Here is a 57,671-nt window from a genome sequence, read left to right as displayed (position 1 = left end):
CCATTAGAACATTCGTAGTCATCCACTCTCTTGCATGATGACTACCATTTAACATTATTTTTTTTTCACCATTACCTAATTTGACAGCATAAATATCTCGATTATTTACACTTTCACCAATTACTTTAGTACTTATAATTTTAGAATAGTTAGTCTCTAATTCATGAATATCTTTAACCATTTGTTCATATGAATAAATACTTTTCGGTTGAACAAGATCAACAGCTTTCATTATATTATATGTTATATCATTTTTAGATACATAACCATACCTACCTAGCGCGTTAACTTCCAACCAATTACCATAATCTTTCCTAACCTCTAAAGTAATCCCTTTTCTCGTATTAACCACCTTTTCTAAATAACCATTATTATTGTCGTATAATGGTATATTATCTTCTTTTATTGTTAATGTACCTATATTCAAATGATCATTAACAAAGGTTTCGTTATGTTTAAGAGCTGGAGATACATCAACCGATTTAATATATCCTTTTTTACCGCCTAGATTCACTTGAATAAATCCATTAAGCATCACTCGATCAATTTTATAAATCTTGCCTCTGGGAAGAGTGGCGATTACATTGGATGCATTTAACTCAGAATCAAACACTCTTGTATCTTCCTGAATAGTCGTAAAGTACTGATCAGATGATATAATTGGAACCATCACATCAGTTTTTGATACATAACCAACACGATTACTTATCACTACTTTCCACCAGTTAGTATAATCAGCCAATATAACAACTTTCGTATTATTGACTAAGGATGTAAACGGAATTAGTTTTCCAGATGTATTATCATAAACTTTTGTCTCTCTTTGAACGATTAATTCTCGACCGTTTTTTTCATAACTTTTATTTTCATTATTAAGTTGTCGATTATCTGCCAAAACAGTGCCCTGCTTAGGAACATACCCAGAGTAATTTCCAAATTGAATTTGATGCCAGTTAGTATGATCTTTTACTCTAGGATATACTTCACCCTTATTTAAAGTTGCAATCAATTCTAACTTGCCACTTCGATTATCATAAACTTCTAAGTTATCAACAATCGGCATAAAATACCGATCCCTTTTATTAAATGGTACATCAACATGTTCTTTACGAATATAACCAATTCGACTACCCACCACAACACGCCACCAGTTACTGTAATCTGAAATAATCGTTGCTTGCGCTCCCTTTTGAATAACCATATACGGTACTAATGAACCTGTGGTGTTATCATATATAACCGCATTTCTCTTAGCGGTAAAAACACGACCATTTATTGGATAATGATTATTTTCGTTCTTTAACTCTATACCTTCAGAAGGAATTGTACCAACCTTCGATACAAAACCGTGATAATTCCCAAATTGAATTTTATGCCAGTTAGTATAATCTTTTACTCTAGGATATACTTCACCCTTTTTAAGTACAGCTATACGTTTTAATTTTCCATCCCGATTATCGAACACTTCCAAATTATCTTCAACTACCTTAAAGTAACGATCTTTCACAGAAAAATTAGTATTCAATTCATCTTTTGATAAATATCCAATTCGATTACTAATTATCACCTTCCACATACTATCTTTTTCTCCAGCAATGTTGACCTTAACCCCTTCTTTTATATGCATAAATGGAATCAATTCTCCAGTAGAATTCTTATAAATTGAAATATCTTTCTTTGCAGAAAATGCTCTATTGCTATCCTGAGAAGCAAAAATTTCATTTTTTAAGCCATTTCCATCGGAAGGTCTGGTACCTTCTTTTGATACAAATCCATAATAATCTCCAAACTGTATCTGATGCCAATTGCTATAGTCATTTACTCTCGGGTAGATTTCACCTTTTTCTAAGGTTCCGATAACCTCTAATTTTCCACTACGATTATCATATATCTTTTGATTATCTTCAGTTACTTCAAAGTAAAGGTCATGACTATCAAATTCCACCATGACATTATTTTTTAACAGGTAACCAACTCGTCCACTTATGATAACACGCCACCATTTGCTATAATCAGAAACAATAGTTGTCTTAGTTCCTTTTTTTATTGTTGCAAAAGATACTAATTCCCCAGATGTATTATCATACACCTCAGTATCTACCAATGCTACCAATGTTCGACCAGTTGTTGGATAGCTTATATTTTCATTTTTAAGTATATTTCCATCAGACGGTTTTGTTTCTTCTTTAGACACAAATCCATAATAATCTCCAAACTGTATCTGATGCCAATTACTATAATCATTTACTCTCGGGTAAATTTCACCTTTTTTTAAGGTTCCGATAACTTGTAGCTTCCCACTTCGGTTATCATATATTTCTAGATCATTATCCGATGCTTCAAAATAACGGTCATCATCATCAAAAGTTGCTCCTTTAATCTCGATTTGATTCATAATTAGAATTAAAATAAAGAGAGTGAGAAGTATGAATAAATATGAGATCTTCTTAGTCAATATGTTTCCACCTTTCTATTGAATCGCAAACATAATTTCAGCTTCACAAGCAAGCTCACCGTTAACGGTTGCTTTTGCCTTTCCCTTACCAATGGGACCTTTAAGTCTTGTAATTTCTACTTCTAACATAAGGATATCACCCGGTACAACTTGACGTTTAAAACGACAAGAATCAATCCCTGCTAAAAAGCCAATCTTCCCTTTGTTCTCTTCTTTTTTAAGCATCGCAACTGCCCCAGCTTGCGCAAGTGCCTCAACGATTAGAACACCAGGCATGACTGGATAATCCGGAAAGTGACCTTGGAAGAATGGTTCATTTATTGTGACGTTTTTCTTTGCGACGACACGTTTTCCTTCTTCAATCTCAACCACTTGATCAATGAGTAAAAATGGGTAACGGTGAGGAATCACTTCTTTAATTTGATTAATATCTAACATTAGTACCAACTCCTTCAAAAAATTTAAAAAAGAAAGCAGAATCCTGCTTCCTTATTCAACACCTGTAATAATATCAATGATATGTTGCCAAAAATCAAAGGTCAACACTTCTAATGGCTCTTCTCCGCCACCTAACACCGTGTAACCGACTAATAGACCAATAATAAGTGCGATAAAAATCAATAAGAGAACAACTATAACTCTTAGCCAGATAGGAAACATACGATGTACCGCTCGTCGCTCTTTCCTTTCTATCTTTTGTTTTTTCCGCGCTTGTTTTCTCTCTTCACGTGTTTCTTTTTGATCATTTTCTTCTATCGTCTTTACTTCAGTTTTTTGAACCTGATCATTTGTTTGATTATCCATAATTAACTCCTTAGCGCATCTGATTAATTAATCCACGCATTTGATCATGCATTGAAATCGTACGGGCATTAAATTGATACGCCCGTTGCGTTTGAATTAATTCCGTCATTTGTGTTGATAACTCAACATTAGATCCTTCTAGCTACCGACAGCCACATTGACTTCTGCGACTTGTCCAATAATCTCATTTGCTTCAAAGCCTGTTTCCGTTACGTCTGGTAATCTAAAGAGGTTTTGACCTGTCTGTTCTAAGAACTGTGGACGAATCGCTTCAACAACAGAAAGAGCTGCTTCAGCATTGGTAACGCCCCCTCTTTCAACAACCACTTGTCCAGATGCATCAAGTGCGACATCATCAAACCCTTTGATAATGATAATCGCTTCACCAAATTGATCTAATACCGCATGACCATTACTGGTCACTAGTGCTGTGTCACCTGTTTCTGTTGGTTGTAAATAAAAAGAACCGTCACGCGTGAAACGCGTCTCTGTTTCACCATTTTCAGTCACAGCCACTTCAAAGAATTGTCTGTCTTCTGTCAGAGCTAAATCCAACGGACGCTCTGTCGTTATTAATGCTCCTTGAGTGAAGTTATTATTCGTATGACCGACTTTCGCGCCAGCACCTTGTCTAATACCAAGTGGGGTCACTCGTCCAACACTATTCGCCTCTTCATCACTAAAGTTATCAATATTTTGATAAAGGAGTGAACTAAAATTCGCCATTTGTGTTTTATAGCCCGTTGTGTTTGCATTTGCTACGTTATGACCGATAAGGTCGAGCTTTTGTTGCAACTCACGCATCGTTGTCGCGGCTTGGATACCCATTCGACTCATCTAATCCCCTCCTTTAGTTTAACCTGCCGATTTGATTAACGGCTATTTCCATACTTTTATCATACGCTTTAACCACTTGTTGATTTGATTCAAATAATCGGTACGCTTGCATCATATCAACCATCGTTTGACTTGTATCCACATTGGATGCTTCTAGGAATCCTTGACTAACAGAGAATGTCACGCCTAGAGCCCCTCTCGCATTTTCCATTGCACCAAGTACTTCACCGTCTTCGTCTGTGAGCGTAAAGAGATTCTCATCATCTTTAATTAAATCATAATGATTCGCTGTATAGTTTATTTGCAGAGGAATCTGTTCGGTATTTGTTGTTAGGACACCTTCCGGTGTCACGGTAAAGTTTTCTCCGTTTGTGAATACTGGATTTCCAGCATCATCTAACACATAATACCCTTGGTTCGTTGTCAAGTAGCCTTCCCCATCAACCGTAAAGTTACCGTTTCGCGTATAGCGCACATCACCTTCAGCATTTTGAACGGTGAAAAATAATGCGCCGTCTTGGTCAGGTATATTTCCGTTCACCAGAGCCATATCGGTTGTCATATTCGTTTCTTGTAGTGTTCCTTGAGTTTGGTCAGCTAACGTTTCATGCACATACACGCCCGTTGTCAGTGGACCGACTTGATTTGATAAGCTTAAATGTTTATTCGTTTGGGTCTTTATCTCTTCGCCACCCATCCGTTTAACGAGTAACTCTGGAAACGAACGTGTCATGGCTTGGTCTTGTTTAAAACCTGGGGTTTGAGCATTGGCGATATTATTAGATAATGTGTCTTGACGGCGTTGTTGCGTTATCATACCACTTGCAGCTGTATAGTATCCTCTTAGCACGTCACAGTCATCCTCTCTTTACTTCGTCTTTATGAATGGCGAGCAATTTTATCGATATTTTCAAGCATAATGCCCGTACCTTTGGCCACACAGCTCATTGGTTCTTCCGCAAGGAAGACAGGAACTTTTAACTCTTCTGCGAGCAATTGATCCATACCGTGAAGCAGTGCTCCACCACCGGTTAAAATCACCCCGCGGTCAATAATATCCGCAGAAAGTTCTGGTGGCGTTTTTTCTAATACATTCTTAGCCGCTTGAACAATGACATAAACAGATTCACGTAACGCTTTTTCAATTTCATCTGATTTAATTGTAATCGTACGTGGTAAACCACTCATCATGTCACGTCCACGGATGTCAATCGATTCAGCGCGGGCACCTGGAAATACGGTTGCGACTTGAATCTTAATATCTTCTGACGTACGTTCACCAATCAGTAATTTATATTCTTTTTTTACATAATTTAAGATTTCATTATCAAACTTATCACCAGCCATTTTAATCGACTGAGACGTTACGATGTCTCCCATCGATAAGACGGCGACATCCGTTGTTCCACCACCAATGTCAACGACCATGTTACCGCTCGGCTGGAAGATATCCATGCCAGCACCTATCGCTGCCACTTTTGGTTCTTCTTCTAAGTAGACTTTCTTACCACCTGACTTTTCAGCCGCTTCCTTGATCGCCTTTTGTTCAACTTTTGTAATGTTCGTTGGGCAACAAATCAGCATACGTGGTTTTGAAAACATCCCTTTAACATTAATTTTATTAATAAAGTGCTTCAGCATCGCTTCTGTCACATCAAAGTCGGCAATAACGCCATCTTTTAGTGGACGAATCGCTTCTATATTGCCTGGTGTACGCCCGACCATCTTCCAAGCGGCCTCACCAACTTCTAATACTTTACCTGTATTACGGTCCATCGCCACAACCGATGGCTCATCTAACACAATCCCTTTTCCTTTGACGTGAATAAGTACATTTGCCGTTCCTAAGTCAATACCAATATCTCTTGAAAACATGTATGTGATCCTCCTATATTTTGATCATTCTATTTATGATAAAATCTCACGTTATTTCGAGTTGTCTCTAATAATATATAATATCATAAATAGATGGCGATACCTACCGGAATTTGATAATTATCGTATCGTTTTGATGATTTTTTGTCCTTCTATCAAGACATCTTTCATTTACATGCTTGACAAGCATAGAACAGCCTTCTCACGGTTTGATGTGACAATTATTTTACACAGTAAAAAACCTTTATAAAGACCGCCTTAACTTAAGACGATCATTATAAAGGTTAGGTTACAACTTATCTTTCTTAATACCAGAAGGAAATAACCAGTTATTCTTTAACTGCGTGGCCATTCTTTTATTTATTCGTGAAATAGCCTAAATGTTTAACTCACAGTTAAATCAACATTACTCAACAGTACTTGTGTCGCTTTCCTCTGTGTCAGGCAAATGTTCAAATGATTCATCCGCTGTCACTTGTAGATCGCTAATGATTTTTACAATCGGTTGATCAAAATAAGTATTAGGATTAATCGCGACCTTATCTACTCTCAGTTCAAAATGGACGTGGTTACCTAGTGTTTTCCTGAAATCACTCGTACCAGTCTTACCAAGGACATCTCCTTGCGTGACACTATCTGTTTCTTTAACACTAATAGCCGTTAAACCTGCGTAATAAGATTTAATATTATTGTCATGCGTTAGTTCAACCACTCCACCGAGTAATGGATCATCCTTAACAGATGAGACTTCACCACTTAAGACGCTCACTACAGGAATCGACGTCTCATTTGTCGCTACAAGATCAATACCAGTTGATTGATAATACTGATCATTATATTCAATAAGCGCCGCAAGTTGTTCCTCTTCAGTTAACGTGTAGTCATAAAATTGCATGACTTGTTCTACTTCAAAGGCATCGCTGACTGGAAACCGTAAGGTTTCCACTTGAATCATGTCATCCTTACCAACGCTGACCGTATCTTGTTCCTCGTCATCTCCTGATTGATCTCCTGATAAATGATCTTTACCCGTCTGCCCATCTAGTGGATCCGTTAAAACGTCTGTCACCTCCGGTAGTGCATCTTCTAAGCTGTTCATATTATATTGCCAAATCACCCCTGTTACTAATGTCATCATCACAAATACGTATAACGCAGGGTAAAAGCCTTTTTTCCGTGTCAGTTGTTTTAAATAATCACGGAACGATTGTTTTTCTTTCATGTTCATCACCTCAGTAACTAGTGTGAACAGGATAGATTAATTTTATACCTTATGTTAGACGTATTAAAAAAGATTTTTAAATATATTGACGCTTAGTTAGTATGCTTTAAATCAGTCAATGTGGATAAGCTAACACCTTGATAATAATGCTTCAAGATATCCACATGTGTATAACCAGACTTGGCCATACCGTCTGCTCCGTATTGACTCATGCCAACACCGTGACCATAGCCCTCTGTTTTAAAGACTACTTGGTCTTCCTTCACTTCCACAGTAATATCACTCGAAGGAAGATTCAATGCCTCCCTTAATTCACGACCGGTAAAGATGGACTGGCCAAAGGCAATCCATTTTAATCTGCCACTATCATTGTAGACAGGCTTAATCATCAATAAACTATCATCGGTTAACTTTAGCTTTTCTAGTACCTCTTGTTTATTTAACGCTATATCTTCAGTGAATTTAGGCGAAGACTTATCCCATGGACTTTCAACGCTAATGAGGTAAGGTAGCGGATTACTCCAATAGTCTTCAGCATTTTCAGTATAGCCATTACTCGTCGAGAAGAAGGCGGGAAAGATGGGCTCTTCATCAAATACGAGAATTTGATCAGCGGTTGCGGATACCGCTTCCTTAATCTTAGCTTTATATGTCTCATAGTTATCTTCCCATAACTGTTTTAATTCTTCATCAGATTTATAGACTTGATCAAAGACGGTATCTGTCACATAACCTGTCGTTAGACTTGGATCCTCTTTAATTGAATGGTGAATAATATAGGTCCGGGCCGCAATAGCTTGGGCCTTTAATGCTTCTAGATGAAAGCTTGCGGGCATTTCACCGGCGACTACACCAAAGACATAAGATTCTAAATCCAGTTGATGTTCGGTATCCTCTCTCACAACCGTTACTGAGTAATCTGTTTGTTCTTCCATTGTTTGACTGACACTAGCAGCTTCTGGTGTCGTGATAAACAAGAGTAACAGAGCCGGAATCAAATAAATCGGTAGATACAATAACAGGATTGAGATGATTTTTGTGAGTGTGTTTGTTTGCCGTATCTTTGTGTAGGACATGGATTAATAGACTCCTTTTATCGAGATATTTTCTCTAGTCTATGCCATTTCCTCCTCCGATATAACAAAGAAGAACAACTAAAAGAAACCGGCAAATAAGAAGTACATATCTTATTGTGTCGGTTTTTAGGTTAAATACTATGAGCTTGTTGACCATTATTTTAAAGAAAGATCAGAACCGCAAGGCTTGCTAAACAAGTTAGTACCAACAACACATCAAACCAGCGTGACGTGTTGTAGCGTTTTATTGGTATTAAGTCTATTGATGGCTTGATTTGACTAGAAAGCATCACAATTAAGAAGAACCAGACAAAACCGAATGACAGATTAAAGTCCATCACACTATGAGACATGATTACCACAATCGGAATGAAGGTTAGATTGGTCTCTTCACCTTTATATGCTTGTCTCATGACTAGACCTACTAACAACATCATCACACTAAAGCCAATGACGCCTGTTTCTAGTAAAATATCTAAGTAGCCATTATGTACTTCTAGTGATTGATAGTCATAACTTCTTACTGTTTGATAGGTTAATGCCCAGGTGCGTGCGCCTTGCCCGATCAATGGTGCGTCTTTAAAAATCTTCAAACCATCAAATAAAAAGGCGAGCCGTTCTGTGAAAGTGCTTGTTTGCGTTAACTGACTCATGTCAAGTTCAAACCATTGGAGAAGGACACGATAAAGAATGCCTTTCTTTAGAATATTGATCAAGCTCACACTAATCAAGAGAACCATACCGAAAGGTATGATCCAGCGATTGAGTGATATGTTTTTAGGTAATCTCTCTAGCCAGTAGCGACTGATCCAACTAAATAATATACTGAAACAAAGGAAGAGAACCATCATCATAACGGCATTAATCTCTTCTATCGCCACATACAGTATTAAAGCCGAAGCAAGAGCTAGACTACTGACAAGTAAAAGCTTCAGTTGTTGTTTTGTTTTGAATAGACTCATCATAATGATAAAGACGACACTTGAAAATAACAGTACACCACGTGACTGTGATTTTAACACCATGAATAGATACATCGGTAGCACTGATAGATGCAGATACGTTAACCATTTATTTTGTGTTTGTTCTGACTGAATGAGACCATAAAAGAACAACGCAGCCAAAAGCACACCAAAGGTATTCGCATATTCAACTAAACCGGCATAGCGCCCCATCATGATGTAATGACCTTCGGTTAGTATCCCAAGGTCAAACAACAACATATGTAGACTTAATATAAGACCGTTACCATGCACGATAAACGGCACAAAACGATGGTAAGGTGAGTCTTTATGAAAGACATAGATCGCCATGATGAAGAAAGCGACCGTCGTACTTGCACGCAATACTCCTTGGATTGTTAAGTAAACAGATGCTGGACCAAAGAGAAGTGGCAGCGCGTAAACAATCGGTATCAGCATAAAGATGAGATAAGGCTTGAAAACATTTTCTTTATACAACCAGATCCGAACCAACAAAATGATAAATAATAAATGCATGATGATATGATACGGATAAAAAGCTTCATCAAAATATAAGCCTTGATGAACTAATCCACCAAATAACACAGCGGTTAACAATACAAAATAAATCCCTCGCATGAACTCACTCCCTTTAAACCTCTAACAATTGTCTATCTAGCTATAACGCGTCAATGACTGATCATTACCGCTCTATTATCTATCATTAACTATACCGAATTTTCCTTAGCTTTTAAATAGGTGGGCGGTCATTCAGTCTATTATTAATTATCCACACGAAAGAAGACGTTGTTGATGTAGTTATAATACCTACATCAACAACGTCTTTTAACATGACTTATTTTATAAAATCATACCTTTGATTAAAGACTCACTTCAACAGCTTGTACTTTTTCTTCTTTCACACGTTCAATGTTGGCACCAAGTCCTTGAAGTTTACCAACGAAGTCAACATAACCCCGATCAATATGATACAAGTTCGTCACGGTTGTCTGTCCTTCAGCGATAAGTCCAGCTAATACAAGTGCCGCACCTGCGCGTAAATCAGTCGCTTTTACTTCCGCCCCTTGCATATTTGTCTCGCCATCAATCACGACACTTCTACCTTCAATTTTCATCTTCGCGTTCATGCGGCGGAATTCATCGATGTGCATAAAGCGATTCTCAAAGACTGTTTCAGTTACCATACTAGTGCCTTTTGCTTTCAACATCAAAGCCATCATTTGTGACTGCATATCCGTTGGGAAGCCTGGGTGTGGTAATGTCTTAATATCGACTGCCACCAGTTCATCCGTCGGATGAACCTTCAATCCGCCTTCCACTTCTTCAACGACAACACCCATATCAGCTAATTTCAAAATAACCGCACGTAAATCTCGTGAACGTGCACCGAGTACCGTCACTTCTCCACCGGTTAAAGCGCCTGCAACCATAAAGGTCCCTGCTTCAATTCGGTCTGGGATTATCGTGTGATCCGTTCCTGTCAGTTCTTCTACACCTTCAATCGTAATCGTAGAAGTACCTGCACCAAAGACACGTCCACCCATGCCATTAATAAAATCAGCTAAGTCAACAATTTCAGGCTCTTTAGCCGCATTTTCAATAATAGTGGTTCCGTCTGCGAGACTCGCCGCCATCATAATATTTTCCGTTGCGCCAACACTAGCCATATCGAGATAAATATTCGCACCCTTCAAGCGTCCCGCACTTTGGACTTCCACAAAGCCATGACCGACTTCAACTGTCGCCCCCATCGCTTCAAAACCTTTCAAATGTAAATCAATCGGACGTGAACCAATCGCACAGCCACCCGGCATCGCCACATACGCATGGCCATAACGCGCAAGTAACGGACCTAACACTAAGACAGAGGCACGCATCTTAGTGACAAATTCAAACGGCGCTTCCGTTATTAAATCACCTGAGGCATCAATGACTAGCTCGTCATGTGTCATTTCCACTTCGGCACCAATGTTCGTTAGTACCTCATTCATTGTATATACATCAGCTAACGCAGGTACATTCGTTAAAACAGAAGCCTTTGTTTGACCTAAAATCGTTGCGGCAATAATCGGTAACACCGCATTTTTAGCTCCTTCTACACGTACCGTCCCCGATAGTGTTTCACCACCGTTAATCAATATTTTTTCCATAGTTATTCGCTCCATTCTATAGAAAACACTATATACTATTAGTATTCAATCGTTAGGATAGGTGTGCCAATTGAAACGTAGACAGACCCGTCACTCCTTACCCGACTGGCTAATTGAAGGTTTTTCTTCTTTGTGTTCTCTAGATAATATTGTGTCAGTTGTTTTGTATATCCGGTCATCATATGTAAATCTTGATCTGTTTGTTGATCCATTGTTTTTACATCTAATGTTTTAATAATTTTCGTTAAAAACTCATTGCTCTCTATCATATCATGAAAAATGACACTACCACAACTATAAATGTTTCTATCATCTGTGTAAATAGTCGCAATGAACGAATTGAGTCGTTTGTAATAGCTTACAATCTCTTTTTTCTCTAGGTCTTTTAGCGTGACGTGATATTGTAGCTTCAAACGAGTAGACTTATCTGTTCGTTTATTATTCAAATACAGTCGAAATGATTCCTCTCCAAGGTCACTTACTCTCGTTAACTCTTTTATTGATTGATGACTTTTAGAGTCGCTTGTTTCAGTAAATCCTAAGTTGATGAGTTGTTGATGCAGCGCTGTATACTTTTTATTTACTGACTCCACGACGATGGTTTCTACGTATTCTATCTGACTATTTTCGTCTAAATCACCAGATATGATTTCCAACGGATAATAATCACTTCCCACCACATCAACTTTTAAAACCAAAACATATAAGAAACACGTCAAAAGACATACGAATCGCACAAAAAACCACCGCCCTTTCTAGTTATTAGAGAGTATAACTAAAAGGCGGTGGTTTTAATCATTTGTTAGAATAAATAAAGTAGTTGTTGCGACCAATTGAGTAGGTCTAAAAAGAAATGACTGAGCACACCCGCAATCACAATCGTTAAGATCACCATAAATAATCGCGCTTCAAACACTTTATGCTTTTTAAACAGCACATCGAATCGAATCGATTGCAGGGCACGCCACGTAATAATAATAAAGACACTGTGCGAGATAATACTGATGGCCGCTTGTACACCTAAATCTACGAACATTCTTTCACCTTCTTTCGACAATTTCCCGGGAAATAGCTGATGTATTTCAATTGATTTTAATCTGCCTGTTGGACTTTTAATGAAACACTATACGTAAAAAGACTTTAACACAAGTCGGTGCTTGAGTTAAAGTCTTTTCATTGTTTGTTTACTTAACAAACTGATATAATAACTATTTTCTTATTACCTCTACTTTTTTGCTTATCACTCATCACGTTACTTTTGGTCTTCACCGACTAACTCTAACCGGTTAATCGCCCGCTTAAGCGCCAGTTCCGCACGTCTAAAGTCGACGTCATCGCGGCGTTGTTTAATCCGGCGTAATGCACGTTCTTTCGCTTTACGTGCACGTTCGACATCGATCTTCTTCGGTGTTTCGGCAGACTGGACGAGAATGGTGACATGATTATCATCGACTTCAATAAATCCACCACCGATTGCCACTTTCATCGATTCCCCGTCTTTCTTTAATCGGGCTGTGCTAATAACCACTGGGGAGATCATCGCTGTGTGATTCGGCAATATCCCAATCTCTCCTTGTTCTGCTTGGACGACGACCATATCAAATACATCATTGACGATTTGACCATCTGGTGTGACGACTTCTACTGTCAACTGTTTGTCCATAATAACGGCCTCCTACTCTGACAGACGCATAGCTTTTTCGACGGCTTCATCAATTGTCCCGACAAGACGGAACGCTTCTTCTGGTAAATCATCGTATTTACCTTCTAAAATTTCTTTAAAGCCACGAATCGTTTCACTGACAGGGACGTATGAACCGGCTTGTCCTGTGAACTGTTCAGCCACGTGGAAGTTTTGCGATAAGAAGAACTGTACTCGACGGGCACGTTGGACGATTTGTTTATCTTGATCACTTAATTCATCCATACCGAGAATCGCAATGATGTCTTGTAGTTCACGGTAACGTTGTAAGGTTTGTTGGACTTCACGTGCCGTGTCATAGTGTTCTTTACCAACCACTTCAACATCGAGTGCGCGTGAACTTGAACTTAATGGGTCTACCGCTGGGTAAATCCCTTGTTCTGACAGTTTACGATCTAAGCTTGTTGTCGCATCTAAGTGCGTAAACGTTGTTGCAGGTGCTGGATCAGTATAGTCATCGGCTGGTACATAAATCGCTTGGATTGATGTGACCGATCCTTGTGTTGTGGACGTAATCCGCTCTTGCAGGCGACCCATTTCCGTCGCAAGTGTTGGTTGGTAACCTACGGCTGATGGCATCCGACCTAAGAGCGCAGATACTTCAGACCCTGCTTGAGTAAAACGGAAGATGTTGTCAATAAATAACAACACGTCTTGGCGTTTGATGTCACGGAAATATTCCGCCATTGTCAAGCCCGTAAGGGCTACCCGCATTCGGGCACCTGGTGGTTCGTTCATTTGTCCGAACACCATTGCTGTTTTCGTAATAACGCCAGAATCTTTCATTTCAAAGTATAAGTCATTTCCTTCACGCGTTCGTTCACCGACACCGGCAAACACAGAAATACCGCCGTGCTCCTGAGCGATATTATGAATCAGTTCTTGGATGAGCACAGTTTTACCAACACCGGCACCACCGAAGAGACCAATCTTACCCCCTTTAATATAAGGGGCAAGTAAGTCAACGACTTTGATTCCTGTTTCTAATATTTCTGTTTCCGTTGATAGTTTTCTAAACTCAGGTGATGGACGGTGAATCGCATCGCGTTGCACTTCGTCACCAACAGCTTCACCGCCATCAATCGCTTCACCTAAGACATTAAAGATTCGGCCTAATGTCTCTTCCCCTACAGGAACAGAGATAGGTTTCCCCGTATTAATTACTTCATCACCACGACGAATACCTTCTGTGGCGTTCATGGCGATGGTCCGTACTTTATGGTCACCTAAGTGTAAGGCCACTTCTAATGTTACTTTTACGTCTTGGTCGTTCTGGTGCGCTGTAACGATTAACGCATCATTTGTTTTAGGTAATTCTCCGTCTTCGAATTTGACATCGATGACCGGTCCAATTACTTGTACGACTTGTCCATTATTCATCGATTATTTCCTCCCTAAACCGGCAAACAAGTTAGCCTTGTTGGGCATTTGCGCCACCTACAATTTCTGCTAATTCTTGCGTAATTTGCGCTTGACGAGCACGGTTGTACTGTAAGCGTAAATCTGAAATCATATTGTCGGCATTATCTGTCGCATTTCGCATCGCGTTCATTCGCGACGCATTTTCACTCGCTTTACTTTCAAGAAAGGCACCGTATATTAAACTTTCCGCATATTGCGGTAACAGTGTCTTTAAAATCTTCTCCTCATTCGGTTCGAATAAGAATGGACTGTGCATTTCATGACGTAGCTCATCTACTTCTGCTTCTGTAATCAGCGGTAAGATTTTCTTTACCACCACTTCTTGACTAATCGCTGAATAAAAATAATTATAGACGAGTTCTAATTGATCAAATTCACCGTCAATAAAAAACTGTACCGTATCATACGTTAAATCTTCTAAATCACTAAAGTAAGGATGATCGGGTAAGCCCGTCACTGAGCGCAGCACCGGCATATGACGATTTTTGAAATATTCTTTTCCAATTCGACCAATCGCAATAATCGTATACTCACTCTTATGACGGTGACGTTCATTAATCAAAGTCTCTAATTTTCTTAACACCTGTGAATTAAAAGGCCCTGCGAGACCTCTGTCTGAGGTCATCACTAAATAGGCAATTTTTTTCACTCGGCGAGGGATCAAAATCGGATGACTATGTTCCCCGTAACTTAAGACAATGTGTCTGACCATTTCTTCGATCTTTTCAGCATAAGGCACGAATGCACTATTCGAGGTCTCTGACTTACCTAATTTAGAGGCAGCCACCATATGCATCGCACTGGTGATTTGCTTCGTCTTTTGTGTTGATTCGATTTTCTTTTGAATGCCTCGTAATGACAAAGCCATATAGACGCCTCCTTAGTATGATCGACTAAATTGTTGTTGGAATGTCGTGATAGCTTCTTTCATATCTTCTTCCGCTGTAATTTCGCCTGATTCACGAATGTCGCGTAAGACTTGCGGATAAGCCGCGTCAAGATAATCGTAAAATTCTCCTTCATAACGGCGAATGTCTTCGATTGGTATCTCGTCGAGATACCCATGAATAAGCGCATAAATAATCATCACTTGTTTTTCCATTGTAATTGGCTTGTGTAAGCCTTGTTTTAATACTTCAATCGTGCGTTTACCACGGTTTAATTTTTGTAAGGTAGCTTTATCTAAGTCTGAACCAAACTGGGCAAAAGATTCTAGCTCACGGTAACTCGCGAGGTCTAGTCTCAGTGTCCCCGCTACTTTTTTCATCGCTTTCGTTTGGGCTGATCCACCAACACGTGATACAGATAAACCAGGATTAATCGCTGGTCTCACCCCACTAAAGAACAAATCAGATTGTAAGAAGATTTGTCCATCAGTAATAGAAATAACGTTGGTTGGGATATAAGCTGAAATATCACCTGCTTGTGTTTCAACAAACGGTAACGCCGTCATCGACCCGCCACCTAAATCATCATTTAACTTTGCGGCACGTTCAAGTAAACGTGAGTGTAAATAGAACACATCTCCTGGGAACGCTTCACGACCTGGTGGGCGTTTTAAAAGAAGCGACAGTTCTCGGTAAGCTGCTGCTTGTTTTGATAAGTCATCATAGACAACAAGCGCATGTTCGCCGTTATACATAAATTCCTCACCCATGGCAACACCCGCATAAGGTGCAAGGTATTGAAGTGGTGCAGGCGCACTGGCCCCAGCATTCACGACAATCGTATAATCGAGCGCTCCGTGACGACGGAACGTTTCAACTGTCGCACGAACGGTAGAATCTTTCTGTCCAATCGCTACATAAATACAATACATGTTTTGGTCTTTTTGATTGAGGATTGTATCAACTGCGACGGTTGTTTTACCAGTTTGACGGTCACCAATGATTAACTCACGTTGTCCTCGGCCAATTGGTACGAGCGCATCAATCGCTTTAAGTCCGGTTTGAAGAGGCTCGTGAATCGATTTACGTGCCATCACACCAGGTGCCTCGCGTTCAATTGGGCGTGTCTTTCTCGTTTTAATCTCACCCTTACCATCAATCGGTTGTCCTAGTGGATTCACCACGCGGCCAACAAGAGATTTACCTACAGGCACTTCCATGATCCGTCCTGTACGGGTCACTTCATCCCCTTCACGAATCGATAGATGCGACCCGAGAATAACAACACCAACACGGTCTTCTTCTAAACTCTGAACAAGCCCCATTGTGCCGTTTTCAAATTCAACGAGCTCTCCTGAGAGCACGTTATTTAGTCCGTAAATTTGTGCAATCCCGTCACCTGTTTCAATAACGGTCCCAATATCTTTAATCTCTGTGTCTTTTTGATAGTATTGGATTTGTTTCTTGATCAGGGCACTGATTTCTTCCGCTCTGATTTCCATCTCATGTCACCCCTATCATCGTTTGTACAACGGAACAAATTTCCGTTTGACTTCTTCTAATTTTGCTTTTAGCGACGCGTCATAGACACGGTTATTAATCACAACTTTAAATCCGCCAATGACACTTTCATCTATTTCATTTTGTAAGGCTAAACGGTTATAACCAAATTGTTTAGCAAAATGCGCTTCAATATCTTCTAATTGGTGTGGCGTTAAATGGGTGACTGAATAGACTTTTCCTACGCCTATCCCGCGTTTTTCATTAATCAAGTACGTATAATGATCAACCATACCCGGCACATCCTGTTCGGCATGGTCTTCGACCATGATGAGTATGAGTTTCACCAGTTCACTGGAGAAGGTCGTAAACGTTGACTTAATAATACGGGCCCGGTTCATCCATTGTTTCGGATCTTGCAGAAAATCGACTAATTCAGACGGGGCACTGAAGACTTGACGCACCGTGAGTAATTCACGTTCGATTTGTTCTTCATGCCCGTGTTCTTTTGCCACATCATATAATGCTTCAGCATAGCGTCTTGCATTACGTGAATTTTTCATAGAAGATCGTCTCCTAAAGTATCGAGACGTTCTTTAATTAAGCGTTTTTGATCTTCTTGACTCATTTCTTTTTGAATAATATCCATCGCAATTTGGAACGCAATTTCTGCGACCGTTTCTTGCATCTCTTGGAATGATTCGCGTTTTTCTTGTTCAATTTCGTCCTCTGCATCAATGCGCAATTGTTTGGCGCGATCTTTTGCCTCTTGAACAATCGACTCTTCAAGTTTCGTCGCGCGTTGCTTAGCGTTAACGACAATATGTTTAGCTTCTTGACGTGCATCAGTTAATTTCTCATCTGCTTCTTTAACCGCCATTTGCGCTTGACGATTTTTTTCTTGGGCTGTCTCAATTTCAGTCGCAACAAAGTTTTCTCGTTCTTCCATGACTTTAATCAGTGGTCCCCAAGCAAACTTCTTCAGTAGCACCATTAAAATAGCAAAACTGACTAAAACAACAATCGTATCTAACGGTTGAAACCCACCGACCGTTTGTGAACCGAGGGTTAACATATTCGTTGTAAGCATGCCTTATGCACTCCTCTCTTTCTCTACCTTTATTATTAGGTGTTCATCAATTAAAGAATCATAAAGGCGACAACGACAGCTAAAATAGGAATCGCCTCAACTAGTGCGATACCAATGAGCATGATTGTTTGTAGTGGCCCACGTAATTCTGGTTGACGAGAAATTCCTTCTAGTGTACTTTTTACGATAATACTGTTAGCGAAACTTGCGCCTAAAGCAGCAAGACCTACAGCGATTGCAGCAGCGATTGCGTTCATGTGTGTTTCCTCCTAGGATTTGTTTGAATTTTGTTTTTTACCTATTTATTATTTCATTATGTCTCTAACTTATGACAGTCACTTTTAAGTCTCTCACTATGTGTATCAATCACACGGTTCGCACGAACCGTAAGTAACGATCACAATCATTCTGTAAGATTAGTGATCATCGATCACTTTATGTGACATATATACCATCGATAATGTCGTAAAGATAAAGGCCTGAATGGCACCGACAAATAAACTAAAACCTTGCCACAGAATCATTGGTATAATCGCCCCAACAAGTGTCACGGACGCCATACTCGCAAGCAGTGATAGCAGCACTTCGCCCGCGAAAATATTCCCATACAAACGGAAACCGAGTGTCATCGTATTCGTGAACTCTTCGATAATTTTAAATGGCAACATAAATGATACAGGCTGATAAAGCCTTTCGCATACTTTTTCGTGCCACGCATTTTGATGCCGTAATAATTCGTTAAAATGATAATAAAAGCGCAAGTGTTAACGTCACGCCTGCATCAGCCGTTGGCGATTTCCACCACACATTACCATTAAATATCCCGGTCACAATAATCCCTAAAATGTTACTAATAAAGATAAATGTGATGAGCGTAAGCGCCAGTGGTAAAAACTTTTTACCTGTCCGCCAGTCCATAGAATCATTAATAATACCTTTAACGAAATCGACGATAAATTCGATGAAGTTTTGTTTTCCGGTTGGTTTCATCTTTAAATTGCGCGTTAAAAAGAACGCAACAAAAAAGGTGACGGTACAAGAAATCACCATCATTAAGACGGTTGATAAATTGACACTTAACCAAGGAATCCCGAAGATATTCTCGACAATAGGTGCACCATGATCCATCTGTTTATTCCCCCTTCTCTATAAATTTCTCAGCTTCTAAAAGCGACCAAAAGCCGGCAATAAGAACAACGACGTACTTAAACATTAAACCTATAATCACTGCAAGTATCGGAATGTGGGTGAAGTAGTTTTCAACTAAAGCAACGACAAGTAAAGCTGCGCCAATTCTTAAAATTGTCCCAGCCGTCGCAAAACGTTTGTCAGTTGTCACTACACGTACAAGACGTGTCACTTTCCATTGTAGTAAGCATAAGTTTACGTAACTTACTACTCCACCGAGTAGTAAACCAAATAAGATAGGGTGTCCTTGTGTTAACAGTGTCACCAACGAAATGGAGATAAGTATGACTAAAAAAATGTGATGATGTTTTTTGGTCATGTCATGATATGTCTCCACGCAGGTTCACCTTGCCTCTCATCTGATCGTTAAAAGCCAACTATTCACATTATAGCACCGATTTTAAAAAATGCATCCCTATTGCTCGAATTCTTTAGTATAAAAGCGTTTACATTCATTTTTTCTTAAGATAAAGCGTTTACTCACTTTAAAACACGTTAAACCTCAGTAATTACGTGGGTTTAATGTATATTAAAGTTTGTGAAAAATGCACGTTTGAAACTACAAGAATATTTTTACATTCACAAACTTAGTCGGCTGATTAACGAGTAGGATCCTTGTCAGTCTTTCCTTATTGTAACCTCTTTCATTCAGGGAACCAGTTAGGGGGTTTCGACTGAACTTAAAACAAGAAAAAACAGTCACACCCCTAACATTTCGTCGGGAAATGACTGTTTTATACTAATAAACTTTTTACCGTTACTTTACTTCAAACGAAGCTGGTTTTTGTTTACTTGGGTCAAAGTAAGACTGAATCGCCTCACAAATTCGAGCACTAGCAAAACCATCACCATATGGATTAGAGCTTTGGCCATCTTTTCATAAGCTTGGTTATCACTCAGTAACAGATGTGCTTCATTATAGATAGTGCCTTCATCCGTACCGGTCAATTTTAACGTCCCACTCTTCACACCTTCTGGACGTTCGGTTGTGTCTCGAAGTACAAGGACAGGTACACCGAGTGACGGGGCTTCTTCTTGTACCCCACCTGAATCCGTAAGGATTAAAGTTGCGCGTGCCGCAAAGTTATGAAAATCAACAACATCAAGTGGCTTGATTAAATCAATCCGGTCATGGTCACCTAGAATGTCATTGGCTTTTTCTTGTACCTTTGGATTTAAGTGAACCGGATAAACGACATGAATATCGTCATGCGTATCAGTTAAACGGCGAATGGCACGGAACATTTGTCCCATATTCTCGCCTAAATTCTCACGACGATGCGCCGTCATTAAGACAAGACGTTTATCCCCGATTTTCTCTAACATCGGATGTGTGTAATCAGCATTAACCGTTGTCTTTAACGCATCAATCGCGGTATTACCAGTCACATAGATATAATCGTCTTTCTTACTTTCTGTAAGTAAATTATCTCTTGACTGCGTTGTCGGTGCAAAGTGTAAATCTGCCATCACACCTGTTAGTTGACGATTCATCTCTTCTGGATACGGTGAATATTTATTCCATGTACGAAGACCGGCTTCAACGTGTCCAACCGCGACTTGGTTATAATAAGCCGCAAGTGATGCTGCAAAAGTTGTCGTTGTATCACCATGGGCTAAGACGATATCTGGCTTTGCTTCTTTAATGACTTCGTCAAGTCCCACAAGCGCGCGGGTTGTTACTTCTGCGAGCGTTTGGTTTTGCTTCATAATATTGAGATCATACGTTGGGGTAATACCAAAAATCTCTAACACTTGGTCTAGCATCTCACGGTGTTGCGCTGTCACAGTGATGATTGTATCAAATACATCAGATCGTTTTTGTAGTTCCAACACAAGTGGGGCCATTTTAATGGCTTCTGGTCGTGTACCGAACACCGGCATCACTTTAATTTTTTTACTCATAAGAACACACTCCATTTAATATTTTTATCAGTTATTTTGTAAACTCTCTCACTACTTTAACATATTTTGATGTCTTTTCCTATTTCAATTGTGATACATTTAGCTTTCTCATCGATACCTACAACACTTAATTTAATTGATATACAATCAGTAGTACATGTCTGAAAATACAAAAAAAGAATAACCCCTCTATAAAGATAGAAGCGTTATTCTTTCTAGTCATCATTGTCTTATTTTGTACCGTACAAACGGTCACCAGCATCACCAAGACCTGGGACGATGTAACCTTTTTCGTTTAGTTTTTCATCAAGTGCCGCAAGATAAATATCAATATCTGGGTGTAATTCTTTTACCGCTTCCACACCTTCAGGTGCTGCGATTAAACACATTAATTTAATGTTTTTTGCGCCGCGTTTTTTCAGTGAGCTAATCGCGTCATTCGCACTACCGCCTGTTGCTAACATCGGGTCAACAACAATCATTTCACGTTCATTAATATCATTTGGCATTTTAAAGTAGTATTCATGTGGTTTCAATGTTTCAGGGTCACGATACAATCCAACGTGGCCAACTTTTGCGGTTGGTACGTGACGAAGAACACCTTCTACCATCTAAGCCTGCGCGTAAGATAGGCACAATCCCGATCTTCTTACCAGCAATAACATATGACGTTGTCTTTGTGACAGGCGTGTCAATTTCTACCGGTTCTAGTGGTAAATCACGTGTGATCTCATACGCCATCAGTCCAGCAACTTCATCAACGAGTTCTCGAAACTCTTTTGTGCCTGTTTCTGTTTTTCTAATATACGTCAATTTGTGTTGAATTAGTGGATGATTTAATACATATACATTACCCATCTTATCCGCTCCCTTATTGTATTTTGTGCATAACTAATAAGAGTTTACATGTAACGACACGTGCTTTCAAGTAAAAAATGAAATTCCTTGGAATTTGTCAGGTAAGTTCATGTCACTTCACTGTATTCATTCCCATTTACTCAGTCTTTTATAAATATCTGAAGCTCTCTCGAATGCTCTGGTTCTAATTTAATTAACCGGTACCTTTCCGGTATAGTCGCTAATTTCAATATATTTTGCGTGATACGTTTATATTGTCCACTCACCAATTCTTTAGATAGTAGACTTTTGGCAATGTACAAATAGATCCTTTCTGAATCATTGATCGCTTCATTTGGCTAATTCCTTAAAGGCTTTCATATGCTTTGAGATTAAATTCTCAGCTACTTCGTTGATCTCTTGATCTCCAATTTTTTCATCTTCGTCTAATTGATTATATTCCATTAATATATAGCGAGGCTTATTGTTTTTAAGGATGATCGCTGTACCTTTTTCATCTACCATTCTTGCTACTTTCGAAAAATTTTGATTAGCTTCTGAAATAGAAACTAAATTCTCTACATTGATTCTCATAAAACTCACCCCTTTCTATTTCTATTATACCTATTAATTAGGATTAATTCAGCCTGAATTTTATAAGTGAACGTTGCATACCACCCTCTAACATAAAATCACCGATCGAATTAAAAGCATATCAAAAGGCACGTCCCATGTAGAGACGTGCCTTCTGAATTATTTATATAGTGGGAAACGATCAGTAAGAGCTTTCACACGTTTACGTGCTTCTGCTTTCACTGCTTCATTTTCAACATCTTTTAGTACAAGCGCAATGATTTGACCAACTTCTTTGAGTTCATCTTCTTTAAAGCCACGTGTCGTAACAGCGGCCGTTCCTACACGGACACCGCTTGTCACAAATGGTGACTCTGTATCAAATGGAATCGTATTTTTGTTGGTTGTAATACCAATATCATCTAAGGCTTCTTCTGCGACTTTACCGGTTAAGCCTAAGCTCTTCACATCAAGTAACAGTAAGTGATTATCTGTCCCACCTGAAACGAGACGGACACCTTCAGCTGTCAGTGAATCAGCGAAAGCTTTCGCGTTTGTTTTAATTTGTTTCGCATAGTCTTTAAATGATGGATCAAGGGCTTCTTTAAACGCGGCTGCTTTTGCGGCAATCACATGCATCAGTGGGCCACCTTGAATACCAGGAAAGACCGCTTTATCAATTTGTTTCGCATACTTTTCTTTTGTGAGAATCATCCCACCACGTGGACCACGCAATGTTTTATGTGTCGTTGTGGTGACAAAGTCACTGTAAGGTACAGGATCTGGATGTTCGCCTACTGCGACAAGACCCGCAATATGCGCCATATCAACCATTAAGTACGCCCCTACTTCATCAGCAATTTCACGGAACTTACTAAAGTCAATCTCACGTGGATACGCACTTGCACCAGCGACGATTAATTTCGGCTTGACCGCTAACGCTTTTTCACGCACAACCTCGTAATCAAGCGTCTCTTTTTCTTTATCTACCCCGTACTCTTCGAAGTTATAAAGCTTACCACTAAAGTTAACTGGGCTACCGTGTGTTAAGTGACCACCATGAGACAGATTCATGCCAAGGACCGTATCACCAGGTTCTAAGAACGCATGGTACACCGCCATATTCGCCTGTGCTCCTGAGTGTGGTTGGACATTCGCATGTTCTGCCCCAAAGATTGCTTTTGCCCGGTCACGTGCTAAGTTTTCAGCGATATCCACAAACTCACAACCACCGTAGTAGCGCTTCTCTGGATAACCTTCGGCATATTTATTTGTTAAGACAGACCCTTGTGCTTCCATCACTGTTTCAGTGACAAAGTTTTCTGAGGCAATCAACTCAATCTTATCATTTTGACGACCACGCTCTAATTCAATCGCTTCAAATAATTCTACATCATTCGCTTGTACATGTTTCATCCACATCGTTCCCCCTAAAGTATTGGTTATGTTTTTTATAAGAAAGACTAAGAAGTCGACTTATTCATACTTTGCTCGTACCCCGCCAATCAGTTTCGGACGGCTATAGGCACCAGCTAGACGTGCTTGACCTAAAAACTTTGTATTAAATCTAAGCGGTACCGCCACTGGTAAGAGATGCATCCCAATCATCGTCTCACCAATATCCATCCCTGCGTCCGCTTCAATTGTTTCAACAACGACCGCCTCACGTAAGTGATGATAGCTATATGTCGCCATCGATCCTCCCGCATGTTGATGTGGGACAACGGTTACTGGTCGCTTATTTAAAGTTACTTGTGTCTCTTTTTCAATAACTAAGGCGCGATTTAAATGTTCGCAACATTGAAAAGCAAGTCGGACACCTGTCGCGTCTTTTAGTCGCTGTAAAGCATTAAAAATCACTTCAGCCACATCCATACTACCAAGTGTGCCGATTTTTTCACCAAGCACTTCACTCGTTGATGTACCAACGACAAAGACATGTCCTTCTTTTAGCACACCTAACCGAATCCACTCATCAACAAACTGATCCATCATCGTCTTTAAGACCGCTTGATCAATCGCTTGTATCATTATTTCATCTCATAATCGCGCAGTTTATTGATGCGGCGCTCATGACGTCCACCTTCAAATTCTCCACCAATCCACGTTTTAACGATTTCTTTCGCCAAATCGACACCAATAACTCGTGCGCCCATGGCTAACACATTGGAATCGTTATGTTCACGCGTCACACGTGCAGTATACACATCATGTGTTAAGGCGCAACGAATGCCTTTTACTTTATTCGCCGCAATCGACATACCGATCCCAGTCCCGCAAATCACAATCCCGCGGTCATATTCTCCCGCAGCAACTTTCTCAGCCGCTGGAATACCGTAGTCCGAATAATCACATGACTCTTTTGAGTCACAACCGATATTATTCACTTCGATACCGAGTTCACCTAAATAGGTTTCAATCTCTTTCGCTAGTTCAGAACCACCGTGATCTGATGCTAAAACAACTTTCATTGATTACACACTCCCATCGATTATTGTCTTTCTAGTTTTTTGCTTACTTCATATTGTAACTCATTTTTATTAAATGTGAAGTATTACGGACGTTTTTTTAGAAAATTCTTTTTTCGTTCGGTTTACAAGTTAATTTTTTCTATAAACCGCTTGATTGCCGCTTCAATTTCATCAAAAGTTTCTAAGTACGTGTTCTCATCTTGCCCAAATGGATCACGAATATTCTTGTCATAGTCACTCAAGTCCTTATATACGTAATCCTTTAACGCGTAAACACGTTCACGCCTTTCTGGGTTTAATGAAATAAGTGCCCTTCGATGACTTTCTGTCATTGTTAAAATGATATCAGCCCAATCAATTAAACTCTCGGTCATTTGGGTGGATTCACCATCAAAATCAATCTGATGTGCCTCCAGTGCAAAACGTGTGCCTGCGGATGTTTTAATGCCATCCGTTGTATAAAGTCCAGCGGACTTTACTGAAACACGTTCAAGTTGATTTGATCGCTTTAGATGATCAAGTAAAATAGCTTCTGCCATCGGTGAACGACATGTATTTCCGGTACAAACAAATAAGACATTCACTGCTCTCTAGTCCTTTCTTTGAATAAAATTCTACCACCATTTTATCACACATATCCTTGTTCCCGCTAAGTATAAAGAGGTGAACAGATTAGAAGAAGAGGACTACCGTACCAAAGCCAATAAAAATCATGCCACGTAACACATGAAAAAACGGTCCCATGATTTTTTCGACTTGCTTTCCTATGTAAAAACCAATCATACAAAAGCCTAAACTCATCACACTAAACAATAAAGCAAGTCGCAAGGTCCGCTCATATACGACAAGCCCAATAAATAAACTATCAAGACTGACCATCAACGCTAACAGAATCACGGAGCGCGCCACAAAGGTTGGTTCCTCGTCACTAAAACCGTTAAACAGATTATATAAGCCGAGACTAAAAAAGATTGTCCCACTCATCACATCAATGAATTGAAAGAGTCTCTCAGGGTACATACCTATGACAAGTAACCCTACATAAGGAAATAGAAAATGACACCCGCTCACTAACAACATAAATAGCTGCTTTCGTTTCCTAGATAACGTTGATAACGTAAACGCAATGGTCAAACAGTCAACAGAGACCGCAATCGCTAACAATAAATCCAACAAAAAATGCATAGACAAAAACCACCCCTTGTATCTTGGATGGTTTAGTCTATGCTTGGCTCAATTATTAAACAACACTAAAAACAGATATTTGCCACAAGCTAGCTTATACGAAGCAAAAAAAGGCTTACCCTATTGTGAGGAGTTATCCCATTACCTGTCAGAGTAATATTGCTGATTTCTACTTGTCGGCTTATCAGGAAGCGTCATTTTAAGAAGTCCTCCTTTAATTAAAGGGTTAAGTATTTTCGTTCTAAAATAGCCTCTATTATTAAGACTCATAAACTGTTGCATTTCTCCCCTCGTTCTAGGGTCTTGCAGAATTCCAATAGTTTGTTAATTTCGTTATTATCTTGGTTGGTATCTTGGTTGGTTACTGGAAATGGATTTGAAAATTCTCTATGAATCAGTAAATTTGAAATTGCTACCCTAAAAATTTTATCCCTTAAACTCACACGTTGATCACCCTCAAAATAAAATTTGTCATTGAGGTGCTTCGCATTGACTCCATTATCTAATTCCCAGCATCTACTTTAGCTTGAGGGATGACTTAGGTGATAGCTTGAGGGCAGCTTGGTTAACATCATGGTTGGTGTCTTGATTGGTATATGCTCATCCTTTATATAGTTTTGTATTAACGTTTCTTAGAGGGCATTCTCAAAGAACAGAAAGAAAAAACACTTCTTAAAGGAACGGCATTTACCGCTTCCTATTAAGAAGTGTTTCTTTCACGCTAGTGATTACGAACGGTTTATATTCATTTTCTATTTCGACTTGTCTTCAATATCAATATACGTGGCTGCTTTTCTCATTCGATTCATCACCGCTTGACCGACGCCATCTTCATTAAATGTTTCCGCTAAGATGACATCAACATCAGTCTTTTTAAAAGAACGGAGCGCATGGTAGAGTTGATTGGCGACGGTCGCAATATCTTCTCTCGTACCGACCGTCATCACCGTATCGGCTTGAGATCGCCTTGCGAGTTCTTCACTGACTAATAAACCAACCTTTTTTCCTTCTGATTGATACTGGTTGATTTGCGTTCTAAAATAATCATCATCCCCGTCAATCAGAATCATCGGCACTTCTGGTTCATAGTGCGTATATTTCATCCCAGGTGACTTTGGCTTGTCTTTTGTTTCAAGTATGGTCGCATCTTCCACTGGTGCCTGTAGTACGTGTTCAATGTCTTGTTTCGTGATTCCACCGGGTCTAAGGATGACCGCATGATCACCGGTACAATCAACGACGGTTGATTCGACACCAACACCCGTTGGCCCACCGTCTAGAATGGCCATTATTTTGTCTTTTAGATCTTGATACACATGCACGGCACTCGTTGGTGATGGTTTACCTGAAAGGTTAGCACTTGGTGCGGCGATCGGTAAATCACACGCTTTAATAAGCTCACGCGCCGCTAAGTGATCCGGTATTCTTAAGCCCACCGTATCTAGACCAGCCGTGACATTTTTCGCGATTTTTCCATTGCTTTTTAAAATAACCGTGAGTGGTCCAGGCATAAACGCCTCAATTAATTGTTTCGCTATCGGCGTAATCTCCGTCACATAACGTGACATCTGTTCAACATCACTTAAATGGACAATCAACGGATTATCACTTGGTCGGCCTTTTGCCTTGAATATTTTTCCGATTGCCGCTTCATTGGTCGCATCAGCCCCTAGACCATAAACGGTTTCGGTTGGAAAAGCAACAACCTCTCCTTGCTTTAGCCACTCACTCGCTTTTTGTATATTCTCATCATTCCATAGTAAAAATGATGTTGTCATATTGACACCTCACTTTAAAAAATTCACAACTTCCCCACAGGTTATCCACAGAATGTGGACAACGGTTATATTTATGTTTCACAAGCTATTTGAAATCTTATCCACTTATCCACAAGTGGGTGTTTTCATTTCTTCTTTTGATTATACACAGACTTATCCACGAATTCTAGTGTGAATGTGGGTAAACTAGCCGGTTATCCACATCGTTATCCACCGAACGCGTGGATAAGCTTACTGATTTGTTCCACTAACCAAAACTTTGCTTCAGGCTTTGTTTCACTTTCATCTTCCTCAGATGAAGCTTCATTTATCTCGTCTTCTGTTTCTCTGTTGTCAGAAGATCTTTTTATTTGATCATCTTTAGGTTCGGTATGACTCTGTCTAGTGTCACATCGCCATTAAAATCCACAAAACAAAGAGAAGGGAATAAGACACACCACCAGTTTTTACCTTCACCGTCACCAATGGTCACGAGTACGGCTTCATATTCCCCTTGTGGATAAACACGGGTATCATACACCTTTGTTGGAAAAACAATGTTCTTCCCATAAGTCACCGTTGCCGCATGGGGATAATCCGCTTCATTTAAAGAGGCGCCAACGACTTGTTCAATCTCTGGTAAGGCTTTTGTGACGGCGTCTCTTGCTTCCTCAATTGACGTGATGTCTGTCATCATACCAGCGACGTAACGGGAGACGTCATCTCTCACTTGGCGCTTCATGTCTTGGTCGACAGCGTCATCACTATGGGCTAAAATTCTTAGCCGAATCGCTTCTTCTGGAATATCAACATCATAACCTAAGGCCTGTTGTTTTTCAGGCATCATCAGTTGTATGAGGATAAGCCCTAAAGCTACCGACATGAGAACAAGATCGACAACTCTTTTTCGTTTGAAGTAGCGACGATATTTGACATGACTGACGTGTTTTCGTTTCATCACAAATCGTTCCTTTCATACTGACGGACAGTTTCTATTAGTCGCAGTATGACCAAGGAAAGATGGATTTAAACATCTTGATACATAAAGACCATCCGGTCTCTACCAAACATATCTTGTTTTGTTTCCACTGTTGCGTCTGGAAAAGCACGCTTGATAAGCGCAGTGACCGCTTCTTTTTGATTGTGGCCAATCTCAAACGCCATCAGACCGTGAGGTCTTAATACGTGTGTGGCCCCGGCGATAATTGTGCGGTAACTGTATAACCCATCTTCTTCACTAAAAAGCGCCAAATGTGGATCAAAATTTTTCACCGTATCACTGAGTGAATCCAAATCACTGTAGGGAATATACGGGGGATTAGAGACAATCACATCGACATGTTGATCTGTTTCAATAAAGTGAGACAAAAAGTCACTGGACTGCATCGTCACTAGAGCGCCTATTGTGTTCGCATTATCTTTTGCGACACGAAGTGCTGCGTCAGATATATCCACTGCATACACGTTGAGGTGTGGTTGTTCTAACTTTAACGTAATCGCTAAGACACCCGTACCCGTCCCGACATCAACAACATCCGTTAAATGCGGGCGTTTATTTAAATCTTTTAGTAAATAATACATCAACTCTTCTGTCTCTTGACGCGGAATGAGCGTATCCTTTGTCACTTTAAATGTCCGGTCGTAAAACTGTTCTTCCCCAGTTAAATGTTGTAGGGGGATGCCTGTTGTTGCGTGACGCGTCACCATCTGTTTAAACGTGTCATACACATCCGGTCGTATCTGTTCTTGTAGCTGCATTAAAAAGTCTAATCGCGACAGTCCGAGCACATGAATCAGTAATAACTCCGCCACTTTTTCTTCTCGGTTATGCTGTTTCAAAAAAAGAGAAGCCCAGTTGAGGGCTTCTTGAATAGTCGGTCTCATCTTACTCACCTAGCTGGTCCATCTTACTTGTCTGTTCTTCCATAATGAGCGCATCCACAAACTCATCCAGCTTACCTTGAAGAATTTGATCAAGTTTTTGGATCGTCAGACCAATGCGGTGATCGGTCACACGGTTTTGTGGGAAGTTATACGTTCTAATCCGTTCGGAACGGTCCCCTGTTCCTACCGCTGATTTACGATTCGAGTCAAACTCCGCCTGTGCTTCTTGTTGGAACTTATCATACACACGGGCACGTAAAATCTTCATCGCTTTTTCTTTATTCTTAATTTGTGATTTTTCATCTTGCATCGACACAACAATCCCGGTTGGTTCGTGCGTTAAACGAACCGCTGACATCGTTGTATTAACACTTTGTCCCCCTGGTCCACTTGAGGTGAACGTGTCCACACGAATATCCTTATCGTGAATATCGACTTCGACTTCTTCTGCTTCTGGGAGTGCGACAACAGTGGCGGTTGACGTATGAATCCGGCCACCAGATTCGGTCTCAGGTACACGTTGTACCCGGTGAGCCCCGTTTTCAAACTTTAGTTTTGAATACGCCCCGCGACCGTTAATCATCATAATGACTTCTTTATAGCCACCGACACCAGTGACGCTACTTTCCATCACATCGACTTTCCAGCCTTGTGCTTCGGCAAAGCGGGTATACATTCTAAATAGGTCACCCGCAAATAAGGCCGCTTCATCACCACCCGCTGCCCCGCGGATTTCCATAATAACGTTTTTATCATCGTTCGGATCTTTTGGCAACATCAAAACTTTTAACTTTTCTTCATACTCAGGAATTTGTGGTGATAGTTCGTCAATTTCCATCTGCACCATCTCACGCATATCCGGGTCTTTTTCCCCGTCTAACATCTCTTTTGCACCCGCTAATTGTTCACTTACATCACGGTATTCACGGTAAGTGGCGACAATATCAGAAAGATCGGATTGTTCCTTTGAATACTCACGTAGTTTGTTTGTGTCTGAGATCACATCCGGATCACTTAATAATTCATTTAACTTTTCATAACGTGCTTCTAATGCTTGTAATTTATCTAACACGGTGATTCACCTCATTTATATTTATGTCCGTTATTTAGCCTACCCTTTATTATATAACAGGATCTCCTCTCAGTCAAAAGGTGTTGTGCTTTCGTTTCCGTCTGTTGAAGATATTGCATCACTTTTTTGAACACTCCTTTTTGTGATTGCCTCCGTCTATCCTTCACAAACAGAAAATGACTTTAAGTGACAATCAATCACTTAAAGCCATTTTAACTAGCCTCTTTTTATAAGAAGAAGAGCATGGATAGGATAAACATGAACACGACACCACTTAACATTGGCACAGCTGTTCTTTTAACAATCGCCAGTGGCGTGACTTTTAATGAGCCTGAAATAATCATAATAACCGCCGCAACAGGAGAAACCGCACGTAATAGGTTTCCGGCTAGTCCCATAGGAACAGTAATCGCAATCGGATTAATACCCGCCGCGTCAGCCAGTGGCACCATCAGTGGGACCATCGCATAAAACAGCGCCACACCACTGCCACTAATAATAACAATAAGGGCCGTTAAAGCGACAAGAATCAGTGGTAAGATAAAGCCTTGACTTGAGGCATCTGCACCAAGCATCGCCGTTTGTAGGGCATCAATCAGACCAATGGATTGTAACCCGCGAACAAAGACAGAAGCCGCGACAAGTAAAGCCACAATCGGCATCGCCCCGCCCATACCTTTAAAGAATGTTTCCGTACTGTCTAGGACGGGCTTCATTTTACGTACGCGTACCATTTCGCAAAGAATCGCCACAATTAATGACAGAATCGTCGCAATCTCAACACTCAGCGCGACTTGAATTCCCGCTAATACATCAAGCATAAAGACCGTGATTAGTAAAATAATCGGTAAGACTGGAAGCAAGCCGTAAACGGTTTTATACAGTTTGCCACCTTCAATCGCTTCAACTTCTTTAATCTCGACATCCTCTGTCTGGTTTAATTGACGACCGTCTTTCTTATCAGAATGTTTTTGCCAGAAGTAATGCACGACCGCAATCAGAATCAACGTTGGAATAGAGACAATCGCATGATATTTTAATACATATTCTGTAACTGTTAAGCCACTAAAGTTTGCGTACGTCGCGAGTTCATTCGCAACCGCCACATTATCGCCACCTAACGGTGTCGGAATAATGGTCGCCGCTGTCGCGATTAATGCCCCAATCGTTAAGACTGGCATTTTCGCTGCGCGTAAAATCGGGTACAATGTCGCAAGTAAAATAATGGCTAAGTTAGACGCACTCGGAATAACGAGTGATAATAAGTTACCAATCAGGAACACAATCGGGACTAAAATGTAAACGTTATTAATTTTCTTTAACGGCTTCGTTAGGACACTGACTGTCACGTCATTGGCTTTAATGTGTGACATGTAAGCCGCATAACCACCTAACATTAAAATAATAAAGCCTGCACGTGTAAGCGTTGATTTAAATGAATCAACGACAGCTAAAATGGGATCAATCCATTTAAAGCCTGTGCCTTCTTCAATACCTACAATATCGTTACCTAAAAGCATCGCAATCATCATCAGTAAAATCCCCATAAAGAACAAGGTAATCTTAATATCCATCTTCTTCGCTAGCATATAAATAACTAAAGCAACGGAAAGAATTGCCGAAAGGTACATAATGATATCTGTCATAATAAACACTCCATTCTATTTGTTAGATTATATACACGTTTTAATTGAATCAACAAACCATTGTCTAAAAGCTTCACCATCAATATCTGTACAAACAGTCGCATTCGGTTCTTTTCCGAGGTAACCTTTCAAATCAACGACCGTACATCCTTCAGTTAACGCGCCTTTTGTTTCCACATCTACAAAAGTATCGACGGTGGTAAATAACTCAGGCTTTAATAGGTAAGCAATCGCACAGCTATCGTACATTTTTAATCCCGTCTGCATACTCCCCCCGCGGTAATATTTAAACAGGTGATAAATCATTGTGCCGGTTTTATTTAAATCTTTAATCTTTTCACTATCTTCAGGTAAAACAAGCGCTTTCATTCCAACATCAGACCCGCCATGACAATCGGTAATCCACTCATAAAGACGATCTTCGCCGCATCTGGGTCGAAATAAATATTAAATTCTGCCATCACACCTTTGTTTCCTCGTGTGACTGACCCACCCATTAAGACGATGTCTTTAATATTCTGTTTGACTTCTGGATAGACTTTTAACAGTAAAGCAATATTTGTGAGTGGTCCAATTGGTACAAGAGTGACTGGTTCGTCGCTTGCGAGAATCACGCGTCTCATTGCGGTAATCGCATGCTCATCGAGTAAGGAACGTTTTGACGGGGGATCAAATTCAAATCCTTCCATACCGCTTAGTCCGTGGACCGAGCTTGCGTCACTCATTTCTTTTAATAACGGCTCCTCTGCTCCCATTGCGACAGGGATATCTTTCTCAACGTAATCAAGAATCTTTAATAAATTATCTGTCACATTATCTAATCCGACATTCCCAGCAACCGTTGTCAAAAGCTTCACATCTAATTTTTCACTAAATAAAGCAATCGCAAGGGCAACCGCATCATCAATCCCTGGGTCTGTGTCAATAATAATTGGTCGTTTTGTCATTATAATTCCTCCTAGTTTTTTTGTTATTTATGTTAAACACATCATTTGTGTAAAAACTTCACCATACCGGCACCTAAGCCGTCATTCGGTCTTTGGATAAAGCCTAAGTGTTCATAAAATCCCTCTGTACCTGGTGTCGCCATCAAGCGATATATGCCCCGTCACAACCGACCATGTCAATATAGCCGTCAATCTCGTTCATAATCATCTTACCGAGTGATTGACGTTGATAGTCTGGGTCGATCACGACATCTTTAATAAAGAAAACAATCCGGCCATCTCCTACGACGCGGCCAATCGCCACGGGCTTATCTCCATCAAAAATGACGATGGAAAATAACGTATGCCGCAAGGCTATGACCACATCTTCATAAGCATACGGCTTGAAAGCGACTTTATTTCTTAGCTCAATATATATGTCAGGTGTCAGTGTATGCGTTGTCACACGAAAGCAGTCAGTTAACATAGCTTTCGTCTACCATTGCTTGTAATTCTGTTAAATGAGGCATCGCGCTTTGAGCCCCTAACTTCGTTGTCGCCATACTAGCCGCATACACCGCCATTTTTAAGGCTTCTTTCAGTGGAACATCTTGAGCTAAGAAGTGTGCCAACGCACCATTGAACGTATCACCCGCACCGGTCGTATCAACGACGTGTATTTTTGGCGGCAAAATCGCGACTTCCTCACCTTCATCGTAAAAAGTAACCCCTTTATCACCACGGGTGGTAATAATTTTTTGGCGTTTCTCATCATCTAACGTTGTTTCTTTCAACATGAGTGCCAGTTCATGTTCATTTGGTGTGAAGTACGTCACCATCGGCCACCAATGATTCGGAATCGTTCGGTACGGTGCTGGATTTAAAATGACCGGAACACCTGCTTCATAGGCAATTTCGAGTGCCCGTTCGACTGTATCGTTTTTCACTTCTAACTGGATCAGTACGAGCGTACTCTGTTTAATAATGTCTTGGTGACGGTCAATATCAGCGGGTGTTAAACTATAGTTTGCCCCAGGTGTGACGATAATCGCATTATCCTCTTCTGCGATAGTGATTGAGGCGGTTCCTGTGTGATGTGTAACCCGTTCCACATTGTTCGTAGAGACGGCTTGTTTCTCTAAGTAAGCTAAGTACTCATCACCAAACGTATCTTGTCCTACCGCGCCAATCAAGTTGACTTTGCTGCTTAATTTAGCCGCTGCCACCGCTTGATTAGCACCTTTACCTCCATAGGCTTGACTAAAGCTTTCTCCAATAATCGTTTCGCCTAACTTAGGATAGCGATCCGCCATCGTAATAAAATCAATATTTAAACTTCCTACTACTGTAATCACGTGTAAATCCCTTCCCTTCACTTGGTTGATTGTCTATTTTTATATGTGGCTTGAAATTGATAGTGTTTTTGCTGTTCTTTTTTCTGAATCAAATCTAACACGAGTTGGGTTGCAGCTTGTGCGAGTGATTGAATCGGTTGAGCCATTGTCGACAGTTCCGGTGTAATCACTGTGCCCCAGTCAATACCATCAAACCCGATGACAGCGATATCATCTGGTACGCTTAGACCGAGTGACTGAATGACTTTAATCGCCCCAATCCCCATCACATCATTCCCCGCGAAAATGCCATCAATGTCTGGATACTTTTCTAATAAAAGTGCTGTTTGTTCCATCGCGGTTGTTAAATCATACTCCCCTTCAACAATACGAGGGGTTTTATTTTGTTCTTTCATCACATCAAGATAACCTCTTAATCGGTGCTTGGATGTATAACTGTCATGCGGACCAACGATATGGCCAATGGACTGACACCCTGAATCAATTAAATGCTGCACCGCTTCTTTGGCTCCTTGATAATTATTAACGGTCACCGATGGAATGTCTTCATCAAGAAATTGATCGAGTGCGACAATCGGAAGCGTTACTTTTTTTACGTCTTCTTTCGTTAAATGATTCGATACAAGCAATAAGCCATCAATGTACTTCGCTTCTAGCAAGTAAATTAATCGTAATTCTTTATCGACATCATTGTTGCTGTTAAATAGTAATAAATCATAACCCGCTTCTGTTAATTCTTTTTCAATCCATTTCACTAATTGCGGAAAGTATGGATTCGCAATGTCAGGTATAATGAGGGCGATCGTATTAGAAGCTTTTTTAAACAAGCTACGCGCTACCGCATTAGGTGTATAATTCAATTGCTTTATCGCCTTTTCAACTTTTTCACGTGTATCTAGATGGACATACCCTTGATTATTCAGTACACGAGAGACAGTGGCGACTGACACTCCTGCAAGTTTTGCGACTTCTTTGATTGTGGCCAAAAACAACATCTCCCTCATGTGTAATCGGTTACTCATTTAAGTTAAAAAATATGTAATCGGTTACAGGTACTATATTAAACGATGTGTTTTTGTTTGTCAACAACTTTTTCGTTTTTTACGCTCCTCGCCCTAAAAACAATTTAAATCTGTCGTAAAATGAGATGAATAATCCCATTAGATATTAAAACAGCCATGGAGATACGCTATATTTATGAGTGACTAAGTTAATAAGTTAGGAGCGCTCAGCATGACTCAACATCATTCTACCTCAATAAAACGCACATTTAAACACTTACCAGATATCGACCGTGGCAAACTTCAAGCCATGCATCGATCTGATCTATACACTCAAAAGGAAATGGCTGATATACTAGGAGTGAACTCGATGTTAGAAACATTGAGTTGCCTCGAAAAGCCAGTTTACGACCTCGGCTTAAACAGCCAACCAATGCACATAGAACGAAAAAACGTAAGCTCGGTCGCAGTATCGAATAACGCGATCCCGCTGTTTTAACGCGAGAAGAATTCGGACACTGGGTACTAGATTTGGTCATCTGTAAAAAGACCAAAGGCCAATCTGTTATTCTGACGTTACTTGAAAGACAAACACGGCACTATGTTACCAAGAAGCTGTGAAACAAATCATCAGTGTACATCCGGTAAGCCATACTTATGATTATCAAGGAACACGAGCCCCAAAATTTCAAAATGTTTACGACAGATGACGAATCTAAATTCGCAACACTAAGCAAATTAGAAGATACTTATAAGCATATTGGCGTGTTTTACGCACATGCTTACGCTTCTTGAAAAGAAGGCGTGAATGAGTGTCATAACGGCATGCATAGAGAGTTCATACCGAAAGGAATGTCGATCCAATATTTGATTTACAAACGATTAAAACAGTGCACATATGCTTTAAACAAAAAGCCAAGACATACGCTGGAGTATGCTTGTCCGGGAAAACTATATGAACAGAAGCGTCAAGAGCACGCCACAAGGCGGTGGTTAGTATGGCATGAAAATCAAGAATCCCTATCGATTAAAACACTATAAGTACAACTTTTTAAATATATTAGAATATCTTTTAAAAACAGTTTATGCATTTGACTTTACAATTCAGGACTTTAAAATAATATTCAAACAAACTTATGCGATAATTTTACTGTATTTAAACTTTACCAACGATATGATATCATAATAATGGAGTATAAAATGTCATATTAAATACAAATTCAAGTCGGTAATGACGCTATATAATTTATTAAATAAAAAGTTAAACATTTTAAACATTAAATTGCATAACTATTATATGTTTTAGAAAGGTGGTTCACTAGGGTAGTGTCAAGATTATAAAAGTAGAATATCATTTGATATTGTAAATCGATAAAAATAAACTAATAGAATCAAACGTGGAGGTTACTATGTTTAATGATTATCATAAAGTAAAAATAAACTATAATCAATTAGAAGATCTGATTTTACATGATTCACCATTTTTTTTATCAGTAGATGTTAACAAAATACCTTTTGAATTTTTGATTAATCCTAACCCTGTCAATAAAAGAGCTATTATTTTCGGCTCTGGTGCTTATAACCCCCAAAAATTAAGTCCTCCAATTTTCAATCGCTATAGTTGGAAAGATGAGTTCAATTGCACAACCATATATTATAATGATCCTACACTTTATCTAGAGAAAGTAAATTTAGGATGGGGATATGGAACCGAGAATCATCATTATCTCAAAACTATTTCCGAGATACTAAAAATATTATTAAATAAGTTAGAAATAACTCAATCTGAAACTCTATTTTACGGTAGTTCAGGAGGTGGATTTACAAGCATTGGACTTTCTACGATGATTAAAAAATCAAAAGCACTAGTCAATAATCCACAGATTTTCATAGACAATTATTATGAAACAATTAGAGGGAATTTAAAGGAAGCCGTTTATAAGTCCAGAAATGCTAAATTAGATCAACATAGATCCAATTTAATTTATCTATTTAAACTAGAGAACAATATTCCGGAAATTTTTTATGCACAAAACATTACATGCAATCACGATGTAAATAAACATCTATTACCTTTTATAAAAGAATTAACCCAAATAGATTCCACTCTTTTTAAACAAAAAATCAGAATTCACCTTTACTCGAATAAAGAAGAAGGACACACACCTATGAGTAAAGAGGAAACACTAAAGATCATTAACGAAATAATTTCATTACCTTCAAATCATTAAACGTATACTTATAGTATGATATTTATCTTCGCAAAATGTTCTAGGTACTTAACACATTAAACTTAAAGACTTATTGTAAAATTAGCTGTACAATCCAACGAGAAATAAAAAATCAATATGAATGAGCTATATATGATTCAATATCATTCTACCAAAGTAAAACGGCTCGCCTCCTTTTCGCGGTGATATAGCGATTGAAAAATCAACTATATTCCATTGCGATATGGAGGTTTTATTCATACTTCGCAGCAACTTTACTGAATCAGCAGTATAAGTAGGATGGTTCTTCAAGAATTCCAAAATATTAAACGATATCTTTTTATTTGCCAACAACTTTTTAAACCCTTTTTTCTTTTATGATCCTACTTTATGTCTTACCACTTCTGTCAATTGCCCTGTGCGTCTAAAATGTACTGAAAAACAAATACGTAGAGCCCCCCATTCTATCTACTAATGACATGGTTGTATAATATTTAGTGATGGTGGAGGGGTTTTTAGTAAAGCCAGTTGGTCACATTCTTATACGATGCTTGAATATAATTCTAAATGCTATAGCCAACGAGTTGTTCCAATAGGGAATCCAGCTAATTATGTTCCACTATTGCCTATGCAACAAAGACTTGAGCATCTCGCTTTGAGCGAATGGTCATCTCCGAGTGGCATATTTATCACAATTAAGATTTAAACGCACGTAATCTATTAAAGTCGAAGCGATAAGACTTCTAATCAAAGCGACTTCTGGGATAATCTGATAAAGCAACTTTCAGTTACACTGATTTTCTCAGGTATTAACCTCACTTCAAACAGATCACAGGGTCGTTAATTAAGTGGCGTTGAATTCATTTCACTTTTAATCCCCCATTTACTTGGGGAATTTAGTAATCTATGATTAGTTTGCGGATTATACCAATGGTGTGGACTATTTTTGTAGAAGACTATTTTGTTAAAAAAAAGAGAGGATGGGATGTTTGAAGCGAAAGTGGCTATTGTCGCTTTAATTATGGAATCATTTATAATTACGCCATTGAATCATTATTTAGCTTTTTAGATAGCGTCGTTTTCAAAAACATTCATGTCATTCATGATGATCATAAGGTTGATTACTTCTATTATTAGTTGGCAGAGTAAAAAGTTAGCCCCTCCCCTTAGACATGTGTCTGTCCCAAGAGATGGGCTACCCTTCTATTTACGGTCGTTTAACGACACATTCAATCTCAACATCGGCACCTAGTGGTAGTTCATACACCGCCACACACGTTCTTGCTGGAAAAGGTGTATGAAAGTACGTTTGATAAACGTTATTCATATCATTGAAGTGTGTCATCCCCGTTAGATAGACATTAACTTTAATGACATCATCAAAACTAACACCCGCTTCTTCCATAACGTCTTCTAAGTGCGCAAAACATCTCTTCGTTTGCGTGGTGATATCACATGTTTCCCCGTTATAATCTTTTGCATTGTAGGCTGTTTGACCAGAGAAAAACACGTAGTCCCCCGCATCCACTGCATGTGAATAAGTCCTGATGACGTGATTGTTTTTCCCGTATACGTTTTTCTTGTCACTGAAAACACCTCCTTAGATTTCATTATTAACCTTTTCAATTTAGCCTTTAGCTAAGCGACAGGCACTTATCCTCTTAATTCCTTATGGTAATCTCTCATAATATTATTCTTTTAGCATGGCTAGTAATTCTTGATAACCCAGTTCTTTCGCATAGTCCGCGGCTGTTTTACTTTCATGATCTCTTAACGTGCGATCGGCGTTATAGCTTAATAGTACTTTAACGATGTCCTGATACAGCTTAGAGCCGTCTCTTAAAGCGACCGCTTCAATTAGAGCCGTGTAACCGAAATTATTTTGATGATCAATATCAACTGCGCCATCCGCTAAGAGTAAACGCACGTTAGCTAAATGTCCTTTTTCAGCTGCTGGGATAAGCGTATTCCCACCATAGCGATTGTAAACGTGTTGATCAGGTTGGCTATTTTCGATGATGAATGCTAAAATCTCAGTCTTGCCTTGTGCTGCGGCGTATAAATAAGCACTGTCTTTGATGTGGTCTTGTTGATTAACATCGGCACCCGCTAAGATTAATTGTTTTGCGATGTCTATTTGGTTGTGATGTGTGGCAATCAGTAACGCGCTCTCTCCGCGCTCATTTTGTGCATGGATGTCATAGTCCTTACTTGCAAGTATCTCTTTCACCTTGTCTAAATCATTTTCTTGAACGGCTTGAATTAACTGTTGTGGTTGTTTGGTCATGTTATGTCGATGTCCTTTCTTCTTTAACATTTTTTCTATCACCGTCTGTACTGTCTACTGTCAGTGTCCTGTTTCAACCATACATGACGGGTGATTTTTTCATCCTCAGATTTTTTCATAAAGCCCTCAATGAAAAGCAAATGACCTTACGGTGTCATAAGACTGATGCCCAACTAGTCAGAACCAAACAAAAGATGGCACCCGCTTTTCATTCAGCTAACATCCTTTACTTATACTTTTTAAACGAGCCCATAAAAAATTCATTCATCTGATTATTCAAGTTTAAATTAAATTGATACTATTTGCTAGGTAAAAGCTTTAGCGGAAGAACGTCTTTTCCAATAATCATCATGGCGTTCATGGTTGTTAAAGTCATTATTTCAAACACAAAAACAGAATCATTTCGTCACTTTTAAATCACTTCTAAAAATCTTCAACGTCCACACATTATTTGTTCAGGTATATTGTCTGTTGAAGGTTTCAGATATTGGCGTCAGCACCTAATCATTAACGATATTTTATTAGATATATATATCGTTAATGTTTACTTTTTCTACATTTAGATTATAATATAAATATATTATAATCTAAATGAGGTGTTAAAATGAAAAAGCCATATGCGTTACCCCTTCTTCCCATCACATTTGACGCAGAATCTGAACTTAGTTTTTATAAGAAAGTCGTTGAAGCTTCATCAATGTTGGAAAAGCTAAAACAAAAAATGCGTTATTCATTAGTCAGTGAATCATTTCTGCAACTGATGACACTGCAGGAATCTGTTCAATCTACGAGAATCGAAGGAACACAAGTCACTTTTAGTGAGATGCTTGAAGATGAGATCGATCAAAAAGAAGATTGGGAAAAGATAGAAGTAAGAAATTATCAAAGAGCATTAACCATCGGAATAGAAACGATTCAGGCAGGCTACCCTTTATCAGAGCGTTTAATTCGTGATATGCATAACACCTTAATGAATGACGGTCGTGGTTCTACAAGTGCTAGAGGGGAATATCGGACGATCCAGAACTTTATCGGACCTACAAATGAAATAAAAGACGCCTCATACGTTCCGCCTGAACCACAATTAATGAGTGAATATATGGCCAATTTAGAACGATACATTAATGGTCATCCATACATGGATGAAGACAAAGACAATCTTCATCCTTTAATTAAAGCAGCTATCATTCATGCACAATTTGAATCTATTCATCTTTTAGACGGGAATGGTCGATTAGGTAGAATTCTCATCGTCCTTTATATGCTGCAATCAAACATCATCGATTCGCCATCTTTTTCCTAAGTGAAGCACTTGAAAAAGAAAAATTCAAATACTATAGTATGTTAAACGGGATTCGAGCGATAAATATACCTAAGCCGGATTGGCATAGTTGGATCACTTTTTTTCTTGATGCAACTATTCGAATGGCTAACCGACAAATTAATAAACTTGAACAAGCAGAACGATTATTTGAAGAAGGATTAAAAAAAATAAGACAACCCTCTACAGAAAAAGTCTGGGGTGCTCTATTTAAGTATCCGATCACAACAGTTCATCAAATAGAAAAGGAGACACAATTAGCACCAGTAACCATCCGAAAAAGTCTCAATCAACTCATTGAATTATCCTTCATTTATGGAGATGACAAAAAAAGAAATAGACGATTCTTTCATTATGACCTTATTCGCATTATCAACGACTAAAAAATACCACCATCACGTCACGATATAAAAAACACCGCTACATGAAGGGTTCGGTCTTCTTGATTTAGCGGTGTTTTTATGATGTTTTTTAAATGACTAAGTTTAGTTAGACAGCACGCGTTAGCAACACATATTACTTCGTTTTTGTTTCTTCCCGAATGATTTTATGTTCAACGGGTTTGTTTGGCACGACGTGACAATGGCGACACCGTGGTTCATATGATTCACTCGCACCGACTAAAATAATCGGGTCATCATATGACGCAGGCGCATCGTTAATTAGGCGTTGGGTTCGTGAGGCAGGTGACCCACACTGCGGACAGATCGCATTTAGTTTCGTGACCATTTCACTCATCGCCATGAGTTCTGGCATGACGCCAAACGGCTCGCCACGGAAATCCGTATCAAGACCTGCGACAATGACGCGGTGACCCAGATTGGCCAGTTGGTCGACAATCGATACAATCGCCTCATCAAAGAATTGAATTTCATCAATCCCAATCACATCAATATCATCCGTAATATGATCTAAAATATCGGTTGCTTTCTCAACAGGACGGGCAAGAATAGAGTTACCATTATGGGAAACGACAGACTCCTCATGGTATCGATTATCAATCGCGGGTTTAAACACACGCACCGTTAAATTACCATACGTTGCCCGTTTAATCCGGCGGATGAGTTCCTCTGATTTCCCTGAGAACATACTGCCACAAATAAGTTCTACCCAACCACTTTGTTTCATAATATACATACCGGTTGCCTCCTAAAGTCGTGTTGATTATCTTTGTATCTCTTGATCTTCATTAATTATGTTAGTTTTTATTATTGGTTGTATGATCTCATTCTAATGAAAATGAACGTTAACAACAAAATAAAAACAGGCAAAAGTGATCTGCCTGTTTATACGTTACCTTTAAGTTAAGAGAAGCCATCCAAAAAGGATGGCTCTTCTTTAGCGCACACGACGCTTGATTAGTTAAGGTTATATTTTTTCTTGAAGCGATCCACACGGCCACCAGCTTTGTCAGCTTTTTGCTTGCCTGTGTAGAATGGGTGAGAATCTGAACTAATCTCAACACGGATTAATGGGTAAGTGTTACCATCTTCCCACTCAATAGTCTCTTCTGAGTACTTTGTTGATCCTGTTAAGAACTTGTAGTCAGAGCTTGTATCAAGAAATACAACTTTACGGTATTCTGGGTGAATGCCTTTTCTCATGTCTCTTACACTCCTTCTGCCCTGAATCCTTAGAAACAGAGTTAAATTTTCGCTCGCTTACAACACCAACGTGCTCCAAACGGCATTTTTTCATACGTTAAGATTATAACAGCCTCATCGAGGCAATGCAATATAAACAACAAAAAAGTTTAGTTTTTGTTTTTACGTTTTAGTTCTTCAAAGATGCTTTGATACAGTTCTTCATTATTTTTCGTCTGTTTAAAGCGACGAATAAACCGTTCAACGAAATCAGGTGAATCTTGAATCGCTTTTCTGATCATCCACATCGCTTCTAACTGGTCTTCTTTCAGCAATAATTCTTCTTTACGTGTGCTTGAGCGCGCCAAGTCAATCGCAGGGAAAATTCGGCGCTGCGCAAGTTACGATCAAGATGAAGTTCCATATTGCCCGTTCCTTTAAATTCTTCATAGATCACATCATCCATACGTGAACCTGTCTCAACAAGCGCTGTCGCAAGAATCGTTAAGCTACCGCCGTCTTCAATATTTCGCGCCGCCCCAAAGAATCGCTTCGGACGGTGAAAAGCAGCTGGGTCAATCCCACCTGAGAGCGTTCGTCCACTAGGAGGAATCACTAAGTTATACGCCCGGGCAAGACGGGTAATACTATCCATTAAGATGACCACATCTTTTTTATGTTCCACGAGACGCATCGCACGTTCTAAGACAAGTTCTGATACTTTAATATGATTTTCTGGTACTTCATCAAACGTCGACGCCACAACATCCACACCAGGGGCAACGGAACGTTCAATATCTGTTACTTCTTCTGGGCGTTCATCAATCAGTAAGACGATCAGTTTCACGTCAGGGTGGTTTGACGAGATACTGTTGGCAATCTCTTTTAGCAAGACGGTTTTACCCGCTTTAGGCGGGGCCACGATGAGACCACGTTGGCCGAAACCAACCGGTGTCGCCACGTCCATAATTCGGGTAGATAATTGTTCCGGTTCAAGTTCTAAATGCATGAGGCGATCTGGATAGAGTGGCGTTAAAGCTGGGAAGTGTACCCGTTCTTTCGCCATCTCCGGGTCCTCACCGTTGACCGCATCGACATGAAGGAGACCATAGTATCGTTCATTTTCTTTAGGTGGACGGACTTTACCAGAGACTTTATCGCCATTACGTAAATCAAAGCGACGGATTTGGGAGGCGGAAATATAAATATCTTCTGCGCTTGGGGAATAGTTAATTGGACGTAAGAAGCCAAACCCTTCCGATGGAATAATTTCTAACACACCGTCCATAAATAAAAAGCCACTTTTTTCTGCTTGGGCTTTTAAAATCGCAAAGATTAATTCGCGTTTCGTTAATTTTGCATAGTAAGACACTTTAAACTCGCGCGCATGCGCATACAAATCTTTCAGTGTCATGGTTTCTAATGCTGAAATCGTTACTTCAGACACATTGATCATCACCTATTCTACTTATTTTTTTACATGTATGGAATCACACATGAACTTTGATTGGTCATCTTACCTCTCATATATGTTCATGATCGCTAACGTCACACTGACAAAACGTCCTAGTATGCCACTTCCGCTCAATAACAAGACTGTATGTATGCGTTATCTATTGATGACACAATATGGGATGTTCATTTTAACGACGGTTGAATGAATGTTAAAACTGGAAGAGTAATGATAAAAGAGGTTGTTTTTCAGTTGATACATAGCGAAGCTATCTCTTTTTGTTTATATTGTAGAGAATCATCAGACGTTTGTAAAGAGTCAATAAGTAAAACGCCCTAAAGACGGACGTCTTACTTATGAAACTTTTTATTAATTTTCTTGATAGGTATACATTTCTTCTTTAGACATTTTCTCGCGCCAGATTTTCGCCCCTAATGATTCGAGCTTTTCAATCAGGTTCTCATAGCCACGATCAATATGTTCTAAGCCAGTAATCTCTGTCACGCCATCCGCAATTAACCCAGCCACGACAAGCGCGGCACCTGCGCGTAAATCCGTCGCTCGTACTTTCGCACCTTGTAAGACAACAGGTCCTTGAACAATCGCTGACGCGCCTTCTACTTTGATTTTAGCATTCATTCGGCGCAATTCATCAATATGCTTAAATCGGGCAGAATAGATGGTATCCGTGACAATTGCCGTTCCTTCTGCTTTAGTGAGTAAGGCTGTAAAAGGTTGTTGCAAGTCTGTCGGGAAGCCTGGGTGAACGAGTGTTTTAATATCGACCGCCGACAGTTTTTGTTTCGGTCTGATAATAAGTGATTCTTCATCTTCGGTAATATCAATACCCATTTCACGTAATTTCGCAATAAGAGGCTCTAAGTGCTGTGGAATAACGTTATCGATATACACTTCTTCTCCTTGAGCAGCAGCCATAATCGTATACGTGCCTGCTTCAATGCGGTCCGGGATAATGGTATGGACACAACCAGAGAGTTGGTCAACACCTTCAATCCGAATCACATCGGTACCGGCCCCTTTAATTTTAGCCCCCATACTCGTTAATAATGTCGCAACATCAATAATTTCCGGTTCTTTTGCGGCATTTTCAATCACGGTTTTACCTTTTGCGCGCACAGCCGCAAGCATAATATTGATCGTTGCTCCTACACTAACAACGTCTAAATAAATTCGCGCACCTTTCAGCTCATCGGCACGTAAATAAATCGCTCCTTGTTCATTCGTCACTTCAGCACCAAGGGCTTCAAAGCCTTTAATATGTTGGTCAATCGGACGCGGACCTAAATGACAGCCACCAGGTAGACCAACAACGGCTTTTTTGAACCGACCGAGCATCGCACCCATAAAATAGTAAGACGCACGCAATGTTTTTACTTTTCCATTCGGTAACGGCATAGAAATCATGTTACTTGGATCAATCGTGACGGCATGGTCTTTCTTTGTTACCACACCGCCAATATCTTCAAGTAAGGCGCTTAATGTATCGACATCTGAAATATTCGGTAATCCTTCGATTGTGACTTCAGAATCCGCAAGAATCGTTGCTGGAAGGAGTGCAACTGCACTATTTTTTGCCCCACCGATATGCACGCGACCTTTTAGTTTCTTCCCACCTTCAACAAATAATTTTTCCATCTGTATATTCCCCTTTAAGTTCAATTATCTAGTTGTTTATTGTCTCATTATTTATTAGTTTTTACGGTTATGTTTTTTTCATACGACACAGAAAAATCCATGACATTTCCATTATACAAATAAACAGGGGAAGTTGCTAGTAAATATGGCTTTTCTCATGACTTTTTAATATTTTGTTTAAGCAAGGTACTTATTTTTTTTAAAAAAACTATGACTGATCTTCCTCATTGAACACTCTCTTAATCTAGCTACTTTTTGTCAAACCAATATAAACAGCACCCATTTAAAAAAGTGTGGGTGCTGTTTAGGCTGAATGAAAGGGTCATCAATCAGATTGTTCGCGCTTGTTCACATAGTGAATGTGTTGTTGCTGGATCAAGTCATAATGAATGAGCTGATCTTGGTCTAGGTCTTCTTGATCGAGGCTGACGGCCGAAATTTGGCTATTATTATACGTTTTGTAATAATACATGCCTGTATCAAGTGCCATAACGGTACTATATGTCGTTAAATCTAATCGGTCATTCGGAAGAATGACTGTCCCTTTGACCATTTTAATACGGTCTAACATATGAAACAGCTGGGTGACGGCTTTTGATTCCTCTTGTTCTTGTTTCGCATGCGCTTTTAAAAAAGCGGCTTGAACAAAACGCGAGGTCGGTGAGGAGTCACCAGGTAAGCCGATTGATCCCGCACCTTGACCAAACGGTGTAAGTGCGAGCGCATCATCAAAAGTGTTCACTGGTTGTTTTGGACTAAGATGGAGATAGTGGTTCAGGTTTGTCATATGAAAATCAAATGTCGGTTGATTCGTTAAGACACCTAAGGTGTCTTCATATATCTCTAACCCACGCGTGGTGGATTCAATCACCACAGATTCATGTTCATCACTTAAGATGAAATGCAACGGTTGAACAGGCAATCCTTCTTTAAAGGGCGTCGAAATGAACTGAATCGACTGAAGATAAGTCTTTGCTTCACGTACAGATGTTGATCTCCCTAAAATATACGGAATGATTTCATATGGTGTGATATTAATGTGATTGTCATCTACTTCGCCAAATACTTGCGACGGAAAGTTAAGTCCCGCCATCGCCAGACCATATTCATTCATCGCCTCACTAAACAGCGGCGTTCCATCGACAATACTCGCCATACCAATCAAAGCATGGTGTGTTGTTACACGTGGTTCATAATGAAAATCAAGTGGAAACTGTCTTGGTACAACGACAATGGTTTCCCCGAAATGATAATCCAAATCCATATTACGGCCAAAGTAGGTGCCGTGACTTTTCCATGTGATAACTGTACACATAAGCTCGCCTCATTTCTATTGATTAAGTATTGCATGCACACCTTAACGACTTAGAAGGCGTCGTAGAGTTTATCAAACAGACCTTTTAAAAAATCACCTAACTCATCATCATCTAAGACATGGGTCGTCTGATAAACACCCTCTGTGTTGACTTGGCAATGAATCGCATCGTCTTTGAATACGAGGAGATAATACTCCGTCATTGTGGCTGTTGGATCTTCCTCTATTGTTTCTTTAAAGATGTATCTTAATACAATCGATGACATCGCCATCTGTTTCGTCCGTTCTATGACGGCTTCTGTTAACTTTTGCGCATCGACCGGATCGTCTAAGCGCACGAGGATGTCCCGTTTGATTTGTTCGAAAAACGGTTGGTGTTGATTTATACCAGTGATTTCTACCTCAAAACAATCTAACATGTCCATGCTCCTCCCCTACCAATGACGTTTACTTCGGTAACCGTCTGGTCATTATTTAAGTTAAGTCTACTATATCATCAGCTTCATGACTAGCCAGACACTATGAGAGGTCTCTTTAATTTTTGATAACGATACGTGGGTGATGCTGACTCATTTTTAGATGCAAAAAAGCACTCACCCTAAAAGGATAAGTGCTTTTGATATACAAACTATTATGCTTTGTTTGAAGAACCGAATTCACGCATTTTACCAATAACAGTTTCTTTGATTGCATCGCGAGATGGTCCTAAGTATTTACGAGGGTCGATCATATCAGGGTTAGCCGCTAATACTTCACGTACCTTTTTCGTTTGTTGGATTTGGTTTTCAGTGTTGACGTTAATCTTAGAAGTTCCGTAAGAAATCGCTTTTTGGATATCTTTAGTTGGGATACCAGTACCACCATGAAGAACTAAAGGAACACCCGCAAGTGCGTTAATTTCTTCCATTTCTTTGAACCCTAAGTTAGGCTCACCTTTGTAAGGACCGTGTACTGAACCAAGTGCTGGAGCTAAAGTATCGATACCTGTACGCTCAACCATTTCTTTACACTCTTTAGGATCAGCATAGATGATATCACCTACAACGTCATCTTCTTGTCCACCAACAGTTCCAAGCTCAGCTTCAACTGATACGCCGTGGAAGTGTGCTAATTCAACAACTTTTGATGTTGTCGCGATGTTTTCATCAAATGGATCGTGAGAAGCATCAATCATAACTGATGTGAAACCAGCATGGATCGCTTTCGCACATTGTTCAAAGCTTGAACCGTGGTCTAAGTGAATCGCAACTGGTACTGTTGTACCTTGTGCTTCCATTACTGCTTTAACCATAGCGACTACGACACCGTAACCACCCATGTATTTCCCTGCGCCTTCAGATACACCTAAGATAACTGGAGATTTTTCATCTTCAGCTGCTTGAAGGATCGCTTGGATATACTCAAGATTGTTGATGTTGAATTGTCCTACTGCGTACCCGTCTCGGTTTGCGTCTTGCAACATTTTTGTCATTGATACTAATGGCATGAATTGTTCCTCCTTAAAATAGTTAAGAAATAAATGTAGTATAAAGCATATCTAACACAAATTAAACATGCTTGTATAGCCAGTCAATTACAACGTTTGATTGGTTACACTATAAGCATACCAATTTAAGCCCAAAGGTGCAAGACAAAGCTTGCCGTTGTAAGCGTTTACTCTTTAAAATTTCATCAAATTGACGATAAATTCATACCATTTCCCGAACATTTTTTTGTTTCTTACGTTATTTTATCCACTGAACACCACGTCGCCTGTGAGCGCTTCTTTAACGACCGCTTCCATGTCTTTAATACTAAACGGTTTTTCAATGAAATAAACCTGTTCACTCTCACTTAACTTACTTTTCACTTCATCAATCAACCCGCTCATCACGACAATCGGTCGTTGACTTTTTTCTCTTATCGCCTTAACAATATCCACACCTGTCATATCAGACAGTAAATAATCGGTAATGATGACATCCACCTCTTCATACACACAAAGCGCTTCCTTTCCCGTCTCTTTAAGGATGACGTCATACCCTAAATGTTGAAATAACATCTTCAACATCCCTCTAATTCCAGCCTGATCATCGACGACTAACAACCTCTTCATACATCATTCTCACCTTTCCGTTTAGCTAATTTTTAAACAAGCAAGTACTTTCTATACATGTATGTCTTCTCTTTCTTTAATATTCGTTTCCAATTTCAATTTCCCTGCTTATTTTCTCATTTTTTTCAAAAAACATTAAAATTATTCACATTTTCTCTCGGAAAATACAAAAAAGCTGATGATCGTCTGTATCATCAGCTTTTCGTGTCATGATTCACACTGTCACGTGTGAAGGTGTCTTACTCGTGTGTTTGTTTAAAACGAATCGCATGATCAATAAAACCTTTAAATAAGGGATGAGCATGCGTCGGCCGTGATTTAAATTCCGGATGAAACTGTGAGGCGACAAACCATGGATGATCTTTTAGTTCAATTGTTTCGACTAGACGTCCATCTGGACTTGTACCAGAAAAGATGAAGCCTGCGTTTTCCATCTCACTTCTATACGTATTATTGAACTCATAACGGTGACGGTGACGCTCATAAATTAAATCTTCCCCGTAAGCTTGTCTGACTTTTGTCGCTGACTGTAACTGACAAGGGTAAAGTCCTAACCTAAGTGTTCCACCGAGGTCTTCCACATCTTTTTGTTCTGGTAAAAGATCAATCATTGGATGGGTCGTTGTTGGGTTAATCTCTGCCGAGTGAGCATCTGAATAACCTAACACATGACGAGCATATTCAACCGTCGCCAGCTGCATGCCGAGACAAATCCCGAGAAACGGAATTTGTTGTTCACGGGCGTAACGAATGGCTTCAATTTTCCCTTCAATTCCCCGGTCACCAAAACCACCTGGGACAAGAATGCCATCCGCTGTTTTTAGCATCTGGGCGACCGTGTCTGTCGTGACCGTATCGGCATTAATCCAGTCAATCTCGATATCGACATCATTCGGATAACCGGCATGTTTTAATGCTTCCACAACCGATAAGTACGCATCTGGTAACTCTACATATTTACCGACTAAAGCAATACGTACCGTTCCGGTTAAATTAGCCACACGCTCCGCTAATTCAATCCATTCGGTCATATTCGGTTCTTCTGTCGATAGTTTAAAGTGCTCACACGTGATTTTATCTAATCCTTGGTCTTTTAACATGAGTGGGATATGGTACAACGTTTTAGCATCCCGTGACTCTATCACATTCTTGACGTTAATATCACAAAAGAGCGCAATTTTTTCTTTCATATCTTCGGTTACTTCTCGTTCTGAGCGAAGGACAATCACATCTGGTTGAATCCTAATGACCGCAGTTCTTTTACTGAGTGTTGTGTCGGCTTTGTTTTTAATTCCCCAGCTGCTTTAATATACGGTACAAGCGTCGTGTGAATATATAACACATCGTCTTTTCCGACATCCGACTTTATTTGACGAATCGCTTCTAGAAATGGCAGTGATTCAATATCACCGACAGTCCCGCCGATTTCCGTAATAACAATATCGGCCCCCGTTTGTTTACCTGTTCTAAATACTTGGTCTTTTATTTCATTCGTAATATGAGGGATGACTTGGACTGTCCCACCTAAATAATCACCCCGACGTTCTTTTCTAATCACACTAGAGTAAACCCTTCCGGTAGTAATATTCGATAGCTTAGATAAATTAATATCAATAAAACGTTCATAGTGACCTAAGTCTAAATCTGTTTCTGCCCCGTCATCAGTGACAAATACTTCACCGTGTTGATAAGGACTCATCGTACCCGGGTCAACGTTTATGTATGGATCAAACTTTTGAATCGTTACGCTAAGCCCCCGATTTTTAAGCAAGCGGCCAAGTGATGCTGCGACGATACCTTTCCCAATTGATGATACAACGCCACCTGTTACAAAAATATACTTTGTCATTGTTTTTCCCTCCATCTATTTACTATGTCTATTAAAAGAGGCAATGAAACAAAAAAATCGCCTCCCAAACAGCGGGAGACGAAAAAAATAGATCTTGATTGAGCCCAAGTAAAATTCTACGGTGAAACACGCATGAAATCAAGGTTTCTGTTATACTTATTTTGGCTTAAAACAATCGCAAAATGCGCTTAAGATATTTTTCTTCGAAATGAGCTTTAATTGAGCTATGAAATACACCTTCCTCATAAAATATTATTAATATTTATAAGAGCAATCAAAATAATGGTAACATTAAACATATAACGTATCCGTTGATTCGACACAAGAGGCGATAATTTCGCTCCTATCCAACCTCCTAAAATGCCACCAAAAACCATAATAATCAGAATGTCATACGTTTCAATAATAAATTGACCACTTGCAAGAAGAGAAATCACGGAAGCCATCTGTGCAAATAATATGATTAATACAGAGTGTGCACTCGCTTCCCTAGGAGACATAAAAAACAATAAATGAAGGATCACCACATTTAACGGTCCACCACCGATACCTAAAAAAGCAGACAATGCCCCTAGTAATAACCCTATTGTAAATATCAATAACTTGCTTATTGGCCCCTGTCTATTAATCGACGGCGAAAAATTATACATAAAGAAGATGATACCCATCACGACCACTAACATAAGTGATTGCATCTCTCCTAAATTCGGGAATAAATGTATCAGATACCTAAAAGATAATTGCCCCATCACACCCCCTATTATAGAACCTGAAGCAATCAATACTGTTAATTGACGATTAAACCTATAACCCGCTGTTTTTAAACTTAAACATAGAAACAACGGCCATTGATAAAACTGTGACCGATGATAAGATACTAATGGTTGCTAGATCAAAATCACCTAGTAAATCTAAAATAGGTTTTATAATCACCCCGCCACCAAGACCTGCAAGTGACCCTAGAAGTGTCGCGACTAATGCGACTAAAAAATATAAAACAGCCATAATAAACCCCTTAACTTTTTTCAAATGCTTGGTTGGTAATCCCCTTTACGTAACTGTTCTGCTAAAAATTCTAGTCTTTCATGACTATGTCGGAAAATTTGCTTATACCCTTCACAGAAATAATCTGTTGTTTGTAAATGTTGACTTCCTCTATTTCGAGGACAACCACCATGGCAGTATGTTAGAAAGTCGCAGCTCTGACACTGATCTGGTAAATTCTTTTTCATTGTCGAAAATTGTGCCCACGTCGGATGATTTATTATATCTTCTAAGCGATCTTCAGATATATGACCTAATTTATAATCCGGATGAATGTAAAAATCACATGGATACGCCTCGCCATTTTGCTCAAGTACTAGCATTTTAGGACAATGTTGATTCAGTTGACAAAACTCTTGCTTTTGATTCATATGGGCAGCAAGTGTATTTTCAAAAAAGCGAATCGAGACCTCAGGTTGACCAGCATTATACCATTCATCAAAGATATCACTCATAAACTTACCATACTCCATATCACTTATATGGTAGCGTGGTAAGTTATCAGGGTGTTGTGACATGAAGTCCATACAGGGAAGAAATTGAACATGCGTGAAATTTTGTTCCTTAATAAAGGCGTACATGTCCTTTGGTGAAGTGATATTCGTTTCATGTAAAACAGTTAAAATATTAAAAGGCACCTCACTTGCCTTTAATTCCTCAATACCACGCATGACGGCATCGAAACTACCTTGACCATTAGCAGTGACACGACGTTTATCATGCAAATGCTTAGGACCATCTAAACTTACTCCAACTAGAAAATTATGCTGTTTAAAAAACTCGGCCCACCGTTTCGTTATGAGTGTGCCATTTGTTTGAATCATATTTTGAACCACTTGACGTTCTCTTTTATATTTTTGTTGAAGTTCTACAACCGTCTCAAAAAAATCTAGTCCAGCTAATAGAGGTTCACCTCCTTGCCAGACAAATGGCGCGTACATTTGATTGACATCAAAATATTCTTGAATGAATCTTTCAAGCATGGTTAAATCAATCGTTTTTACTTTTCCTGGTTTCCCCTGACAGCGACTATAGTAACAATAATCACATGATAGATTACAAGCTTCTGATACTGTTTTTATCATCACCCCAGCCAGTTTATTCTTTAGTAGTGGCATAGGCTCCCCTCCTTCTATTTAGCTATCAACGCTCATTCGCTCATTTAATCAACACGCATAACGACTTCTAGTTGATATAATAGAAAAGCTTGTTTTTTCACTTCAATATGCTGTTTAATCCAAGAGGATATATCCTCTTTAGTTACTGGCTCATTCGCTTTTTGTGACAAGTCTTCTCTAAACTGTTCGCATATTTTTTGATTTTCTAGACTACGATAAACGGATAAATAAGCCTCTTTTAGTTGCTGGTTTAATAGTGTTATCCCATCTAATTCAATATGTTCAACCTTTATATTACGTTGTTGCTCTTGTCTAACATCCTCAACAGAATGAAGTTGATCTAACCCGTAGTAGCGATACAGTGATTCCGGTGCTTCATTGTCCATCATTAATTGCTTCATTTTTTGAATCATTGACCATTCTATCGTCGCATTTAAAATAGGGCGTTCTTGTTTAGGGTCGGATTGATAATGAAATAGTTTATGACCAAAACGCTGAAACTCTTTTCCAATAGGTGATTTCATCGGTACTTTTAACACATGGATGCCTTTTGTAAATGTAAAGGCATCTGTTAGACTCATGTCATCTAATTCACTAGCCATAAAGCGCCGGTTAATTCGCGTTGGCATAAGCGTATATTCATTTAGTTGATGCTCTTGACCTGGTACAGGTGCCCGCATATAGACGTATTCAGCATCCGTTATATTCAATATGCCACCAAAGACACCAAATAGACCCGCCTCATGAATGTCTTCACCATCTTCTATTATTTTTCTTAAAGGTTTTCCTTTCATATTTTCTGGTAGCTCGATGTCAAAGAAATCAAGAATGGTAGCCGGAATATCAATCGTTTGAGCAAGCTGATTAACTTCTTCACCACTTTTTTCTAACTGCGGGTACCAAATAAAGAATGGCAGATGCGCCACTTCATTATAAATCGGCATAATATTTTTTCCCCACCACTCATGTTCACCTAACAAAAGACCATGATCGGTATTCACAATTAACATAGTGTCTTCCCACATATGATGTTCATCCATAAAGTCAATAACTTTACCGAGATACGCATCACACATTGTCATCAGTGCTTGATAAAACTTCTTAACAAGCGCACTTTTTTCGGCTGAAAAATCATCATGACTATAAATGAGCCAACCATCAAAATCGTCTTGGGTTAAGCCGTACATGTTCAAGTATTTTTCCGGTACAAAAAAAGGTTCATGTGGATCAAATGATTCAATTTGAAGAAACCATTGATCTTCTGTCACATTGTTTTCTAAAAAATCAAAGCCAGCTTCAAATGTTCTCGCCATCGTATGCTCTTTTTCAGTTGGCATATAAGATCGATTAACAAAGTCTTGGTTGACGCTTGTGACTTTGCGTTGTTTTCCCTCCTCATCCATCTTATGATAGGCATCGATATGATAATTTTTTGTTACTCTTGCTTTCCAACTATCGCCTTCTTGTCCTCTAATCAATTCATACGTTGAATATCTTGGGTGATATGTTGCCCCTCCATCACGCCAATAATGCTTATGATCCGTAACTAGGTGTGTATAAATACCATTTTGACGCAGAATCTCCGGAGTAGAATCATCAAAGGGTTCAATAGGGCCCCATCCTCTGTGCAGGAAATTATATCGCCCTGTATGAAGATCTCGGCGCGCCGGCATGCAAGGCAAACTTCCCGCGAAAAAGTTATTAAATTGAACGGTCTTTTCTGCTAGTCGATCAAAGTTCGGTGTGTGAACGTCACTTTTTTCATAAGCATTTAAATAATTTCGCTTCAAAGTATCAAACATTATATTTATTACGCGCATATTCATTATCCTTTCTTAAATTAATAAAGCCTCTTGTCTCACTTTTTTTATAGATAAAGTGTGTCTTTGATATGAACCGATCAAGTCGTTCCTATAACATGGTCAACAACCCCTGTCGGTAAGGCATATGACCATATTGTCCAAAAGAAGATCACTTTTTGCAGTCATCTTCTTTTGGTTATATCAAGTCCTTATAAACCATTTATCTTGTGTGATCAAACAAGAATAATCACCTTCCAAATCCATCCGTTTTAGTTATTACTCTTTAATCCGCCGGTTTAAAAGATTTCTTTACATTAATGTATCTTCTTTCCTCTGCATCAATACTTCTACAAACGCATACTTGGTTATCTGGCCATTCTAGCCGTTTAATTAACGATAACTATGTCCAAATCCTTATCTATCTTAAGGAAAAATCAAATGATTTTTTATTGTATCCTAGTGATATTTTTTTGCTTTACCTACACCATAAGTTAAAATAAACGCGGCGATTAAACCGACGGCATAGCTTAACAAATAATTTATATAAGCGCCATTAGCAATTAACGGTAAAGCTGACATACCCGCAGCACCAATGGCTGATGCTTGAACATCAAGTAAACGAATCATCATACCACCAAAACCAGCACCAATAGATGCCGTAATAAATCCAAAGCCAGAGGGGATAACAACACCATACATCGTCGGCTCACCAACAGCTAAGAAGGTTGTTGGTATCGCACCTTTTGCAATCTCTTTAACCTTAGGATCTTTTGATAAGAGTAAAATAGCTAACCCCGCACCAACTAATCCAGCATTACTCATTACTTGAACTGTGAATATTGGTGTTGTCCCTGTTGTGTTAAGTAATTCCATATGAATCGGCGCTAATCCATGGTGAAGACCTGTAGCGATTAAACTTGGAAATACAGCGGATAAGACAAAGCCACCTAAAATACCACTAACGTCTAAGATCCACATAATTCCATCAATTAACAAATCGGATAGAAAACCTGCTATAGGCATAATCGCTATTAAATAAAGGCCACCTGTAATTAAAATAGTAAATGTCGGGGTGAGTACCACATCTAAAATATCAGGAATAAATTTTCTTAGAAGCTTTTGAATTTTTGCTAATAAAAAGACACCGAATATAACACCAAATAGACCGCCCTGTCCACTTTGAAGGCCTAAAACACTTAATTCTCCCGCAATCGTAATCGCACCAAGAATTCCACCTAGAATCATATCCGTTTTAAATACTCTTGCTGCCGTAATACCAATATAAATAGCTAAGAATGCAAATGTAGCGTTTCCTACAATACTTAAAAACGTACTAAATTCTAGAATTTTCCATCCATCAAGTGCCACTTGCTGTGCCGATAACACTTCTGTTGCTTGAATACCATCATTGATAACTTTCGCATCGGCCATTCCTTTAATAATGTTATTCACACCCATTGATACACCTGAAGCAATAATGGCAGGTAAGGCTGGTACGAAAATATTAGACAGCGTTTTCAAAAAACCTTGTTTTTCGGTTGGACTATCTGTATCCACACTAATATTTAATATATTTTCAAGTTCTGCCCGAATCTTTTCACTTTTACCTGGTCCAACAATAATCTGTGTCGATTCAGCTTGGTTGATTCCTTGAACGCCTGTCAAATTCTTGATTTCTTCTAAATTGACTTTAGATAAATCTTTATAATTAATCCGAACACGCGTCATACAATTAGTGACATGATTAAAGTTATCTGATCCACCCGAAAGGTTTATGATCTCTTTTGCAATTAATTTATAATCCATCTTTCTTTCTCCTTTTAAAATCGATTAAGTCGCGCAACTTATTCTGAGTATATATTGAATAGCGGACATTTCCTAGCTCATACTTCAGTTTCGGGAAGCGGTTTCATCCGTTGGGAACAATCTATATAAATGCAATGAATGCAAAAAAAAGCCAATCTTCGTTCTATACTTTAACTTTAAAGCGAAGATGGTTATTATTACTGCGAAACTAATCGTGATCCTATTTTATCGTTTAAGAGCGAGAAGACACCTTCCTAAGTGCGTTAGAACTAGGTGAGTGATGAATCGCTTCTTTTTGAATATTTTTGAAGTGACAAACACGCATTCTA

General features: G+C 39.3%; 54 protein-coding genes and 6 pseudogenes (1 of these 60 running past the window's edge). 4 read left to right on the top strand and 56 right to left on the bottom strand.

Annotated features, from left to right (window positions below; all coding sequences use genetic code 11):
• From JCM19043_RS04595 to JCM19043_RS04410, 40 genes and pseudogenes are all read right to left on the bottom strand, one after another.
• Positions 1–2,395: the 5' portion of a M14 family zinc carboxypeptidase gene (locus JCM19043_RS04595; RefSeq protein WP_197274738.1), read on the bottom strand. Its footprint begins 677 nt before the window's first position; 2,395 of the gene's 3,072 nt are visible here — the first part of the coding sequence; its start codon is at positions 2,393–2,395; its stop codon lies beyond the left edge, outside the window.
• Positions 2,396–2,470: 75 nt separating this feature from the next.
• Complete coding sequence (gene fabZ, locus JCM19043_RS04590) at positions 2,471–2,893, bottom strand: 3-hydroxyacyl-ACP dehydratase FabZ (RefSeq protein WP_062320395.1); 423 nt, start codon at positions 2,891–2,893, stop codon at positions 2,471–2,473.
• A gap of 51 nt (positions 2,894–2,944) precedes the next feature.
• Positions 2,945–3,259: a DNA-directed RNA polymerase subunit beta gene (locus tag JCM19043_RS04585; protein WP_082394415.1), complete on the bottom strand. Its 315-nt coding sequence runs from the start codon at positions 3,257–3,259 to the stop codon at positions 2,945–2,947.
• Positions 3,260–3,269: 10 nt separating this feature from the next.
• Complete coding sequence (locus tag JCM19043_RS18635; RefSeq protein WP_369813757.1) at positions 3,270–3,368, bottom strand: flagellar basal body rod C-terminal domain-containing protein; 99 nt, start codon at positions 3,366–3,368, stop codon at positions 3,270–3,272.
• Between the two features lie 29 nt (positions 3,369–3,397).
• The gene (locus JCM19043_RS04580) at positions 3,398–4,096 is read right to left on the bottom strand and encodes a flagellar hook-basal body protein (protein ID WP_369813756.1); all 699 of its coding nucleotides are present in this window, start codon (positions 4,094–4,096) and stop codon (positions 3,398–3,400) included.
• Positions 4,097–4,109: 13 nt separating this feature from the next.
• Positions 4,110–4,946, bottom strand: a complete 837-nt coding sequence (locus tag JCM19043_RS04575; protein ID WP_062320393.1) for a flagellar hook-basal body protein — start codon at positions 4,944–4,946, stop codon at positions 4,110–4,112.
• A 29-nt stretch (positions 4,947–4,975) separates the two neighbouring features.
• Positions 4,976–5,971, bottom strand: coding sequence for a rod shape-determining protein (locus JCM19043_RS04570; protein ID WP_062320392.1), 996 nt, complete (start codon positions 5,969–5,971; stop codon positions 4,976–4,978).
• Between the two features lie 406 nt (positions 5,972–6,377).
• The gene (locus JCM19043_RS04565; RefSeq protein ID WP_062320389.1) at positions 6,378–7,193 is read right to left on the bottom strand and encodes a M23 family metallopeptidase; all 816 of its coding nucleotides are present in this window, start codon (positions 7,191–7,193) and stop codon (positions 6,378–6,380) included.
• A gap of 92 nt (positions 7,194–7,285) precedes the next feature.
• Positions 7,286–8,269 carry a stage II sporulation protein D gene (gene spoIID, locus JCM19043_RS04560; protein WP_082394413.1) on the bottom strand — a complete coding sequence of 328 codons (984 nt, stop codon included), beginning with the start codon at positions 8,267–8,269 and terminating at the stop codon, positions 7,286–7,288.
• A gap of 161 nt (positions 8,270–8,430) precedes the next feature.
• Positions 8,431–9,870 carry an O-antigen ligase gene (locus tag JCM19043_RS04555; protein ID WP_062320387.1) on the bottom strand — a complete coding sequence of 480 codons (1,440 nt, stop codon included), beginning with the start codon at positions 9,868–9,870 and terminating at the stop codon, positions 8,431–8,433.
• A gap of 242 nt (positions 9,871–10,112) precedes the next feature.
• Positions 10,113–11,402, bottom strand: a complete 1,290-nt coding sequence (gene murA / locus JCM19043_RS04550; protein WP_062320384.1) for a UDP-N-acetylglucosamine 1-carboxyvinyltransferase — start codon at positions 11,400–11,402, stop codon at positions 10,113–10,115.
• Positions 11,403–11,440: 38 nt separating this feature from the next.
• Entirely contained in the window at positions 11,441–12,100 is a 660-nt protein-coding gene (locus JCM19043_RS04545) for a YwmB family TATA-box binding protein (RefSeq protein WP_197274737.1), read from the bottom strand.
• 104 nt (positions 12,101–12,204) lie between these two features.
• Positions 12,205–12,438, bottom strand: coding sequence for a DUF1146 family protein (locus JCM19043_RS04540; protein ID WP_062320380.1), 234 nt, complete (start codon positions 12,436–12,438; stop codon positions 12,205–12,207).
• Positions 12,439–12,654: 216 nt separating this feature from the next.
• Positions 12,655–13,065 carry a F0F1 ATP synthase subunit epsilon gene (locus JCM19043_RS04535; RefSeq protein WP_062320378.1) on the bottom strand — a complete coding sequence of 137 codons (411 nt, stop codon included), beginning with the start codon at positions 13,063–13,065 and terminating at the stop codon, positions 12,655–12,657.
• A 12-nt stretch (positions 13,066–13,077) separates the two neighbouring features.
• A complete protein-coding gene (atpD, locus tag JCM19043_RS04530) occupies positions 13,078–14,484 on the bottom strand; it encodes a F0F1 ATP synthase subunit beta (RefSeq protein WP_062320376.1) in 1,407 nt (468 codons plus the stop codon).
• 31 nt (positions 14,485–14,515) lie between these two features.
• On the bottom strand, positions 14,516–15,394 hold the full coding sequence (gene atpG / locus JCM19043_RS04525; RefSeq protein ID WP_062320373.1) for an ATP synthase F1 subunit gamma: 879 nt from the start codon (positions 15,392–15,394) through the stop codon (positions 14,516–14,518).
• A 12-nt stretch (positions 15,395–15,406) separates the two neighbouring features.
• Positions 15,407–16,915 carry a F0F1 ATP synthase subunit alpha gene (gene atpA / locus JCM19043_RS04520; RefSeq protein ID WP_062320371.1) on the bottom strand — a complete coding sequence of 503 codons (1,509 nt, stop codon included), beginning with the start codon at positions 16,913–16,915 and terminating at the stop codon, positions 15,407–15,409.
• Between the two features lie 15 nt (positions 16,916–16,930).
• A complete protein-coding gene (locus JCM19043_RS04515) occupies positions 16,931–17,476 on the bottom strand; it encodes a F0F1 ATP synthase subunit delta (protein ID WP_062320368.1) in 546 nt (181 codons plus the stop codon).
• Positions 17,473–18,003, bottom strand: coding sequence for a F0F1 ATP synthase subunit B (atpF, locus tag JCM19043_RS04510; RefSeq protein WP_062320366.1), 531 nt, complete (start codon positions 18,001–18,003; stop codon positions 17,473–17,475). Before atpF ends, JCM19043_RS04515 begins: the two co-directional genes overlap by 4 nt.
• Before the next feature lie 50 nt (positions 18,004–18,053).
• Entirely contained in the window at positions 18,054–18,260 is a 207-nt protein-coding gene (gene atpE / locus JCM19043_RS04505) for a F0F1 ATP synthase subunit C (protein ID WP_062320364.1), read from the bottom strand.
• Between the two features lie 159 nt (positions 18,261–18,419).
• A pseudogene (atpB, locus tag JCM19043_RS04500) lies at positions 18,420–19,131 on the bottom strand (F0F1 ATP synthase subunit A).
• A gap of 4 nt (positions 19,132–19,135) precedes the next feature.
• On the bottom strand, positions 19,136–19,528 hold the full coding sequence (locus tag JCM19043_RS04495; RefSeq protein WP_062320362.1) for an ATP synthase subunit I: 393 nt from the start codon (positions 19,526–19,528) through the stop codon (positions 19,136–19,138).
• A 420-nt stretch (positions 19,529–19,948) separates the two neighbouring features.
• Positions 19,949–21,096, bottom strand: a pseudogene (gene wecB, locus JCM19043_RS04490) (non-hydrolyzing UDP-N-acetylglucosamine 2-epimerase).
• A gap of 230 nt (positions 21,097–21,326) precedes the next feature.
• Positions 21,327–21,954: pseudogene (gene upp, locus JCM19043_RS04485) on the bottom strand (uracil phosphoribosyltransferase).
• Between the two features lie 330 nt (positions 21,955–22,284).
• Positions 22,285–22,527: a type II toxin-antitoxin system Phd/YefM family antitoxin gene (locus JCM19043_RS04480; RefSeq protein WP_062320360.1), complete on the bottom strand. Its 243-nt coding sequence runs from the start codon at positions 22,525–22,527 to the stop codon at positions 22,285–22,287.
• A 159-nt stretch (positions 22,528–22,686) separates the two neighbouring features.
• Positions 22,687–23,922, bottom strand: a complete 1,236-nt coding sequence (gene glyA, locus JCM19043_RS04475; RefSeq protein WP_062320358.1) for a serine hydroxymethyltransferase — start codon at positions 23,920–23,922, stop codon at positions 22,687–22,689.
• Positions 23,923–23,982: 60 nt separating this feature from the next.
• A complete protein-coding gene (locus JCM19043_RS04470; protein WP_082394412.1) occupies positions 23,983–24,537 on the bottom strand; it encodes a TIGR01440 family protein in 555 nt (184 codons plus the stop codon).
• Positions 24,537–24,977 (bottom strand): ribose 5-phosphate isomerase B, encoded by a 441-nt coding sequence (gene rpiB, locus JCM19043_RS04465; RefSeq protein ID WP_062320356.1) that lies wholly within the window; start codon positions 24,975–24,977, stop codon positions 24,537–24,539. The genes JCM19043_RS04470 and rpiB overlap by 1 nt, the downstream gene beginning before the upstream one ends.
• 122 nt (positions 24,978–25,099) lie before the next feature.
• Complete coding sequence (locus JCM19043_RS04460) at positions 25,100–25,561, bottom strand: low molecular weight protein arginine phosphatase (protein ID WP_062320354.1); 462 nt, start codon at positions 25,559–25,561, stop codon at positions 25,100–25,102.
• Between the two features lie 88 nt (positions 25,562–25,649).
• Positions 25,650–26,162 (bottom strand): manganese efflux pump, encoded by a 513-nt coding sequence (locus JCM19043_RS04455; protein ID WP_062320352.1) that lies wholly within the window; start codon positions 26,160–26,162, stop codon positions 25,650–25,652.
• Positions 26,163–26,303: 141 nt separating this feature from the next.
• Positions 26,304–26,432 (bottom strand): Fic family protein, encoded by a 129-nt coding sequence (locus tag JCM19043_RS18630; RefSeq protein WP_369813762.1) that lies wholly within the window; start codon positions 26,430–26,432, stop codon positions 26,304–26,306.
• A gap of 482 nt (positions 26,433–26,914) precedes the next feature.
• The gene (locus JCM19043_RS04450) at positions 26,915–27,940 is read right to left on the bottom strand and encodes an L-threonylcarbamoyladenylate synthase (RefSeq protein WP_062320350.1); all 1,026 of its coding nucleotides are present in this window, start codon (positions 27,938–27,940) and stop codon (positions 26,915–26,917) included.
• A 346-nt stretch (positions 27,941–28,286) separates the two neighbouring features.
• Positions 28,287–28,877, bottom strand: coding sequence for a stage II sporulation protein R (spoIIR, locus tag JCM19043_RS04445; protein WP_082394411.1), 591 nt, complete (start codon positions 28,875–28,877; stop codon positions 28,287–28,289).
• 68 nt (positions 28,878–28,945) lie between these two features.
• Entirely contained in the window at positions 28,946–29,803 is an 858-nt protein-coding gene (gene prmC, locus JCM19043_RS04440) for a peptide chain release factor N(5)-glutamine methyltransferase (RefSeq protein ID WP_062320348.1), read from the bottom strand.
• Position 29,804: 1 nt separating this feature from the next.
• Positions 29,805–30,875 carry a peptide chain release factor 1 gene (gene prfA, locus JCM19043_RS04435; RefSeq protein ID WP_062320345.1) on the bottom strand — a complete coding sequence of 357 codons (1,071 nt, stop codon included), beginning with the start codon at positions 30,873–30,875 and terminating at the stop codon, positions 29,805–29,807.
• Between the two features lie 227 nt (positions 30,876–31,102).
• Positions 31,103–32,521: a C4-dicarboxylate transporter DcuC gene (gene dcuC / locus JCM19043_RS04430; RefSeq protein ID WP_062320343.1), complete on the bottom strand. Its 1,419-nt coding sequence runs from the start codon at positions 32,519–32,521 to the stop codon at positions 31,103–31,105.
• 27 nt (positions 32,522–32,548) lie between these two features.
• A pseudogene (gene rihC / locus JCM19043_RS04425) lies at positions 32,549–33,468 on the bottom strand (ribonucleoside hydrolase RihC).
• A gap of 142 nt (positions 33,469–33,610) precedes the next feature.
• Positions 33,611–33,913, bottom strand: coding sequence for a GNAT family N-acetyltransferase (locus JCM19043_RS04420; RefSeq protein WP_231631395.1), 303 nt, complete (start codon positions 33,911–33,913; stop codon positions 33,611–33,613).
• Between the two features lie 10 nt (positions 33,914–33,923).
• On the bottom strand, positions 33,924–34,802 hold the full coding sequence (rbsK, locus tag JCM19043_RS04415; protein WP_082394410.1) for a ribokinase: 879 nt from the start codon (positions 34,800–34,802) through the stop codon (positions 33,924–33,926).
• Between the two features lie 17 nt (positions 34,803–34,819).
• Positions 34,820–35,788: a LacI family DNA-binding transcriptional regulator gene (locus JCM19043_RS04410; protein WP_062320341.1), complete on the bottom strand. Its 969-nt coding sequence runs from the start codon at positions 35,786–35,788 to the stop codon at positions 34,820–34,822.
• Positions 35,789–36,035: 247 nt separating this feature from the next.
• On the opposite strand from JCM19043_RS04410, the gene JCM19043_RS04405 reads away from it, so the two are divergent.
• Positions 36,036–36,302, top strand: a complete 267-nt coding sequence (locus JCM19043_RS04405; protein WP_062320339.1) for a hypothetical protein — start codon at positions 36,036–36,038, stop codon at positions 36,300–36,302.
• Positions 36,303–37,212: 910 nt separating this feature from the next.
• Positions 37,213–38,034 carry a hypothetical protein gene (locus JCM19043_RS04400; protein WP_062320337.1) on the top strand — a complete coding sequence of 274 codons (822 nt, stop codon included), beginning with the start codon at positions 37,213–37,215 and terminating at the stop codon, positions 38,032–38,034.
• A 1,186-nt stretch (positions 38,035–39,220) separates the two neighbouring features.
• On the opposite strand, the gene JCM19043_RS04395 is transcribed toward JCM19043_RS04400, so the two are convergent.
• Together JCM19043_RS04395 and JCM19043_RS04390 are read right to left on the bottom strand one after the other, a co-directional pair.
• On the bottom strand, positions 39,221–39,541 hold the full coding sequence (locus JCM19043_RS04395) for a RidA family protein (RefSeq protein ID WP_197274736.1): 321 nt from the start codon (positions 39,539–39,541) through the stop codon (positions 39,221–39,223).
• Between the two features lie 162 nt (positions 39,542–39,703).
• Positions 39,704–40,300, bottom strand: a complete 597-nt coding sequence (locus JCM19043_RS04390) for an ankyrin repeat domain-containing protein (RefSeq protein WP_062320516.1) — start codon at positions 40,298–40,300, stop codon at positions 39,704–39,706.
• Positions 40,301–40,904: 604 nt separating this feature from the next.
• Here JCM19043_RS04390 and JCM19043_RS04385 point away from each other — a divergent pair.
• Both JCM19043_RS04385 and JCM19043_RS04380 read left to right on the top strand, forming a co-directional pair.
• A complete protein-coding gene (locus JCM19043_RS04385) occupies positions 40,905–41,603 on the top strand; it encodes a Fic family protein (protein WP_062320332.1) in 699 nt (232 codons plus the stop codon).
• A 38-nt stretch (positions 41,604–41,641) separates the two neighbouring features.
• Complete coding sequence (locus JCM19043_RS04380) at positions 41,642–42,004, top strand: hypothetical protein (protein WP_062320330.1); 363 nt, start codon at positions 41,642–41,644, stop codon at positions 42,002–42,004.
• A 133-nt stretch (positions 42,005–42,137) separates the two neighbouring features.
• On the opposite strand, the gene JCM19043_RS04375 is transcribed toward JCM19043_RS04380, so the two are convergent.
• The 14 genes and pseudogenes from JCM19043_RS04375 to JCM19043_RS04310 form a co-directional block, all read right to left on the bottom strand.
• Complete coding sequence (locus JCM19043_RS04375; protein ID WP_062320328.1) at positions 42,138–42,758, bottom strand: thymidine kinase; 621 nt, start codon at positions 42,756–42,758, stop codon at positions 42,138–42,140.
• Positions 42,759–42,979: 221 nt separating this feature from the next.
• Positions 42,980–43,225 (bottom strand): type B 50S ribosomal protein L31, encoded by a 246-nt coding sequence (locus tag JCM19043_RS04370; RefSeq protein WP_062320327.1) that lies wholly within the window; start codon positions 43,223–43,225, stop codon positions 42,980–42,982.
• Between the two features lie 149 nt (positions 43,226–43,374).
• Positions 43,375–44,651: pseudogene (gene rho, locus JCM19043_RS04365) on the bottom strand (transcription termination factor Rho).
• A gap of 375 nt (positions 44,652–45,026) precedes the next feature.
• Complete coding sequence (locus JCM19043_RS04360; RefSeq protein WP_062320325.1) at positions 45,027–46,313, bottom strand: UDP-N-acetylglucosamine 1-carboxyvinyltransferase; 1,287 nt, start codon at positions 46,311–46,313, stop codon at positions 45,027–45,029.
• Positions 46,314–46,638: 325 nt separating this feature from the next.
• On the bottom strand, positions 46,639–47,628 hold the full coding sequence (gene bsh / locus JCM19043_RS04355) for a choloylglycine hydrolase (RefSeq protein ID WP_062320323.1): 990 nt from the start codon (positions 47,626–47,628) through the stop codon (positions 46,639–46,641).
• Between the two features lie 50 nt (positions 47,629–47,678).
• Positions 47,679–48,047 carry a hypothetical protein gene (locus tag JCM19043_RS04350; RefSeq protein WP_062320321.1) on the bottom strand — a complete coding sequence of 123 codons (369 nt, stop codon included), beginning with the start codon at positions 48,045–48,047 and terminating at the stop codon, positions 47,679–47,681.
• 212 nt (positions 48,048–48,259) lie between these two features.
• Positions 48,260–49,114, bottom strand: a complete 855-nt coding sequence (locus JCM19043_RS04345; RefSeq protein WP_062320319.1) for a class II fructose-bisphosphate aldolase — start codon at positions 49,112–49,114, stop codon at positions 48,260–48,262.
• Positions 49,115–49,357: 243 nt separating this feature from the next.
• Entirely contained in the window at positions 49,358–49,723 is a 366-nt protein-coding gene (locus tag JCM19043_RS04340) for a response regulator (protein ID WP_062320316.1), read from the bottom strand.
• A 239-nt stretch (positions 49,724–49,962) separates the two neighbouring features.
• A pseudogene (locus tag JCM19043_RS04335) lies at positions 49,963–51,572 on the bottom strand (CTP synthase).
• Positions 51,573–51,814: 242 nt separating this feature from the next.
• Complete coding sequence (locus JCM19043_RS04330) at positions 51,815–52,414, bottom strand: sulfite exporter TauE/SafE family protein (RefSeq protein ID WP_082394408.1); 600 nt, start codon at positions 52,412–52,414, stop codon at positions 51,815–51,817.
• Positions 52,377–52,577, bottom strand: coding sequence for a hypothetical protein (locus tag JCM19043_RS04325; protein WP_062320313.1), 201 nt, complete (start codon positions 52,575–52,577; stop codon positions 52,377–52,379). The genes JCM19043_RS04330 and JCM19043_RS04325 overlap by 38 nt, the downstream gene beginning before the upstream one ends.
• A 20-nt stretch (positions 52,578–52,597) precedes the next feature.
• Positions 52,598–53,734, bottom strand: a complete 1,137-nt coding sequence (locus JCM19043_RS04320; RefSeq protein WP_062320311.1) for an anaerobic sulfatase maturase — start codon at positions 53,732–53,734, stop codon at positions 52,598–52,600.
• A 44-nt stretch (positions 53,735–53,778) separates the two neighbouring features.
• Complete coding sequence (locus JCM19043_RS04315) at positions 53,779–55,536, bottom strand: sulfatase (protein WP_255349937.1); 1,758 nt, start codon at positions 55,534–55,536, stop codon at positions 53,779–53,781.
• A 456-nt stretch (positions 55,537–55,992) separates the two neighbouring features.
• The gene (locus tag JCM19043_RS04310) at positions 55,993–57,342 is read right to left on the bottom strand and encodes a PTS transporter subunit EIIC (protein WP_062320306.1); all 1,350 of its coding nucleotides are present in this window, start codon (positions 57,340–57,342) and stop codon (positions 55,993–55,995) included.
• Positions 57,343–57,671 lie beyond the last annotated feature (329 nt).

Source organism: Halolactibacillus sp. JCM 19043, from assembly GCF_001310395.1.
In the GTDB taxonomy this organism is placed as follows: domain Bacteria; phylum Bacillota; class Bacilli; order Bacillales; family Amphibacillaceae; genus Halolactibacillus; species Halolactibacillus miurensis.
Note: the sequence above shows the minus strand (reverse complement) of the source record. Positions and strands in the feature narration are given on the sequence as shown.

Excerpts from the sequence above, each read along its gene's own strand:
- JCM19043_RS04345 (WP_062320319.1), bottom strand. The coding sequence starts at position 49,114 with ATGCCATTAGTATCAATGACAAAAATGTTGCAAGACGCAAACCGAGAC.
- JCM19043_RS04535 (WP_062320378.1), bottom strand. The coding sequence starts at position 13,065 with ATGGACAAACAGTTGACAGTAGAAGTCGTCACACCAGATGGTCAAATC.
- atpE (WP_062320364.1), bottom strand. The coding sequence starts at position 18,260 with ATGAACGCAATCGCTGCTGCAATCGCTGTAGGTCTTGCTGCTTTAGGC.
- atpD (WP_062320376.1), bottom strand. The coding sequence starts at position 14,484 with ATGAATAATGGACAAGTCGTACAAGTAATTGGACCGGTCATCGATGTC.
- JCM19043_RS04385 (WP_062320332.1), top strand. The coding sequence starts at position 40,905 with ATGAAAAAGCCATATGCGTTACCCCTTCTTCCCATCACATTTGACGCA.
- JCM19043_RS04580 (WP_369813756.1), bottom strand. The coding sequence starts at position 4,096 with ATGAGTCGAATGGGTATCCAAGCCGCGACAACGATGCGTGAGTTGCAA.
- fabZ (WP_062320395.1), bottom strand. The coding sequence starts at position 2,893 with ATGTTAGATATTAATCAAATTAAAGAAGTGATTCCTCACCGTTACCCA.
- JCM19043_RS04570 (WP_062320392.1), bottom strand. The coding sequence starts at position 5,971 with ATGTTTTCAAGAGATATTGGTATTGACTTAGGAACGGCAAATGTACTT.
- JCM19043_RS04380 (WP_062320330.1), top strand. The coding sequence starts at position 41,642 with ATGTTAAACGGGATTCGAGCGATAAATATACCTAAGCCGGATTGGCAT.
- JCM19043_RS04340 (WP_062320316.1), bottom strand. The coding sequence starts at position 49,723 with ATGAAGAGGTTGTTAGTCGTCGATGATCAGGCTGGAATTAGAGGGATG.
- atpG (WP_062320373.1), bottom strand. The coding sequence starts at position 15,394 with ATGGCTTTGTCATTACGAGGCATTCAAAAGAAAATCGAATCAACACAA.
- JCM19043_RS04555 (WP_062320387.1), bottom strand. The coding sequence starts at position 9,870 with ATGCGAGGGATTTATTTTGTATTGTTAACCGCTGTGTTATTTGGTGGA.
- JCM19043_RS18630 (WP_369813762.1), bottom strand. The coding sequence starts at position 26,432 with ATGAGTCTTAATAATAGAGGCTATTTTAGAACGAAAATACTTAACCCT.
- JCM19043_RS04310 (WP_062320306.1), bottom strand. The coding sequence starts at position 57,342 with ATGGATTATAAATTAATTGCAAAAGAGATCATAAACCTTTCGGGTGGA.
- JCM19043_RS04350 (WP_062320321.1), bottom strand. The coding sequence starts at position 48,047 with ATGTTAGATTGTTTTGAGGTAGAAATCACTGGTATAAATCAACACCAA.
- JCM19043_RS04370 (WP_062320327.1), bottom strand. The coding sequence starts at position 43,225 with ATGAGAAAAGGCATTCACCCAGAATACCGTAAAGTTGTATTTCTTGAT.
- rpiB (WP_062320356.1), bottom strand. The coding sequence starts at position 24,977 with ATGAAAGTTGTTTTAGCATCAGATCACGGTGGTTCTGAACTAGCGAAA.
- JCM19043_RS04375 (WP_062320328.1), bottom strand. The coding sequence starts at position 42,758 with ATGTATATTATGAAACAAAGTGGTTGGGTAGAACTTATTTGTGGCAGT.
- prmC (WP_062320348.1), bottom strand. The coding sequence starts at position 29,803 with ATGAGACCGACTATTCAAGAAGCCCTCAACTGGGCTTCTCTTTTTTTG.
- JCM19043_RS04390 (WP_062320516.1), bottom strand. The coding sequence starts at position 40,300 with ATGACCAAACAACCACAACAGTTAATTCAAGCCGTTCAAGAAAATGAT.
- JCM19043_RS18635 (WP_369813757.1), bottom strand. The coding sequence starts at position 3,368 with ATGACGGAATTAATTCAAACGCAACGGGCGTATCAATTTAATGCCCGT.
- spoIIR (WP_082394411.1), bottom strand. The coding sequence starts at position 28,877 with ATGAAACGAAAACACGTCAGTCATGTCAAATATCGTCGCTACTTCAAA.
- JCM19043_RS04540 (WP_062320380.1), bottom strand. The coding sequence starts at position 12,438 with ATGTTCGTAGATTTAGGTGTACAAGCGGCCATCAGTATTATCTCGCAC.
- dcuC (WP_062320343.1), bottom strand. The coding sequence starts at position 32,521 with ATGACAGATATCATTATGTACCTTTCGGCAATTCTTTCCGTTGCTTTA.
- JCM19043_RS04325 (WP_062320313.1), bottom strand. The coding sequence starts at position 52,577 with ATGGCTGTTTTATATTTTTTAGTCGCATTAGTCGCGACACTTCTAGGG.
- JCM19043_RS04585 (WP_082394415.1), bottom strand. The coding sequence starts at position 3,259 with ATGGATAATCAAACAAATGATCAGGTTCAAAAAACTGAAGTAAAGACG.
- JCM19043_RS04405 (WP_062320339.1), top strand. The coding sequence starts at position 36,036 with ATGACTCAACATCATTCTACCTCAATAAAACGCACATTTAAACACTTA.
- JCM19043_RS04360 (WP_062320325.1), bottom strand. The coding sequence starts at position 46,313 with ATGGAAAAATTATTTGTTGAAGGTGGGAAGAAACTAAAAGGTCGCGTG.
- murA (WP_062320384.1), bottom strand. The coding sequence starts at position 11,402 with ATGGAAAAAATATTGATTAACGGTGGTGAAACACTATCGGGGACGGTA.
- JCM19043_RS04480 (WP_062320360.1), bottom strand. The coding sequence starts at position 22,527 with ATGAGAATCAATGTAGAGAATTTAGTTTCTATTTCAGAAGCTAATCAA.
- JCM19043_RS04515 (WP_062320368.1), bottom strand. The coding sequence starts at position 17,476 with ATGAAAAATTCACGTAATGCAAGACGCTATGCTGAAGCATTATATGAT.
- JCM19043_RS04400 (WP_062320337.1), top strand. The coding sequence starts at position 37,213 with ATGTTTAATGATTATCATAAAGTAAAAATAAACTATAATCAATTAGAA.
- JCM19043_RS04320 (WP_062320311.1), bottom strand. The coding sequence starts at position 53,734 with ATGCCACTACTAAAGAATAAACTGGCTGGGGTGATGATAAAAACAGTA.
- JCM19043_RS04455 (WP_062320352.1), bottom strand. The coding sequence starts at position 26,162 with ATGCATTTTTTGTTGGATTTATTGTTAGCGATTGCGGTCTCTGTTGAC.
- bsh (WP_062320323.1), bottom strand. The coding sequence starts at position 47,628 with ATGTGTACAGTTATCACATGGAAAAGTCACGGCACCTACTTTGGCCGT.
- spoIID (WP_082394413.1), bottom strand. The coding sequence starts at position 8,269 with ATGTCCTACACAAAGATACGGCAAACAAACACACTCACAAAAATCATC.
- atpA (WP_062320371.1), bottom strand. The coding sequence starts at position 16,915 with ATGGAAATCAGAGCGGAAGAAATCAGTGCCCTGATCAAGAAACAAATC.
- JCM19043_RS04450 (WP_062320350.1), bottom strand. The coding sequence starts at position 27,940 with ATGACAACATCATTTTTACTATGGAATGATGAGAATATACAAAAAGCG.
- atpF (WP_062320366.1), bottom strand. The coding sequence starts at position 18,003 with ATGCTTACAACGAATATGTTAACCCTCGGTTCACAAACGGTCGGTGGG.
- JCM19043_RS04315 (WP_255349937.1), bottom strand. The coding sequence starts at position 55,536 with ATGTTTGATACTTTGAAGCGAAATTATTTAAATGCTTATGAAAAAAGT.
- JCM19043_RS04470 (WP_082394412.1), bottom strand. The coding sequence starts at position 24,537 with ATGATACAAGCGATTGATCAAGCGGTCTTAAAGACGATGATGGATCAG.
- glyA (WP_062320358.1), bottom strand. The coding sequence starts at position 23,922 with ATGAAACATGTACAAGCGAATGATGTAGAATTATTTGAAGCGATTGAA.
- JCM19043_RS04565 (WP_062320389.1), bottom strand. The coding sequence starts at position 7,193 with ATGAAAGAAAAACAATCGTTCCGTGATTATTTAAAACAACTGACACGG.